At 39.7% G+C, this 57,265-nt stretch carries 38 protein-coding genes; 22 read left to right on the top strand and 16 right to left on the bottom strand.

The genetic code is table 11. The annotated features are described in order from the left end of the window. Positions 1-356: 356 nt before the first annotated feature. Entirely contained in the window at positions 357-710 is a 354-nt protein-coding gene (locus QNI15_RS21875; protein ID WP_314001095.1) for a winged helix-turn-helix transcriptional regulator, read from the bottom strand. Between the two features lie 141 nt (positions 711-851). Here QNI15_RS21875 and QNI15_RS21870 point away from each other — a divergent pair, with 141 nt between their 5' ends. Next, positions 852-1,724 carry a pirin family protein gene (locus QNI15_RS21870; protein WP_314033502.1) on the top strand — a complete coding sequence of 291 codons (873 nt, stop codon included), beginning with the start codon at positions 852-854 and terminating at the stop codon, positions 1,722-1,724. Between the two features lie 68 nt (positions 1,725-1,792). Here the strand turns inward: QNI15_RS21870 and QNI15_RS21865 are convergent, their stop codons facing one another. Then, entirely contained in the window at positions 1,793-2,467 is a 675-nt protein-coding gene (locus tag QNI15_RS21865; RefSeq protein WP_314001091.1) for a hypothetical protein, read from the bottom strand. A gap of 477 nt (positions 2,468-2,944) precedes the next feature. On the opposite strand from QNI15_RS21865, the gene QNI15_RS21860 reads away from it, so the two are divergent. Continuing rightward, positions 2,945-3,337, top strand: a complete 393-nt coding sequence (locus QNI15_RS21860) for a hypothetical protein (protein ID WP_314033500.1) — start codon at positions 2,945-2,947, stop codon at positions 3,335-3,337. Between the two features lie 245 nt (positions 3,338-3,582). On the opposite strand, the gene QNI15_RS21855 is transcribed toward QNI15_RS21860, so the two are convergent. The 4 genes from QNI15_RS21855 to QNI15_RS21840 form a co-directional block, all read right to left on the bottom strand. Beyond that, complete coding sequence (locus QNI15_RS21855) at positions 3,583-5,016, bottom strand: efflux transporter outer membrane subunit (protein WP_314033498.1); 1,434 nt, start codon at positions 5,014-5,016, stop codon at positions 3,583-3,585. A 50-nt stretch (positions 5,017-5,066) separates the two neighbouring features. Next, the gene (locus tag QNI15_RS21850; protein WP_314033496.1) at positions 5,067-8,222 is read right to left on the bottom strand and encodes an efflux RND transporter permease subunit; all 3,156 of its coding nucleotides are present in this window, start codon (positions 8,220-8,222) and stop codon (positions 5,067-5,069) included. Positions 8,223-8,278: 56 nt separating this feature from the next. Continuing rightward, positions 8,279-9,511: an efflux RND transporter periplasmic adaptor subunit gene (locus QNI15_RS21845; protein WP_314033494.1), complete on the bottom strand. Its 1,233-nt coding sequence runs from the start codon at positions 9,509-9,511 to the stop codon at positions 8,279-8,281. Between the two features lie 390 nt (positions 9,512-9,901). Next, positions 9,902-11,008, bottom strand: a complete 1,107-nt coding sequence (locus QNI15_RS21840) for a sensor histidine kinase (protein WP_314001081.1) — start codon at positions 11,006-11,008, stop codon at positions 9,902-9,904. 358 nt (positions 11,009-11,366) lie between these two features. Here QNI15_RS21840 and QNI15_RS21835 point away from each other — a divergent pair, with 358 nt between their 5' ends. After that, positions 11,367-14,150, top strand: coding sequence for an outer membrane beta-barrel family protein (locus QNI15_RS21835; RefSeq protein ID WP_314001079.1), 2,784 nt, complete (start codon positions 11,367-11,369; stop codon positions 14,148-14,150). A 1,286-nt stretch (positions 14,151-15,436) separates the two neighbouring features. Here QNI15_RS21835 and QNI15_RS21830 read toward each other — a convergent pair. Beyond that, positions 15,437-16,156: a GLPGLI family protein gene (locus QNI15_RS21830; RefSeq protein ID WP_314033492.1), complete on the bottom strand. Its 720-nt coding sequence runs from the start codon at positions 16,154-16,156 to the stop codon at positions 15,437-15,439. A gap of 131 nt (positions 16,157-16,287) precedes the next feature. Between QNI15_RS21830 and QNI15_RS21825 the strand changes: the two genes are divergently transcribed. Both QNI15_RS21825 and QNI15_RS21820 read left to right on the top strand, forming a co-directional pair. After that, positions 16,288-17,778 (top strand): sensor histidine kinase, encoded by a 1,491-nt coding sequence (locus QNI15_RS21825; protein WP_314001075.1) that lies wholly within the window; start codon positions 16,288-16,290, stop codon positions 17,776-17,778. Further along, positions 17,765-18,454 (top strand): response regulator transcription factor, encoded by a 690-nt coding sequence (locus tag QNI15_RS21820; protein WP_314001073.1) that lies wholly within the window; start codon positions 17,765-17,767, stop codon positions 18,452-18,454. The genes QNI15_RS21825 and QNI15_RS21820 overlap by 14 nt, the downstream gene beginning before the upstream one ends. Positions 18,455-18,460: 6 nt before the next feature. On the opposite strand, the gene QNI15_RS21815 is transcribed toward QNI15_RS21820, so the two are convergent. Together QNI15_RS21815 and QNI15_RS21810 are read right to left on the bottom strand one after the other, a co-directional pair. Continuing rightward, complete coding sequence (locus QNI15_RS21815; protein ID WP_314033490.1) at positions 18,461-21,307, bottom strand: T9SS type B sorting domain-containing protein; 2,847 nt, start codon at positions 21,305-21,307, stop codon at positions 18,461-18,463. 317 nt (positions 21,308-21,624) lie between these two features. Then, entirely contained in the window at positions 21,625-23,337 is a 1,713-nt protein-coding gene (locus QNI15_RS21810) for a PAS domain-containing sensor histidine kinase (RefSeq protein WP_314033488.1), read from the bottom strand. Positions 23,338-23,694: 357 nt separating this feature from the next. On the opposite strand from QNI15_RS21810, the gene QNI15_RS21805 reads away from it, so the two are divergent. From QNI15_RS21805 to QNI15_RS21795, 3 genes are all read left to right on the top strand, one after another. After that, positions 23,695-24,072, top strand: a complete 378-nt coding sequence (locus tag QNI15_RS21805; RefSeq protein WP_314001067.1) for a hypothetical protein — start codon at positions 23,695-23,697, stop codon at positions 24,070-24,072. A gap of 76 nt (positions 24,073-24,148) precedes the next feature. Continuing rightward, on the top strand, positions 24,149-28,654 hold the full coding sequence (locus tag QNI15_RS21800) for a CusA/CzcA family heavy metal efflux RND transporter (protein WP_314033486.1): 4,506 nt from the start codon (positions 24,149-24,151) through the stop codon (positions 28,652-28,654). Positions 28,655-28,668: 14 nt separating this feature from the next. Beyond that, a complete protein-coding gene (locus QNI15_RS21795; RefSeq protein ID WP_314001063.1) occupies positions 28,669-29,811 on the top strand; it encodes an efflux RND transporter periplasmic adaptor subunit in 1,143 nt (380 codons plus the stop codon). A 131-nt stretch (positions 29,812-29,942) separates the two neighbouring features. Here QNI15_RS21795 and QNI15_RS21790 read toward each other — a convergent pair whose 3' ends face one another. Both QNI15_RS21790 and QNI15_RS21785 read right to left on the bottom strand, forming a co-directional pair. Then, positions 29,943-30,119: a hypothetical protein gene (locus QNI15_RS21790; protein ID WP_314001061.1), complete on the bottom strand. Its 177-nt coding sequence runs from the start codon at positions 30,117-30,119 to the stop codon at positions 29,943-29,945. 323 nt (positions 30,120-30,442) lie between these two features. Beyond that, positions 30,443-30,736: a hypothetical protein gene (locus tag QNI15_RS21785; protein ID WP_313982385.1), complete on the bottom strand. Its 294-nt coding sequence runs from the start codon at positions 30,734-30,736 to the stop codon at positions 30,443-30,445. A 196-nt stretch (positions 30,737-30,932) separates the two neighbouring features. Between QNI15_RS21785 and QNI15_RS38995 the strand changes: the two genes are divergently transcribed. Further along, positions 30,933-31,196, top strand: coding sequence for a GNAT family N-acetyltransferase (locus QNI15_RS38995; RefSeq protein ID WP_390902207.1), 264 nt, complete (start codon positions 30,933-30,935; stop codon positions 31,194-31,196). Here QNI15_RS38995 and QNI15_RS21780 read toward each other — a convergent pair. Further along, entirely contained in the window at positions 31,117-31,809 is a 693-nt protein-coding gene (locus tag QNI15_RS21780; RefSeq protein ID WP_314001057.1) for a hypothetical protein, read from the bottom strand. The two genes, QNI15_RS38995 and QNI15_RS21780, sit on opposite strands and share 80 nt — an antisense overlap. Before the next feature lie 158 nt (positions 31,810-31,967). On the opposite strand from QNI15_RS21780, the gene QNI15_RS21775 reads away from it, so the two are divergent. Then, positions 31,968-32,243, top strand: a complete 276-nt coding sequence (locus QNI15_RS21775; protein WP_314033484.1) for a hypothetical protein — start codon at positions 31,968-31,970, stop codon at positions 32,241-32,243. A gap of 130 nt (positions 32,244-32,373) precedes the next feature. Here QNI15_RS21775 and QNI15_RS21770 read toward each other — a convergent pair whose 3' ends face one another. Then, positions 32,374-33,603, bottom strand: a complete 1,230-nt coding sequence (locus tag QNI15_RS21770) for a hypothetical protein (protein WP_314033482.1) — start codon at positions 33,601-33,603, stop codon at positions 32,374-32,376. Positions 33,604-34,340: 737 nt separating this feature from the next. On the opposite strand from QNI15_RS21770, the gene QNI15_RS21765 reads away from it, so the two are divergent. The 10 genes from QNI15_RS21765 to QNI15_RS21720 all read left to right on the top strand — a co-directional run bounded on the left by QNI15_RS21765 (position 34,341) and on the right by QNI15_RS21720 (position 49,956). Continuing rightward, on the top strand, positions 34,341-34,928 hold the full coding sequence (locus tag QNI15_RS21765) for an RNA polymerase sigma factor (protein ID WP_313982409.1): 588 nt from the start codon (positions 34,341-34,343) through the stop codon (positions 34,926-34,928). 582 nt (positions 34,929-35,510) lie between these two features. Next, complete coding sequence (locus QNI15_RS21760) at positions 35,511-36,542, top strand: FecR family protein (RefSeq protein ID WP_314033480.1); 1,032 nt, start codon at positions 35,511-35,513, stop codon at positions 36,540-36,542. Positions 36,543-36,757: 215 nt separating this feature from the next. Next, positions 36,758-40,243 (top strand): SusC/RagA family TonB-linked outer membrane protein, encoded by a 3,486-nt coding sequence (locus QNI15_RS21755; protein ID WP_314033478.1) that lies wholly within the window; start codon positions 36,758-36,760, stop codon positions 40,241-40,243. An 11-nt stretch (positions 40,244-40,254) separates the two neighbouring features. Continuing rightward, positions 40,255-41,742 (top strand): RagB/SusD family nutrient uptake outer membrane protein, encoded by a 1,488-nt coding sequence (locus QNI15_RS21750; RefSeq protein WP_314033476.1) that lies wholly within the window; start codon positions 40,255-40,257, stop codon positions 41,740-41,742. Positions 41,743-41,760: 18 nt separating this feature from the next. Then, entirely contained in the window at positions 41,761-42,603 is an 843-nt protein-coding gene (locus QNI15_RS21745) for a DUF4843 domain-containing protein (protein WP_314033474.1), read from the top strand. A gap of 86 nt (positions 42,604-42,689) precedes the next feature. Further along, positions 42,690-44,084, top strand: a complete 1,395-nt coding sequence (locus QNI15_RS21740) for a PKD-like family lipoprotein (protein ID WP_314001043.1) — start codon at positions 42,690-42,692, stop codon at positions 44,082-44,084. Between the two features lie 106 nt (positions 44,085-44,190). Continuing rightward, positions 44,191-45,660, top strand: coding sequence for a basic secretory protein-like protein (locus QNI15_RS21735; RefSeq protein WP_314033472.1), 1,470 nt, complete (start codon positions 44,191-44,193; stop codon positions 45,658-45,660). Between the two features lie 77 nt (positions 45,661-45,737). Beyond that, on the top strand, positions 45,738-46,832 hold the full coding sequence (locus tag QNI15_RS21730) for a TlpA disulfide reductase family protein (RefSeq protein ID WP_314033470.1): 1,095 nt from the start codon (positions 45,738-45,740) through the stop codon (positions 46,830-46,832). Positions 46,833-47,286: 454 nt separating this feature from the next. Next, positions 47,287-48,582, top strand: a complete 1,296-nt coding sequence (locus tag QNI15_RS21725) for a T9SS type A sorting domain-containing protein (RefSeq protein ID WP_314033468.1) — start codon at positions 47,287-47,289, stop codon at positions 48,580-48,582. A 423-nt stretch (positions 48,583-49,005) separates the two neighbouring features. Further along, positions 49,006-49,956, top strand: a complete 951-nt coding sequence (locus QNI15_RS21720) for a hypothetical protein (RefSeq protein WP_314033466.1) — start codon at positions 49,006-49,008, stop codon at positions 49,954-49,956. Between the two features lie 62 nt (positions 49,957-50,018). On the opposite strand, the gene QNI15_RS21715 is transcribed toward QNI15_RS21720, so the two are convergent. Continuing rightward, positions 50,019-52,001 (bottom strand): KUP/HAK/KT family potassium transporter, encoded by a 1,983-nt coding sequence (locus tag QNI15_RS21715; RefSeq protein ID WP_314033464.1) that lies wholly within the window; start codon positions 51,999-52,001, stop codon positions 50,019-50,021. A 371-nt stretch (positions 52,002-52,372) separates the two neighbouring features. On the opposite strand from QNI15_RS21715, the gene QNI15_RS21710 reads away from it, so the two are divergent. Beyond that, a complete protein-coding gene (locus QNI15_RS21710) occupies positions 52,373-55,558 on the top strand; it encodes a PAS domain S-box protein (protein ID WP_314033462.1) in 3,186 nt (1,061 codons plus the stop codon). A 29-nt stretch (positions 55,559-55,587) separates the two neighbouring features. Here QNI15_RS21710 and QNI15_RS21705 read toward each other — a convergent pair whose 3' ends face one another. Further along, positions 55,588-55,962 (bottom strand): winged helix-turn-helix transcriptional regulator, encoded by a 375-nt coding sequence (locus QNI15_RS21705; protein WP_314033460.1) that lies wholly within the window; start codon positions 55,960-55,962, stop codon positions 55,588-55,590. Between the two features lie 105 nt (positions 55,963-56,067). On the opposite strand from QNI15_RS21705, the gene QNI15_RS21700 reads away from it, so the two are divergent. Continuing rightward, entirely contained in the window at positions 56,068-56,721 is a 654-nt protein-coding gene (locus QNI15_RS21700; RefSeq protein ID WP_314001027.1) for an NADPH-dependent F420 reductase, read from the top strand. 134 nt (positions 56,722-56,855) lie between these two features. Here QNI15_RS21700 and QNI15_RS21695 read toward each other — a convergent pair whose 3' ends face one another. Further along, a complete protein-coding gene (locus QNI15_RS21695; protein WP_314033459.1) occupies positions 56,856-57,107 on the bottom strand; it encodes a hypothetical protein in 252 nt (83 codons plus the stop codon). Positions 57,108-57,265: the final 158 nt, after the last annotated feature.

Raw genomic sequence — 57,265 nt, 5'->3', positions numbered from 1 at the left:
AGTATTGAAAGAATAGCCTACTCAACATATCTATGTTTCTTTTAGGGCTCTTACAAGGGGTGAATAGTTTACTAACCAAGTATTTTATTCAAAATTGCACTTTTTCTTAACCTTTACAAGATATGAGATTCTTTCAGAAGGACAAAAAGATGAGTTTCTTTGAGAAGAACGTTTCTTTCAAGAGTACAAAAAAGGTAAGACAGCACTCAAAAAAGATTTTTCCTTAAAACCTTCAGAAATGAAAAAGATATAGGATACCAAGATCCATTTCAACGCCACAAACTCCCTTTTATACTATCGCAGCCTTGATAGACTAATGATTTAACGTAAATAGGAAGATACCCAACCAACACCCATCAGGCATTTTGCAAAATATTTTTGCGATGAATCTCTCCCCATTTTCGTAAGGCTTCAATCACTTCATTGAGTGACTGACTATGAGGTGTTAAGGAATAAGTCACCTTAACCGGATATGTGTCATGTACAATTCGGGTCACCAATCCATTTAACTCCAGGTCGCGGAGTTCTTTAGATAACATCCGATCTGTAATCCCATTGACTTCTTTAGCAATCTCTCCAAACCGTTTTTCTCCAAATGTTAGTGCTACAATAATGGGGAGCTTCCATTTTCCATTCAATATATCCAGTGCATCCCGTACAGGTCGGAGAATTGCCTTGCATTCTGAATGATCCAAATGAAGATTGTCCATATAATATCAGTTTGTTATGATTTGTACTATACCAGAGTATAGCTCTATACTCTGGTATAGTACTTACAAAGGTATAGTAAAGTTAGGTAACTTTGTATAGTAAAAAATAACAAAACAGGTAACAACATAAATTATATTACTATGACAACTAGCCGAAAATTAGTAACCATACAAACTCCTGCTCCTCATCAAGGCTTTTTAGGAAAAGGCCACACTGCAAGGGCTGTTATTGACGGTAACTTTATACAATCAGATCCATTTGTAATTTTGATGGATGATATGCTGGACAAGAAATATGGAGAGCCTGCTGGTGGCCCGCACCCACATGCAGGTTTTGAAACGGTTTCTTTGTTATTGGAAGGAGAGATAGGAGATACCGCCCATAAAATGAAAGGTGGAGACTTTCAGATGATGACAGCCGGAAGCGGTGTTATCCATACTGAGACCATTGATACAGAGACACAGCTGAGGCTTTTGCAACTATGGCTAATACTGCCTAAAAAAGATCGGTGGACTACACCTCGTGTACAGGATCTACCTGCTGCACATGTTCCGGTAGCGATAGAAGAAGGAGTGCTGCTCAAAGTATACAGTGGAACACTGGCTGGAGTAACATCTCCTGTTAAAAACTATGTTCCTTTGGTAGTTGGCGATATACATATGCAACCCAATGCCAGAACTGTACAGCACATACCTGCGGCTTATAATGCATTTATCTATGTACTGGAAGGAAGTGTGAAAGTAGGGGCAGATGGAAAAACTTTGCACAAAAATCAGGTAGGCTGGTTTGACAGAGAAGATACAGATTCAGACAGTGAACTGATTTTTGAAGCAACAGAACAGGGAGCCCGTTTTGTCTTATATGCTGGTATGCCTCAGGGTGATCCTATTGTTTCGCATGGCCCGTTCATCGGAGATACACAGGATGATATTCGTCGCTTGTACAACGAATACTGGCGTGGTAAAATGGAACACATCTCTGAGGTAGAAGAATCTCAACGTATGATGTGGTAAATAAGAAAACTAAGAGTTATCCTACCTTCAGGATAACTCTTAGTTTATAACAGTATGTATAACCTAGATTAGAAATTATAACGAATACCAAGGCCTCCCTGCATATTTACCCAACCCGGATCATGGGATAGCTCAATGTATAGATTGGCATCTGCAAAAACAGACAATGGAGCCTTTTTAAACTTGTACTCCAACCCTATAATACCATCCAGACCAAAGTCTACGAATACTGGACGATCAGTAGTACGCACCCATACATAGTCATTTTTGCCAGGTCCATAATAGGATTTGAAATCGTAGGTATAAGTTGTGCGGTCAAAGCGGAACTGTACCCCACCACCATAATACCAATCCAATCCGGAAGCACCTTTGATAGCCTTTTGCCCCATGTAGTGAGCCTGAAGCCCTAAAGCTCTATAAGAGCCATATCCTATGTACTTGTAATTGTTTTTATTAAAGCGATTGTCATAATTGTATCCATAGTTATACATTGTTCCCAGATTGAATTCCAGGGCAGACTTTGTAAAATACTTCTTCACTGTAAGCCCGGTAAGCGTACCCAGACGTAAACCTACTCCCCAGGATGGATGCGACGAATAACTGGCGGATGCTGAAGATTTTTTAGCTGTACTCTTCGCTGAACTTGCAGGAGCTTTTTTGGCACTTGCCGTACTCTTTTTCTGCTGAGCTAACAAGGCGGTACTAACTGCCAGAAAAGCAAGAACAAGATAGATTTTTCTCATAATTAACTGTTTGGTGTATAGAGTTACTGGTAAAATTGATTATTGTCTTGTCCTCTTTTTAAAAGAGTTTGGAGACGTTTCTGGATGCGAAGATACAGGAGGGTTTTGGGGTAGGATTTTGAACAATGAACAGACACTTACAGATGTATGATTTTATTTACGATTTAGTGTATTTGTTTTCTGTAGAATTTTTAGAAGGCCTGCTATATACAAGGATTGGTATATTGTTTGTGGGTTTTTGACCTTTAACGTTCTTAAATGTAGATGTATTTTATTTGTTTTGATGTAATTGGTTGATTTATAGCTGTAATTTGAAAAATTATTGCAATATATTGAATATAAGAGTGTGTGAATAATACCTAATACTGCTTGAGTTTATTTCATAGAAATGGTTTTGTGGTAGTTTCGAGGTAAGCAATGGAACCATTCAACTATGAATTATAAGACTTTGGGTTACAGTTTTACAAAATAATATACATGAAAAATATATTTCTACTATTAGCTATAGCTCTACTTTTAGAATCTTGTAGATACTGGCCTTTTGTTGATTATCTGATTATTAATGATTTTGAACCTACTCAATATTATGATAAAGGCAGTTTGACAAGAGATACAGTAGTTTATCTTGTAAATACGGATTCTTTGAAAATGTTTAGTGAGGCTAAAGTTTGGATACCTAACAGGAAAAGAAGTGAGAATTTACATACAATTCGGGTAGATATGTATTTCCGAATGGCAGTAAATAAATACGTAGATACCCTTCATTTAATAAGTAGCTTACAGAAAATCAATTTGCATACAACGGATAGAATTCAACTTAAACCTGAGTTTGTTATTTATGCAGGAGCAAAATCTACAAGTACTATTTGACATTTAAAGGATACAACCCAGTTCATTTGGAGAAATTTATGAAGAATTGGATTGATGAGAATACATCCCGTTCACTTAACCCCACAGGGGTACAGAGGTTATTGGTAAATTCTATAAATAAAAAGATAATAAAAAACGTTACAGGCAGTGCCCGTAACGTTTTCTGGTTTTTGCTATTCGTTTATAGCCCCTTCGCTGTTTTCCACAACAACGTATCTGTATAAGCTAAGACTAGCTTTTATTTTTTATTTCAATCCTCCACCCAGAGCACGGTATAGATTTACTACCGCCTGCAACTGCTGAAGGTTGTCATTGATGCCACTTAGCTGAGCGGCTAACAGACTTTGCTCAGACGTAAGTACATCTGTATAGTTTGTTTCGGAGCTGTATTGTAACAAGGCTCTTGTAAATTCTACCGATTTTTCGAGTGCTTCCAGTTGTTTGGCACGGGAGATTTTCTTGTCAGCTGCCGCCTGGTATGAATACAGAGCATTGGAAACTTCCTGACCTGCTACCAGTAAAGATTGCTGGAAGCTGTACATTGCCTCCAACTGCTGAGCTTTGGCTATACGTAAGCGGGCCTTGTTCTGATTCCGGGCAAAAATAGGTTGGGTAAGTCCACCTACCAGGCTGTAGAATACCGAACTAACAAAGAAATTTTCCAGCTTTAACGTCGACAGACCACCACTACCGGTAATGGTAAACGATGGATAGAAATAACCTCTTGCTACATTGGTGTTTTCAAACGAGGCTCTGAATGCATATTCGGCTTGTTGCACATCCGGACGGTTTTTCAACAATTGAGTGGCAATACCTGTTTTCAGATCCACCTGTACCTGCTGTGCATCCAGCGTAGACCGTTCGATATGTCCGGGTGCTCGTGCCAGCAGGATACTCAGCGCATTCTCAGTTTCCCGTATGCTTTGTTTTATATCCGGAATCGACACCTCTGCTGCATAGCGGTTGGCTTCACTTTGTACTACGGCTGCACCTGTAACCGTTGCTGATTCTTTCAGGGCTTTCATCGCATCCACATCTTCGATCCGTTTTTCCAGCGTTTGCTGTGTAATAGCCAGCTGCTTGTCCAATGCCAGCAGGCTATAGTAGTTTAGGGCAATGTTGGCAATAAGCTGTGTCTGAACTGCCCGTTTGGCTGCTTCGCTTTGAAGTAACGTAGCATAGGATGCCCGTTTGGCACTGCTCAATTTACCCCATATATCTGCTTCCCAACTGGTAGAAAGCTGTGCCTTGTAGGTAGTAGTATTCAGGTTGATGTTTACACTGGAAGGAAAGTTCAATGCTGCTTTGGACTGTTTGGCCTTGGTTGCATTTATATCTGCCTGCAATGTGGGTAACAAAGCTGATTTGCTTTGCAAAAAACTCGCCTCCGATTCCTGAATGACCTGTATAGCTGTTTTTAAATCCAGGTTCTTGTCCAGTCCTTCTTTGATTAAATGCTGCAGATTGGGATCTGTAAAAAGAGAAGTCCAGGCAATATCAGCCATAGAGGTGGTATCTGACGCTGCACTCTGATAGGTGGAATCTGCATCTGTTTTCCGAAAAAGGCTGTCTGCACTTACTTCCAGATCAGGTGTCTTGTATGTTTTGGTGATCCTGCAGGAAGCCACCCCTAACCATAACAGGGCAGCCAGCAGGGTATATATACTATGTTTTATCATGGTTTTTCTGTTTTGTTTCATTGGTCTGATTGTCTCGGTTACTTGTCAGACTAGTGAGGCTCGGTAGTATCTTCCAGAAATAGTTCAGGTTGCGGAGCTCCACTGATCTTTTCCTGCAATGCCTGGAAGATGATAAATAGCACAGGGATCACAAATACCCCCAGCAGTGTACCTATCAGCATACCTCCCACAGCCCCTGTACCGATAGACTTGTTTCCGGTTGCACCTGCTCCGGTTGCCAGCATCAGAGGCACAAGACCCAGAATAAAGGCAAACGAAGTCATCAGAATAGGGCGGAACCTCGCGAAAGCACCTTCGGCTGCCGCTTCAATCAACCCTTTGCCCTGACGTCGGCGTTCGAGTGCAAATTCTACAATCAGAATGGCATTCTTAGCCAGCAATCCAATCAACATAATCAGTGTAATCTGAACATAGATATTGTTGCTCACATCAAAGATGGTCGCAAAGATGAATGTACCTGCCAGACCAATAGGTAAGGATAAGAGTACCGCAAAGGGAAGTATATAACTTTCGTATTGAGCACTAAGCAGGAAGTATACAAATATCAGACAGAGCAAGAATATATATACGGTCTGGCTTCCGGCTGACATCTCTTCACGTGTCATACCTGAAAACTCATAGCCATAGCCAACAGGTAGTGTTTGGGCTGCTACTTCCTCTATAGCCTGAATCGCATCCCCTGAACTGTATCCTGCATTCGGTGAGCCATTGATAGTAAGTGATGTAAACAGGTTGAACCGGTTGATTGCCTGAGGTCCGTATACTTTGGTCAGTGTTACAAACTCACTAATAGGAGCCATGGTTCCATTGGAGTTCCGTACCTGGATATTATTCAAGCTTTCCATATTGTCACGATAAGCAGGTTCAGCCTGATACATAACCCGGTATTGTTTCCCAAACTGATTAAAGTTGGATGAATATACCCCGCCATAATATCCCTGCATGGTATTCAGAATATCACCTACTGTAAGGCCTGCGTCTTTTGCCTTTGCTACATTCACATCAATGTTGTATTGTGGGAAATTGGGGTTAAAAGAGGTGCTGGCATATTGAATCTCTGATCTTTTGGATAAGGCTGCAATGAAGTTCTGGCCTACTTTATACAGATTAGCTACATCACCCCCTGTTTTATCCTGCAACTGAAACTCAAATCCGTTGGTGGTACCAAAACCCTGTATGGTGGGAGGGGCAAAGAAGATAATTTTAGCTTCCTTGATACCTGATGTTTTCCCAAAAAGCTGTCCTACTAGTGCCTGTACAGCCTGTCTCTTGTCTTTGCGCTGATCCCAGTTTTTCAACCGCATAATCACCATACCATAGTTACTACCTGTTCCACTGATCATACCCCGACCTGTCACTTTCAGCACATGTTCTACTTCCGGCATGGACTGGGCTATCTTTTCTACTTTCTTCAATACTTCTTCCGTGCGTTCCATAGAGGCAGAAGGCGGTAAGCTGATATCTGACATAATAACACCCATGTCTTCATTCGGCACAAATCCTTTCGGTGTTGTATTCATCAGATAGATAAACACACCCGCAAAGACTGCAATGATACCTATGGGTATCCACTTTCTTTTTCCCAGGAACACAACAGATTTGCGGTACTTTCCTGTAAGAGCATTAAAGGATGTATTAAATGCCTTATAGAACCGATCCAGAAAGTTGGTTTTGCCATGATCATCCTTTGCATGAGGTTTCAGAAACATGGCACAAAGAGCCGGACTCAGTGTTAATGCGTTGATAGCAGACAGGACAATGGAGATAGCTAGTGTAAGACCAAACTGTTTGTAAAATACCCCGGCTGAACCACTGATAAAACTCACCGGAATAAACACTGCCGACATGACCAGTGTAATTGATATAATGGCACCTGAAATTTCACTCATTGCATCGATACTGGCTCGTTTAGCGGAAGAGTATCCCTGATCCAGTTTGGCGTGTACAGCCTCCACTACCACAATGGCATCATCCACTACAATACCAATAGCCAGCACCAGGGCAAACAGCGTAAGCAGGTTTATCGTAAAGCCAAACAGACTCAGGAAGAAGAAGGTACCCACAATGGCAACCGGTACAGAAATCGCAGGAATCAAGGTAGAACGCCAGTCTTGCAGGAATATAAACACAACCAGAAACACCAGTATAAAAGCTTCGATCAATGTATGAATAACTTTCTCAATAGAGGCGTCCAGAAAGTCGTTTACATTGACCATTTGCACATAAGTGATTCCTTTCGGAAAGGTTTTGGATGCTGCATCCAGTACTTTCAGCGACTCTTCGATTACTTCCTGTGCATTAGACCCTGCTGTCTGGTTAATGGCAATCCCTACACCGGGTTGACCATCAATGTTATTATAACTGGAATAACTTTGTGCTCCCAGTTCAATTTTGGCAATATCTTTCAGTCGCAGCACCTGACCGCCAGAAGAGGATCGAACAATGATATTCTCAAACTCGGAGATGCTTTTGAGCCGTCCTTTGTATTTGAGTGTATACTGGAAGGCTTGTTTTCCCAGTTCACCAAACTGACCAGGAGCTGCTTCTACGTTTTGTTCTGCCAGTGCAGAGTTAATATCGTTAGGGACAAGTCCATAGCTGGCCATTACGTCCGGTTTGAGCCAGATACGCATGGCATAGTCTCTGCTACCAAATGCACTGGCATCACCCACACCATTGATCCGCTTGATTTGAGGGATAATGTTGATGTTGGCATAGTTTTGCAGAAAGGTATTGTCGTAAGCAGGGTTGTCACTCTTTAAACCAAAGATCAGTACGTTACTACTCTGACGTTTGGCTGTAATGACACCGGCTTTGGTTACTTCGGCTGGCAACAAACTGCTAGCACGTGCCACCCGGTTTTGTACGTTTACAGCTGCCATATCCGGATTGGTGCCTAGCTTAAAATTAATAGTAATAGTGGCACTTCCGTCGTTGGAGGCAGTAGACGTCATATAGGTCATATTCTCCACCCCATTGATTTGTTCTTCCAGCGGGATAATCACGCTGTTCATGACCACATCTGCATTGGCTCCCTGATAGCTGGCTGATACCTGTACAGTAGGAGGGGCGATTTCCGGATATTGAGACACCGGTAACGTTATCAGACCCAGTATTCCCAGTATGACAATAATGACGGATATGACTGTGGATAATACAGGTCTTTCTATGAATCGTTTTAACATATTTTTCTTTTCACAGTTTTATATGGCTGATCGTATGCAAAAAAATCTGCTGTAGCTTACTTGTCGGATGATACAGAAGATTGAGAGGATAGTTGTGGTTGTATCTTGGTGCCATCGGTAAGGGTTGCTACTCCATCAGATACAATGGTATCACCTGCTTTCAGACCTTCCTCTACCACGTAGGCATCAGCCGTTGTTAATGAGTTTACATGAATCTCTACACTTTTCACTGTCTGGTCTGGCTGTAACACATACACAAACCGTTTTCCCTGAATTTCATAAGTAGCTTTCTGTGGAATCATAATTGCATTTTCCAGCACGGTTGGAATGCGGATAGTAGCACTGCTGCCACTCCGTAGCATACGTGTCGGGTTTTCAAAACCTGCACGTACATTGGCCGATCCGGTTTCTGTGTTGATCAAGCCACTGACAGTTTCAATTCTCCCACTTTGTGGATAGGTAGTTCCATCTGACAGAATCAGCGACACCGCAGGCATATTTTTGAGTTTTTGCTCAAATGTCTCTCCGGGGGTATTGCGAAAAAATGACAACTCCCATTTCTCATTGATGGAGAAATAGGCATAGACTTTTGAAATGTTGGCAACCATTGTAAGCGGCTGACTAGTAGAGCTATTTACATAGCTTCCTATTTTGTATGGAATAGTACCTACTACTCCACTTACCGGACTTACCACACGGGTATATCCCTGATTGGTTCTGGCTGTTGCCAATGAGGCTTTTGCCTGAGCCAATAGGGCCTTCTGTGTTTTTAGTGTGTTCTCTGCAGTCTCCAGTTGAAGCGGGCTTACAATCTCCCGTTGTACAAGAGGTTTGGTTTTATCGTACTGAAGCTGGGCTGTATTTACCTGGGCTTCTGCACTGAGTACGGCTGCCTCTGCATTGTGTACATCCTGTGTATATTGTGGATTGCTGATGGTAAAGAGCAACTGCGATTTCTGTACAGTTGCTCCTTCATCAATATAGATTTTCTCAATATACCCATCTATTTTGGGTCGGATCTCAATATCTTCTGTACCCTTGATCGTAGCTGGAAAGTCAGTATGTAACTGAGCCGTTTGAGGTTCCAGTTTTAGGATCGGATAGGCAGATACCTGATTACTGGCTCCCTGCTGACTCTTCTGCTCTCCGGAACAGGCAGATAAAAGAATGCTTCCTGAAATTACACTTAAAAGTATATTTCGTATTTTATTATCGTTGTTTACACTGAATAGCATATTGTTTTGTAATGGATTGATAGAAGGAACTGTTTTTGTCAGTTTGATTGGCATAGAAAACTGTACTATTGCCAGATTTTATCAGGAAAAGAGTGTGTTTTCTGATGGTATAAAATCTTTATTTCTGACAGAACAAAGGTACTGATGAGGGAGGGGAGGATTAAATGAATCTTGCTGAGTCCCGATTTAGGCTAGCTAAATGCCTTTTTTTGCTGACCGAATACTTATACAACAATGAGAATAGCAATTTCTGTAGATAGGTTTTATACTAATTATATCCACCAGGCAACCTGCCTTATAAAATTGGATTGTAACTATAGGTATATATATTCTGGAAATGTACAGATAATGAGTGGGTATTGATTGCCAGAAAGCAATTTTATTAGCTGATATAATACATAAATTATAAGGCGTGTAAAATGGATACCTTACAGAAATGACATATTATTCAGGAATTAAAAGTGGAATTCGGACAATGAAATTGCTCTCTGATTCACCTACCCATACTTTGCGTTCACTTAGCAATTCGTAACGGTTGATGATGTTTTGTAATCCTACTCCAGTAGAAACTTCTGTAAGGGGACGGGGGCGAAGATTGTTTCTTACTACCAAATCATTCTGATCAACCTCTATATAGACCTGAAGTGGAGTCTCCTCTGACATCTGATTGTGCTTGACTGCATTTTCTACCAATAATTGCAGAGTCAAAGGGGCAATGGCATAATGTGTCAGATAGGAAGGTGGAACAGCAAAAGTAACTTTGAATTTTTCTTCAAAGCGGATTTTTAACAGAAATACATAGGATTCAATAAAGTCTATCTCTGTTTTTAATAGCACCCGTTCTTTGTCTTTTTGTTCCAGAATATAGCGATAGGCTTTGGAAAGCTGGTCAATAAATTTTTCGGAAAGATCAGCACTGACATAAACCAGTGAAGAGAGAATACTCAAGCTATTGAATAAAAAATGTGGATTGACTTGATTTTTAAGTGCTTCAAACTGGGACTGAACATTTTCTTTCTCCAGTCGCTCTGCTTTGAGCGAAATCTCTTCCATCTGAAGGGTGGTTTTTCTGTTGGCAATCAGATAAAAACCCGCCAGCATCAGCATCAGGAAAAATCCATTGCTGGATCGCTTAAAAAACAGAGAGGTTTCTTCTGAACCCTGAAGAGGAAAAGGAATAAACGAATCGTATGCAAACCACCAGCGCAATAGTTTGTCAATTCCCCCTACGCAACTGCGGTATACAGCTATAAATGCAATGGATTGCAAAAGGCAGATGAACACCGTGAGCATTAGCGCAGGTATGTTAAAGCCTGACAAAAAATCCTGTCCGAAGGTTTTAAACAGGCGTTCAAGAATCCATTCGGAAACGCTGATCCAGAAAAAATAAACCAGAAATATAGCTATTCCCTCTGTGACAAGAAATGGCAGTAATGATTGCCACGTTTGCCCAAGCAATGGAACCAACAAATAGAGGAATATAGGGTAATACAACAACAGGACTGTCAATGCCAGTTGACCTTTTTGTTGTATAGTTAAACGCTGAATCATAAGCCGACCAGAAAGTTAACTGGAAATTATGTGTTTCTGGATGAAAGTATAACTAATGGTATCAACCACTCTCCTCAATCTATCTGCCTGGTGAACACATATCCGATTTGTTTCTCAAATCTCTGATTTTTTGCCATACTTCTGAAAAAATAATGGGGGAATGACTGATTTTGGTTGCTGAGTAAGACTATTTACAGGCTTATTCTCTATTTGATGAAGTACGAAACTGCTAGAGCAAGCATCCACTCGAACAAATGCCTAATTGTATTAACGTTCATTAACATTATTTCCATATCCATTAACCTATCTCCTGTAACCAGTATCCTACTTTTGAAGGCACACAAAACGCTTTCAAACTATGAAACAACTTATTTGCATGGGTATACTTTGCTGGATGGCACAGGCTGCGCTTGCTCAGAAAATCACCGTCAAAGGAAATGTTACAGACACCACAGGCAAATCACTCGAATTTGCCACTATCATGTTGATGCAGCCTACAGACTCTTCCCTGGTATCCTTTACACGAAGTGAGGAAAATGGGAGTTTTGAACTGAAAAGTGTTTCTGTAGGAAGTTATCTTTTCAAAGTGACATTTGTTGGTCTGAAGCCTTATATCCGGCAAATCGCAGTGGATGGTACGAGTGACATGGATCTGGGGTCAATCCGGATGCGACCTGTCAGTAATGAACTGGATGAAGTGACCATAAAAGGAGAGAGAACACCTGTAACGATCAAAAAAGATACTATTGAGTACAATGCAGGGTCGTTTAAAACCAAACCCAATGGCACAGTAGAAGACATGATTAAAAAAATGCCAGGTATAGAAGTGCAAAGCGATGGAACTGTCAAAGCTCAGGGTGAGACTGTAAAACGGGTCACCGTCAATGGAAAGGAGTTTTTTGGGCGTGATCCTAAAATTGCTACCCGTAACCTGCCAGCTGATGCTATAGACAAAGTACAGGTGTATGATAAGAAATCCGATCAGGCAAGTTTTTCGGGTATTGATGATGGACAACGGGAGAAGACTATTAACCTGGAACTGAAAGATAAGGACAAAAAACTCAACTTTGGGACCTTTATGGCTGGAGGTGGCACTACTCAGAGATTTGAAACCAAGGCCAACTATAACTATTTTGATAAAAAGACTCAGTTTTCGTTTCTGGGAATGGGGAACAATACAAACCAGCAAGGCTTCTCCATGGACGATTATCTCAACTTTACAGGAGCTGCTCAGCGAATGGCATCGGGAGGGTCAGTACGGATTGAGGTAAACTCTGACAATACGGATGGAGTACCTCTTTCGTTTGGAAATAACGTCTATGGGGTTATGAAAAACTGGGCCAGTGGGATTAATTTCAACAATCAACCTTCTAAAAAGACAGAACTCAATGGAAGCTATTTCTTTAATCTGATCAATCACACCTTCGAACAGAGCCTTACCCGTCAGAATTTTTATCCGGGTTCAACCTTTACATCATTGCAGAAAAACAACCAGAATAATGACAATACCAACCACCGCCTGAACCTGACTCTTGAACACAAGTTTGATTCTGTAAACTCGCTGAAATGGACATCCTATGCAAGCTATAATCAGACTACCAGTCGTGTAAACAGCCAGAGTCAGACTTTTAAGGAATCGGATTCATTGCAAAATGAAAGCAACCGTATCAACTACCGGAATGGAGATGCACTGAATCTGAATACCAATCTGCTATTACGCCATCGCTTTCGTAAGAAAGGAAGAACTATCTCCGGCAATCTGAACCTGTTACATACCGGAAGCAATAGTACAGGTGATTTGCAGGCGCAGAATACATTCTATGGGGATACTACACAGCTGTTTTCTATCCATCAAACTAATGAACAGACCAGCCAGACAACCAGTTATGGTGTGAACTTCTCCTATACCGAACCTATTGCCCGACGCAAATACCTGGAAGTCAATTATACCTATCAGAAAAAGCAAAATGCTGTCAATCGTAAGGTATATGATATTGAAAATGAAAACGAAGCACTGAATACATTACTGAGTAATCATTTTAAAAGTGATTTTACGTACAATCGTATCGGGATGAACTTCCGGGTAAACCAGAAGAAATACAGCTTTGCTATCGGACTTAACGGACAACAGTCTGTACTCAATGGACAGTTGCTTTCCAGAGATACTTCCATTAATCGTACATTCCAGAATCTGTTACCAGTAGTCCGCCTGAATTATGATTTTTCGACAAGTCGTCATCTTTCTTTTGGGTATGAAACCGATGTACAAGAACCTTCTCTTACACAGTTACAACCTGTCATCGATAATTCTGATCCGCTTAATATTTCTATGGGTAATCCGAGATTACGTCCGGAGTATTCGCATCGCTGGCGGGCAAACTATATAGCCTTTAACCCGGCTAACTTTTCCAGCTTTTTCTCAATGGCAAATATTGTTTATACAACCAATAAGATTGTCTATGCCCAGGGCGTTGATGCAAATCTGGTAAGAACAGTGATGCCTGTGAACACAAAGGAGTACCTGAGTGCAATGGCTGATGCTTCTTTTGGCTTTAGAATTAAACCTATCAATAGCAGGATCAATCTCGGTACTTCCATGACATACAACAAAGGCGTGAATGTATTGAATGATCAGCAAAGTGGAGTAGAACAGTATACTCAGGGTGGGAATATTTTTTATGACTACCGTTTTAAGGAAATCCTTGATCTTTCTCTGGGTGCCAATGTGAGCTACCAGCAGACTAAGTATGAATTTAACAAAGACCAAAATCAGGCTTTCCTGAATGAAACCTACACTGTTGAGGCAAATGCGACCTGGCTAAAGAACTTTCAGCTGAATACAACATTGAACTATTATATATACCATAGTTTAACCAATGCCTTTAATCAGCAGGTGCCTGTATGGAATGTATCGCTTTCCCGATTATTTCTGAAGAACAAACGGGGTGAACTAAAAATCTCCTGTATAAACCTGCTGGATCGTTCACTAGGGGTAAATCAGCGATCTTCGGTTAACTATCTGGAACAGGAACGCATTAGTTCGCTAGGTAGATATTTTATGCTAAGCTTTACGTACTCTTTAAACAAGGCCTTCAACCCTACAGCCGGAGGGCGCGGTATGATGCGGATACGGAGGGGATAGATGACAGGAAAATAACATGAGTCATCCCGAATTTGGGATGTGATTTTTACCAGCGTCTATTCTTTTGAAAAGAGTATAGGCGTTGGTTAATTTTTAAGCAATCTCTCTTCCAGAGTAGGTTTATAGTCCAGAGCATTTCTCTTCTTATCGCCTTGCTTGCCTTTCTCTAGCTTGGTTTATTGTCTCTTACATCACTCTTCTTGTAGCCTCTTACTTTTTTGCTTGTCCAAAAAAGTAAGCAAAAAAGGACACTTTTCTCCGATCCTTCCCCCCGCAGGCCAAAGGCCAACCTCGCGGAGAAAAGATTGCCTACACACCTACACCACCACTCGCGATTTAAGGTATTGCAACTCTCTTTGTAACTCCTTTGCTTCTCTTTTTCTAAAGGCTATTCTTTTCCTCAATATTCGGGATGACTCATGTTGTTATTGCAAATGCTAAAGAACATTGAGATGTGTCTCATAAAATGGTGTATAGATTGTAAAGTTAGAAATAGGATGGATATTACAGACAAAGATATAAATTTCTGATTTAATGAATCAGTAGCCTATAGACAATATAATAAAGCATCATCAACTTTTACTATGGAGTCTATCAAGTATACAAACCTACCTGTTTATAGTTTACTCTGATACATTTTTTGGTTCACAGTTTCTCTCTCCTATAGGAGAGAGAAACTGTGAACCAAAAAACAGAAAAATAGTGAGTGTACTAAAAATGAACTAAAAAATAAGCTAAAAAACATTGATTATCTTGTTGAATTATAGCTTGTTGTGTGCCTTTCTGCGGGAGGTTGAGTAAGCCAGAAGTGAGCCAGAAATGAGCTAAAAATACCGTTTTTTTAGCTTATTTTTTAGTTCATGGTATGCACCAAAAAGAGCTAAAAAATAGTGCATAAAATACAATTTTTACTGGATGTAATACACTATTTCTAGTTGATTAATACAAACCTCCAACAGGTAGAATTTCGCTAAAATAATAATCTTACGGTTTGTTCTATGCAAAAACTTTTTTGTGATGAAATCTGTCCACCAGCAATCTTGGAGTGAGTTCACGGTAAACTATTTTTTATCAAGATAACGTAATGGATAAGCTTTTGATCCATTCATGTATAGATTTATATGTAGTAATCTGCCTGAACGAAAGTATACTCAATCAGTGGGTTTGACTACAACTATGTACAATGCTGATTTTTGACCTATAAAATAGCATGGTATACTATAGGCTTACAAACAAAAAAGCAGCGAAGTCCGCTGCTCTATACTAATTTATAGGTAAGAGGTTTGTTAATTCCGGAAAATACGGACGTTGCCACCCTGTTGTTCCATTTCCCGCATACGGTCGTCCTGCATCTTGCGGAATTCATTTTCTGTGATTGGCTTTCCTTTGACAGGTGCTTTCACGAGTTCATCTTTTGTGAGTTTTCGTAATTCTATTTTAGTTGCAGTAGCAAGCATTTCGCCATTGTTGGAATCCAGTTCCAGAATCAGACCTGGTAAGCCTGAATATCCATCCGGACCTGATGACAGATAAATATTTTCTGCATACCAGGCTGTGAGATTGCGTTTTCGTTCAGCATTGTAATAGGTAGCTTTTTTGCAGGGGATACCCTGGATTTGTTTGGTCTGATCGCTTAGTTGCCAGGGTATGTTCTTAAGAGTATCTGAGATAAGATATTGTTTGCCCAGAAATTCTCGTTGGGTAACCTTCTGATGGCTTTTTTGATTGGTATATACCTCTACTATAGGACGATTAATCTTGATTCTCATGCCTCCATTGTTTTCTTCTTCCTCTTCATTATCTTCCTCAAGGGTTTTGTAAAGTGATTCCTGACCTGTAAACAGAAGCTGATTTTTAAATACCGGTGGTGGTGGCATATTGGCAGGTGCCTGTCCTGGAGGAAGCATGATTTTAACAGTGACGGCATAGGTAATAACACCCTCCTGGTTCTGCCCAAAGCTGGTTAGAGTGATCCCAAGAGTAATCAGAAGAAATAGCTTTTTCATAGTGGACTTGTTTTGTTTGGACAAAGCTATTGTGCTTGTAGTACAAGTATGGTTAACGAACCTGAAAACAATGTTAATTAAGGTTAAAGGAAATCCTTATATTGATGATTAGCATGTACATTTGTCCTAGTATGAAACATTCCAAACGGTCATATCTTTCCATCTTGCTGATGAGCAGTAGTCTTGGGCTGTTGCTGCTGTTTCAGATTATCTGGCTGCAGAAAGTCTATAACGAGCAATACGAAATCCTATACAAGGACGCAAATACTCTTTTCCGCACTACGATGATGGATCTTCAGGATTCTGTGGTTCGAAAAAATATGAAGCTCATTAAAGCAGATACGATTGTTCACCGTGTCAGCCCGTCTCTGGTACCAGCAGGACAGCCTTCTTTGGAATTTGAACACAGATCGGAAAGGGTATTGATTCAAAATCATCGTATGAGAGGCGTCAGTTCTGTGATGGATACATTACCCGATAAGACCCAGGTAAAGATTTTTATCAGTTCTGATCAGCGTTTGGACTCTTCAGAGAAAGTATTGGGAAGTATAGCAGAGAATATTGGTGCACTACGAAAGAAAAATGGGAATTATAATTTTTTGGTTAAACTGGATATAGATTCTATTCCGGTTGGTGCTATTGCGAAACCCTATCATCAGTCACTAATTAAGGCCAATATTGACTTACCTTTTCAGGTACTCCGATTGCCTGCTGGTAGACCTTCAACCAAAGCCACAGGTATACAAACAGAATTATTTGTAGGATTCCCAAGCCGAACAAATTACATGGCTTATTTTCCTGAATACAGAATGTATCTGTTTCGCCATAGTCTACCTCAACTGATATTTTCTGTTTTTCTGACACTGATTACCTCTTTCTCGTTCTTTCTGATTTACCGCAACTTCCAACGACAGAAACGCCTCAATCAGCTGAAAAATGACTTCATCAGTAATATTACACATGAACTCAAAACACCTATTACCACAGTAGGTATTGCCATCGAGGCATTGAGAAACTTTAACGTATTACAAGACCCTACTCAAACCAAAGAATACCTGGAAATATCCCGTCAGGAATTGAATCGACTCAATATCATGGTAGATAAGATATTGAAGACGGCTGTATTTGAAAACAGTGGAGTCGATATTCAGTGGGATACCATAGATATGGAAAAACTGATTGAACAGGTACAACAATCCATGCAGTTGCAATATGAAAAGCTGGGTGCTGAGGTTGTATTTACCAGAGAAGGAAACATATTTTCAGTGAGAGGTGATACAGTTCATCTGGTTAATGTAGTATACAATCTGATAGACAATGCATTAAAGTATACCCGTAAACAGCCCTCTATTACCATTCTTTTACGGGAGTTATGGGATAAGATTGAAGTATCTGTACAGGATGATGGTATCGGAATCGCAATGGAGTTCCAACATAAGATCTTCGAGAAGTTCTTTCGTGTTCCTACAGGTGATGTACACAATGCCAAGGGGTACGGCCTGGGACTAAATTATGTGAATCAGGTAATTGAAAAGCACAACGGACAAATAAAAGTACAAAGCGAACCCAACAAAGGCAGTTGTTTTACCATTTATCTACCCAAAGTATATGCAGAAAACTAAGGTGTTATATGTAGAAGACGAGCCGTTTCTGGGTAAAATCGTAAAAGAAAGCCTCGAAAGCCGGTCGTTTGATGTCTGTATGGTGGCAGATGGTCAACTGGTATCTCGTTTGTTTGAAGAATACAAACCAGATATTTGTGTACTGGATATTATGTTGCCAAACAAAGATGGCTATGAAGTGGCTACTTCCATCCGGCAAAAGAATCCCCAGATTCCTATTCTATTCCTGACAGCCAAAACACAAACGGAAGACTTACTGAAAGGATTTCAGGCAGGAGGAAACGATTACATCAAAAAGCCATTCAGTATGGAAGAGTTGATTGTTCGTATGCAAAATCTATTGCAGATAACCTACCGGAAAAGCCAGGTTTCCTCTCAAACCATCTCTATTGGCCGATACGAGTTTAACCCACAACGATACGAATTGAAGCTGGGCGACAAGCTGAGGAAGCTTTCATATAGAGAAACTGAACTGTTGTCTATTCTGGCCGAAAATCAGAATTTTACCGTTAACCGCAAAGAGATTCTGTTACGGGTATGGGACGATGATTCCTTTTTCAATTCCCGTAATCTGGATGTATATATTACCAAGTTGCGTGATTACCTGAAAGAAGACACCTCTGTCCAGATAATCACCATTAAAGGAGTAGGATACAACTTTTTGGTAGGCAGATGATAGAATTTACTTAAATACCTGCAAAAAGCCTTTAAAAGCCTGCTTCCGTTCAGTAGCTACAAACTCATAGTAATATACTCCAGATGGCAAATTGGCCGCGCCCCAGTCACCCTGATAGTCTCTGGCTTCAAAAACTTTAATACCCCATTGATTCACAATACGTACCTGGTTAGCAGAATAGAGATTTAACGGCTCAGGATGCCAGGTGTCATTTTTTCCATCACCATCCGGAGTGATGACATTAGGTATAAATAGTGGGTTTTCAAACGTGAGACATAGTTGATTGGATAAGGACTGATAGGCTCCACTAGTAGACTGACCTGTCACATAAAAACAATACTGGAATCCTTCTGTTGTACCGGGTAGAGTTGCCTGAGACTGAGTAGAAGTAGTAAGAGTTGAAAAGTCAGACTGATCATCCAGTTTCCTGAGGACCTCATAGGAGGCGATTCCTCCTGACCAGGTTGTATACGGACTCCAGGTCAGTGCTATCTTCTTGCCTGTTTCTATTCCTGTTCCTTGTAACAGAATGTTGCGGTGTATTTCAGATATAGCAGAGTCTCCACAGATAGTAAATGCCACCAGGCGGTATTCTGAAACCAGGCTATCCAGTGGTTGATTAGTAATGAATGTTGTTTGGCTATTGGTAGTTGTTGTACCTGCATTTTGCCAGTTGAGTTGCCCCAGGATTCTAGTCTGTATCAGCACTTCAGGGAGATAAAAGGGCTGTTTTTGAATAACATATTGCAGTTTTAACTGACTGGGTTGGTTCAACACGCCACTCACATTGTACAAGTGAACATTTTCATTGCCCACTGTTTTTGGATTTATGACTGTAAGTGTATCCGAACGACCAAAACAAATCTCCAAAGCTGTATTCACACTTTCATTGATCCATACCTTGCCAGCCTGCATGGTTGGTTCCCAGCGAATGGTAACCTGTGCCGATCCTTGTCCGGCAATGACCTGTCCATTAATCACCTGCCAGTCGTATACAGAACCATTGGTAGGTAGAATGCGATACGTTTCAATCCATTGACTACACAATAACGTGTCGCGTCCTTTGGGTTGTTCAGTTTCTAAAAATTTAAATACCTTAACTGGAAACGGATTTATGTTATCCTGACACCCATTTGTATTGATAGAGATCGCTGATACAGAAGCTTGTAAGTTGGATGTATTCCAATCCACACGTATGGTATCTGTGTTCTGTCCCGATACAATCGTGCCACCTTGTACCTGCCAGGTAATCTGTTTTCCTTTCCACTTATCTTCAATCCAGTAGGATACACCTTTCACACCCGGGCATACAGATCGGCTCCCCTGTATCTTCCATGTATTCACTCCTTTAACAATTACCTGCACCGAATCATAGTAGACACAACCAGTCAGATCAGTCATCTTTGCATAAAACCGAACTGTATCGTTCGCACTGGTAGTTGGAATAGAGGGTTGATAGGTTGGATTGGCTGTATTGGCATTGCTTACTAACCCAGTAGGTTGCCAATTATACGTATAGTTAGGACGAGGGGTAGTGCCTAGCTTTAGAGATTGGTGATTACATACCAATGCATCTGGTCCGGCAAAGTTATCTTCAGTGGAAGGTTCATGAAAATACCAGGGAGGAAATACTGGTAGTATGCTTGCAATACTGTTTCCTGCCGGTATTGTCTGATAAGAAAAACCTTTTTGAGCTATTGTACATGCACTAGGATTTTGTATGACAGAGAATGCTTTCGCTATTCCAAAATCAATATCGGTGACATCTGATATAACAATTTTCTTCTGTGGTGTTAATTGCATAAAAGCTAAAAGGTCGTAAGGTGCTTCCGGGAATTTGAATAGTACCTGACGTGATTGATCAAAAAAGGTAGCATTAGAAGCTGCCAGATCATAACAGACAAGCGTTTTGTTGCTGGTGACCTGAACCGAATTCTGATTAGCGATATAGAGATACACACTATCCTCCACCACATACAAAAACCGACTGTCTGCAGAAAACTCAGTTGTACTTTGTAAATAAGTTTGAATGGATGGATTCGAATTGATAGTGCCAGAGCGACTAAGCTGTCGAAAAGGAGTAAAATGGCCTGTTTGATTATCGAAACGTAATACCTGGAGTATATTCTTATTCTCAGTATTTAAGTTCATTGCTGATGCTACAGAAAGAGTTAAAAATCGTCCATCAGGAGACGCTTTTAGAAAATTTCCGTCAAAGTTTACATCTCCAAAACTTCGGAGGTGTTCTGTTTTAACAGGTATTTTGGCAATGCCTTGCTGGTTTATCCGATAGGCGTTCAGTGTATCTCCAAACATGCTTTGGGAAATAAGCCAATAGTTGGGGTCATCGGGTGTTTTGATTAGTGTAAAACCATCATGTTGCGTATCTGCAATAGCTACATCTTTTTGTACTACATCTCCTTTGCCGTTATTAAGACTCATATCGATGAGAGAGTAGCGTAGCTTGGTGTCATAATCTGCCTGTGTAGTACTTAATGGTTGCCGAACCATAAAACTATAGTACTGGGTAGTACTGCCAGGAACCGGAGCAATAATAACAGGTAGGTAAGTAGTGCCCCAGGTTACAGAAATGCCTTGTCCGTTAGGCATTACCTGTCCGGTTTTATCAAAATAGCTCATCCCATCTGTAGAAAAAAGCAAGTTACCAGATGCATCCGCTACAGAAGCGCGATTTACATGATAAGAGCTTCCTGGAGCAGGTGGTATAGTGGTAGGAGGAAACTGCCCAAAGTTCAATCCATAATATTGACTAAGCCAGAAAGAAGATTCTTTTTGGGCAAAGCAGTGGGTAAAAGAAAATAGCAGAAATAGAAAACAGTAGATCTTTGCCATAGTAAAAAGTAGACTCTCTCATGTGATTTTGTTCGGAGAGTATTTTCCTCTGTTTTAAAAAATAGAAAAACGACAGAAGATATGTTAACTCCTGAATGATTTATGAAATTCTGAAGCTGCTCAACTTTGTATGGGCAATGAAAAATAACAAAGTGTAAAGACTTTATTATGAGTACTATGTAATGCTATCAGGACACATATTGTGTCTGAATGGTTGCATCACTTTCTATTGATATTCTGAACGGTAACTACAGTTAGCAAGTAAGATAATGTATTTGTGAGAATAAGAAGAGTTAATAGAGTGAGTTTTGATAGAGTTACTGATTATAAGAGAGAGTTGATACTTGTTGGGGAGACTTTTTTACTTTCTTTCGGGGTTGTCTGAAAATCTTCTGGTTGGGAATTTCAACCATAAAGGAGGTACCTGCACCTGCTACAGATTGCATATGAATAAACCCGCCAAGTGTTCGTACAGCTTCTTTTACTGTGTAGAGCCCCAAACCAGATCCGGTAGATTGTATGGATGCCTTAAAGAACATATCAAAAATTTTGTGCTGGTACTCTTCTTCAATCCCAATCCCATTATCCTTGATAAAGATTTTAACCTTATCCGAAACATCAACAGTAAGGGATATCTGAGACTGAATGGATGTATTCCGGTAAGCAACAGCATTCGATACCAGATGGGTAATGATTGACCGTATACGCTCCTCATCACTGTAGAATGTATCTGTCTGTCTGATATCTAACTGAAAGTGAATAGTGTCATCTTTTGTTTTTTGCTTGATATCATTCACAATAGTCTGAACGAGTCCCGGAAAATGGATAGAGGTAGATGCAATCTTTTGATGTTTTATTTTTACATACTGAGCAATATCAATCAGCAATTGATCCAGTTTGTAGGTGTTTTTATGAATAAGAGCAATATATGACTGTCGTTCGGTTTCATCTGCTTCATCTTCCAACAGATCCAGTAATCCCATAGTTGAGGCAATGGGTGTTCTCATATCATGAGAAGATCTGTAAATAAACTGATCTAATTCCTGATTTGCCTGTTGTAGTTTGTTGTTGGTTTCCTGCAAACTTCTTTCAAAGTTCTTTCTTTCTGATATATCCAGTAACGAGATGGCTACACTGACTACCTCATTGTCTTTGTTACTGATAGGTACAAAGTGAGCAGTCATCCACGTGGTTTCCGTACTTTTCTGAAAGAGAATATCCTTCTGAAAAATAGTTCCTGTCATCGCATTTCTAAATCCTTCTTCAAACCCCACCAGATTGTATGGATGGATATAGGAAATGTAGTCTTTTCCTGCTTCCAGTGTTATATGGTATTCTTCTCTATAAAAGTCATAAAACCTTTTATTGAAAAGTTCTATTTTTCTATTGGTATCAACAAGAATAATATATTGGTTATTGTTGTCTACCACTTTTTTCAGACGTTCCCGTTCCTGTATTACTGCATTGTGGCGTATTTGGGCAAAAATGAAATAGACAAAACACAATGTAGCGATTAGCGCCAGCACCATACAGAATATATGTACTTTGTGAAGTGTATCTACTGAGAATCCAGTATATAAAAGCAAAGAGTGTTCTGTTATCTCCGTTGTAAACCAGCAGATAATGGTGAGAAGCAGATGGAAATAAAAGAAGTTTTTGTTTTTAAATGTGATTGTTGAGAATACAGCAAACAGAAGGGGAAAGAAGAAGTAAGAAACACCTGCCAAAACACCATAAAAGGCATCATGAATAAAAATAAGGAAATTGATGGCTATAATGGCAATAGATGTAATCCAATGATAGAATCCCTTATAGTGCATATACAAAAGTCCGAGGAATAAGCAAACCCAGCCTGTACTCAGCACTCCCAACCAGTATATACCTAGAATATAATCAACACTCGCTGCCAGAAAAAACACACCCATACATATAACCAGAAACTGATAAACAATTACTGCACGCAGGGAACGTTCCTGGTATTTTTCTTTTGGTTTAAGAAAATATAATAAGTGATGCAGAAATGGATTCATACGAAAGGTGATCTGTTACTATTAATAGGTTCCTATACTAGGTAGTAACCTGAGATTTCGATAAGTCCTTACAGATGTAATATCTACATAGGATTTTTTTAGATAAAAATCTATGTATTGATTGTCAGCCATTTGTTTAGAATTAATATAATTAGCCATTGTGAGAATATTAGATAGTAGTTACTCATCCTGTTTTACTTTTTTGTAAATCTGATTCTGTAAAGAGTGTGGGTGTAAATATGTGTGAGTTTTAACTATTTTGAGTTATATATTTGTTAATATGGGCAATAGGAGCCAAAGAGGAAGTTTGTATATAAATATTTTGCCTAAGCTGAATTAAAAGTTATTTTTGCATTTGTGAGAAAATTATGTCTTCACATATTGATCCTTTTACTGATAACGGATAGTTCGTTATTAGATCAGTTTCTGAAACTTCCTGTCTTCTTCCAGCATTATGAAGAGCATAAACAACGGGATCAAAACATTAGCTTGTTTGATTTTCTGTCTATGCACTATTGGGGAGAAGATATGAATGATCAGGACAATGATCGGGATATGCAATTGCCTTTTAAAAAGATCAATACCCATTCGCAACAGGTCTTGTTTATGCCTCCTGTGCGTATATCGTATAACCAGACATTTATACAAATTCTCCCCAAAGATGAACCTGCATACAAGTCCCAGTTTCATCCAGATCCCAGCCTACCTGCCCCATTCAGGCCTCCATGTGCGTAAATTGCAGTTTTAGTACTCTTTGATAGAGGTAATTTTCTGGTATTCAGGATAGTGGCTACTGACTGTGATTACAGCTTTGTTGTTCTCAGTCTTTAATCATTCTGTCTCCAACCATTTTCGTGTGTTGGGTTATGTAGGCTATTTTGTTCTGGAACATTCAGCTCAGAGCAGAGGTCGCATAGCTATACACGCTTTTCTGCAATTTACTATTCATCAAACCATGCTTGATAAGATCATTCAATTTTCAGTTAAGAATAAACTGATTGTTGGCTTGTTCATTGCACTCTGGATTGTCTACGGTGTATATGAAGTGAGCCGATTGCCTATAGATGCCGTACCTGACATTACCAACAATCAGGTACAGATTATTACTACAGCTCCTGCATTGGGTGCACAGGATGTAGAGAGACTGATTACATTTCCTATTGAACAAGCCATCAGTAATATACCACACCTGAAAGAAAGCCGTAGTTTGTCCCGTTTTGGATTGTCGCTGATTAGTGTGGTCTTTGAGGACGATGCAGATATTTACTGGGCACGTCAGCAGGTAACTGAACGCCTGCAACAAATAGAAATCAATGAAAACGCCCGCAAGCCCGAACTGGCACCTGTGTCTACAGGCCTGGGTGAAATCTACCAGTATGTCCTTCGCCCAAAGAATGGATATGAAGACAAGTATTCATTGGCTGATCTGCGTACGATTCAGGATTGGATTGTACGTCGGCAGTTACTGGGAACAAAAGGGGTTGCGGATGTCTCAACGTTTGGAGGTGAACTAAAACAATATGAGGTAGCTATCAATCCCTATCAGTTAAAATCACTTGGATTGACTATTTCTGATGTATTCAATGCCCTGAAGACGAATAACCAGAATACAGGTGGCGCCTATATAGAAAAAGGACCTACAGTTATGTATATCCGCAGTGAGGGACTTGCCGGAAGTATTGCTGATATTGAGAATATTGTTGTTAAAAACACAACCGATGGGACACCTGTACTTATAAAAAATGTAGCAGCTATACGTTTAGGGGCTGCTACCCGCTATGGTGCCTTAACTTTTTATCCCAATGGTGAAGTAGTGGGTGCTATTGTGATGATGCTGAAAGGAGAGAATTCCTCTGAGGTAATCCAGAATGTAAAACAACGTATTGAGGAAATCCGGAAGACACTACCTGCTGGACTTGTGATTGAGCCTTTTTTGGATCGTACCAAAATGGTAAATAACGCCATTGGCACAGTAGAACATAATTTAATGGAAGGGGCGTTGATTGTGATTTTTGTGCTGGTAATCTTCCTGGGTAATCTGCGGGCAGGATTGATTGTAGCTTCGGTGATTCCACTGGCTATGCTCTTTGCCATTATCATGATGAATACATTTGGCGTGAGTGGCAACCTGATGAGTCTGGGTGCACTGGATTTTGGATTGATTGTTGATGGCGCTGTAATCATCGTAGAGGCTATTCTGCATCACCTGCATTTCTCAAAAAGATACCAGCATGTCAATACACTTTCTCAGGAGGAACTTAATCTGGAAGTAGCAGGTTCCGCTTCGCGAATGATGAATGCTGCCGTATTTGGACAGATTATTATCCTGATTGTATATCTGCCTATTCTTTCATTGGAAGGGATCGAAGGAAAGATGTTCAAACCTATGGCACAGACAGTAGTTTTTGCCATTATGGGAGCTTTTATTCTTTCGCTTACCTATGTACCGATGATTAGCTCACTTTTCATCAGCAAAAAGCTATCTCATAAGCCAACGATTTCTGACAGAGTAATGGACAAACTTGAAAACCTGTATCAACGGTTGTTGGGGAAAGCACTACAATTTCGGAAGACATTGGTTTTGTCTGCATTTGGATTATTTGCATTGGCTGTAGTTATCTTTTCCAACATGGGAGGAGAGTTTATTCCCCAACTGGAAGAAGGAGATTTTGCAGTAGAAACGCGGCTTCTGGTAGGAACCAATTTGTCTACTACTATCAAGAGTTTTCAACAGATAGGAGAGGTGCTGGAGAAGAAGTTTCCAGAAATAGAAAAGATTGTATCACGTGTGGGGAGTGCCGAAATCCCTACCGATCCTATGCCTATCGAAGGAGGAGATATGATCATTGTACTGAAAGACAAATCTGAATGGACAAGTGCCAGCAGCTTCCCTGAACTGGCTTCCAAAATGTCGGAAGCAGTGCAGAATGCTATTCCTGGTGTGACACAAGGATTTCAGTTTCCGGTTCAAATGCGTTTCAATGAACTGATGACAGGAGCCAAACAGGATGTGGTTTGTAAAGTATTTGGCGAAGACCTTAATACACTTGCCCGTTATGCAGAACAGATTGGTACTATCAGCAAAACGGTAGGTGGAACAGCAGACTGGTATGTTGAAAAGGTAACAGGTATGCCGCAGGTGGTTATTCGATACAATAGGGCAGAGATTGCCAAATATGGGTTAAATATTGAAGAGATAAATCGTACTGTCAATGCTGCTTTCGCTGGAGCAGCTGCCGGACAAATCTATGAAGGCGAGAAACGATTTGATCTGGTGGTGCGTGTAGGGAGTGAAGGACGGAGGAATATTGCAGATGTGAGAAACCTGATGATTGCTACTACCCGTGGGAATCAGATTCCACTGTATCAGGTAGCTGCTATAGATGAAGTAGAAGGCCCTAATCAGATTCAGCGAGAGAATGCTAAACGCAGAATTACTGTTGGCTTCAATGTAAGAGGACGTGATGTGCAATCTATTGTCGAAGAACTCCAGCGGAAAATAAATCAGAAAGTGAAACTGGAACCCGGTTATACTATTACGTATGGTGGCGCATTTGAGAACCTGCAACAGGCCAAACAACGTTTGAGCATTGCCGTGCCTGTGGCTCTGCTACTCATTTTTGTGATGCTTTACTTTGCTTTTTCTTCTGTAAAAGAAGGGGCTTTAATTTATACAGCCATACCGTTATCTGCTATAGGAGGTGTGTTTGCACTGGCTTTGCGGGGTATGCCTTTCAGTATCTCAGCAGGGGTGGGCTTTATTGCCTTGTTTGGGGTGGCTGTATTAAATGGCATCGTATTGATCTCAGAGTTTAATCGCCTCAAAAAAGAAGACAGGATAGTGGACACTTTACAGTTGGTGATGCAGGGAACGCGCAACCGTTTGAGGCCAGTTCTGATGACAGCAGCCGTGGCTTCATTGGGTTTTTTGCCTATGGCACTGAGTAATGGAGCTGGTGCAGAGGTACAACGTCCATTGGCTACTGTGGTGATAGGTGGTTTGATCACTGCTACTTTGCTGACCTTATTTGTATTACCAGCCTTGTATCTGATGTTTGAAGGCAAATCCAAAGCAAAGCCCAATCAGACAGTAGTCGCTGCTATAGCGTTATTCCTGGTTGCTATAGCTGCTAATGGGCAGACTACCCCAACTACTCCAATCAGTATTAATCAGGCTGTAACGCTGGCAGTAGAACACAATCTACAGATGCAGAGTGCCCGTCTGAATGAAAAAGCAGAAGGTATACGCCAGAAAAGCTCTTTTGAACTGGCCAAAACGCAACTATCTGCTGATTATGGGCAAATGAATAGTATACAGAATGATACCCGGTTTGGCATTAGCCAGTCGATCAGTTTTCCGTCTGTATACAGTAATCAAAAGAAATCATTACGTGAAAATTACCTGGCAGCACAGGCCGAAACCAGATTAACAGAACTTGACCTAAAAGCCAATGTGCGACAGCTATTTTACGAACTGGTTTGGCTGCATGAAAAACAAAAGCTGTTGCACTATGCTGACAGCATTTATCTGTTGTTTGAGTCCAAAGCCAGTCTGCGATTCAAGACGGGTGAGACCAATATTTTGGAAAAAACAACTGCCCAGTCTCATCGTCAGCAGATAGCGAATCAGTTGCGGATGATCTCTTCCGATATCACTATCGCAATGCGCCAGTTTAATCTGTTGCTTGGTGACAATACTCAGTATCGGCCTGTAACGGACAGTGTTCGCATTTCTTTTGCTTTCAATCAAGCGGTTACTCTGGAACAACTGCCTCAGGTATCTCTTACACAACACCAGACAGAAGCAGCTAAGTGGAGATGGCGAGCCGAAAAATCCAGACTTCTGCCTGATCTTATAGTAAGCTATAACAACCAGAGTATAGCTGGTTATCAGATTGTGAATGGGCAAGATACCTATTTCCCAACAAACAGACGATTTAGCTATGTCAGTGCTGGTATTGGCATACCTCTGTTTTTTGGAGCACAATCGGCTAAAATAAATGCTGCAAAAGTAGAATGGGAGATAGCACAGAAACGAAGCGATTACAGGTTATCGCAACTACAGACAGAATGGCAAACTGCCTATGAACAGGTGCAGAAGTATGCTAACAGTCTGGAATATTATCAGCAACAGGCACTAGAGAATGCTACTACTATCATTACTACCGCTGACACACAGTTTATCGGAGGGGAGATTGATTACCTGCAATGGGTAATTCTGGTAGATCAAGCTATTGGAATTAAAAATGAATACCTGGATATACTTAATAGTTATAATCAATCGGTTATCCAGGCCCAAAAATTACTGAACTTATAAAACACAGGCAGACTATGAAAAAATATATAATTTTCGTTTTTGCTGTTTTGACAATAGCAGCTTGTCAGAATCAGGACAACGCAAAAGAAGCAGCTTCTGAACAAGCACCTGCTGATACCAGTATAGTAAAACTAACCGATGAACAGATTAAAAATGCAGGTATTGAAGTAGGTACACCCAAAAGCACTCTGGTGAATGGTATACTTCAGCTACAAGGTACTATTGATGTTCCTCCACAAAGTGCAGTAAGTGTAAGTTTTCCCTTGGGTGGCTATTTGAGAAAGACAGATCTTCTACCCGGAATGCATGTACGAAAAGGACAGGTACTGGGTGTATTGGAAGATATGCAGTTTATTCAACTGCAACAAGATTATTTATCTGCTAAGGAAAAATTCCAGTTGGCAAGCACTGAATATGCACGTCAACAGGAGCTCAATGTCAGTAAGGCAAGTAGTGATAAAGTATTGCAGCAAAGTAAAGCTGAATTGGAAAGCCAGCGTATCAATACACGGGCTCTGGCTGAAAAACTGGAACTGATTGGACTCAATCCTAACCGGCTTACCGCTGATAACATTTCCAGAACCGTAAATATTATATCACCTATAAATGGTTTTGTAACAAAGGTCAATGTGAACATTGGAAAATATACTTCTCCAACAGATGTTCTCTTTGAACTGGTTAACCCTGAAGATATACATCTGGCACTAAATGTATTTGAGAAAGACATTAATCATTTGTCTGTAGGACAAAAAGTGATAGCCTACAACAATGAGAATCCGGATAAAAAATACGAAGCTGAAATTTTACTGATTAGTAAACATCTGGACCAGGATAGAATGGCTACTATACATTGCCACTTTAAGCAGTTTGATGCTACTCTGTTGCCCGGTATGTTTATGAATGCAGAAGTAGCTGTGAATAATAAAACCGCTCTGACTGTGCATGAAGATGCTGTGGTACGCTGGCAAAATAGTTTTTATGTATTTGAGGAAAAAGAGCAGAATACATTTTATATGAAACGTGTGGTACCGGGTAATACCAATGGTGATCTTGAACAGATAGATGCTCCAGGCATTACCACCACCACAAAACTGGTAACTAAAAATGCTTATGCCTTACTGATGAAAATGAAAAATAGTGCAGAAGGAGAAGATTAAAAAAAGTATAACTTCTAATTGCAAGGCCCAACATTTTTAACTATTAATGGTAGGAACATTTTCTATGTGAGCACTTACATAAAGCAAAATGTTCCTACCACCATTAGACAGTAATTTCTGAGTTTTCCGTATTAGTTATCACTGTCATCACTATCAGTTGTATCTTCGGGTAGGTCTTCCTGATCCAGAGGGGCTTTGTCCTTTTCTTTGTTAATTAACCGTCTGATTTTTGCGTACTGTGAATCTGCATTGCGTTCACTTGAATAACCAGATGGGGCTTGTTCTTTTTTTTTCTTTTGGCCTTTCATAGATGTTGTGTATTGTTTGTAAGAGTAAGTAAATCCTGTTGGACTGATTTTAGTATACCGTGCCTAGTGATTGGTGTTATATAGTTGGAATGCTTGCAGAGATGTTACCATATCTTAGCCTTGATACATACCAGAGCCACTTAGTGACCTGCAAAAATGTATGATTATCTATACATATGGCAGAGATGTTGGTAAATTACAGAAATTCCTGAGTCAAACTCAAAAAGTATACACTTTTTTGTTGAACGGAGTTTTATTACATAAACAATGAAACAGATCAACTTGAAATAGGCAGATTGTAGCTAGTGTAAGGCTGTCAGAGGTTAGGGTCTGTAACGCCTTCGTATGTCCACAATATCAAGAATTCTATCGATCTCTGATACGGGTAAGCGCCCTAACTGCATAATGAATTTACAAATGGAGCAGAATTCAGTGTGTAACTGAAGTGTGAGGTCTAGTCGCTGACGACTTATTTCCAGTCGTTCCCGAATCAACTCCCATTCGGTTATCTGTTTTATTTCAGAGGGTAGAATAAAAATCTGTTTATACGCCAGTACATTCCGCATGTAATCGCAAAAAAGAGAATGAATCTCTGGATCTTTTAGGATCTGTTTCACAGATTTGATCATAATCAAATCAATCGGGCTCTGACTCATGGGACATCTGGCTGGGTTCCACAAGATAACAATTTAATCTGAAGATAGGTTGTGAAAGTGAATGATTTTGTGCAGGCAGTACATACTAGTATTTTTAGAGAACAGAGTATATACGTGATTCTTCGTATGAAATAAGATACTGTTTACACACTATATCATGATTTTGGATTCACTGGTTACAGACAGACTACTTCTGAGAAAATGGATGGAGGCGGATAGTAAGCCATTTGTAGAAATGAATCAAGATCCTGAGGTAATGAAATATTTTCCCAAAACACTATCAGAAGAAGATATACTATCTTTTGTACAAAGAATCACAACTCATTTTGACAAACACCAATTTAGATTGTTTGTACTTGAAGACAAAGCTTCAACCGAATTCGTTGGTTTTGGGATGGTTGCATTCGAGCCAGGTCAGTAAGACGTGTTTGGTTGGAAACAGTACTAAACGATCCAGAACGAGTTGTTTGTTGAGGCAAAACCGAAAGCATACGTGTGTGCTGTTGTAGTTGCTTATTGGCAGAAGTAGTGCTTTGTGTTGCGATATTAGATTGCTGTTGAGCTACAAATGCCTCAAAATTAATATTTTCCTGTTGTTCCAGCTGTTCAAAGTATTTCCAGTTAGCATAGGCAGCCTGAGCCCTGACACAGATTTCATCCCGTTTGGCTTCTTTCAGTACCAGTTTAGCCACATTGTCTTTATCTTTCTTGCTTTCTATCACAGCCAGGTGATGTTCATTGCGTTTATACTTTTTATCAATCTCTTTGAACTCCTTCTCAACCTTTTTCAGCGTTTTATCACGTTCTTTGGAAGGTGCTGCCTGTTCCAGTTCTGTTTTCTGATTTTGTAGTTGGTGTAAAAGACCCGTCAAATGTAGTTGTAAGACCCGAGAGGTTTGTTCATCTTCAGCAAGTAGCTTAATCCGTTTTTTCATGTGATGAATCCGTTCATTTTCACGAGCTTCAAAAGCTAGTAATCGGTAATAGTCAGATCTGTTTTTGCGAATTGCTGAAGCTAACGTTTTCTTTGCCATAGAATTACACTAATTGATTTTTAGGTTGTTTTAATACCCTGAAGATACGAAAATGGCAAGCCTGCTCCAAAAATATTCGAACTATTTTCAGGGCTTACAGTCAGGTGGTTAAGAGAGTTTGTGCAAAATATTTTTCAGTCACAGGGACTAAAAGTAATGTGGCATGTAATGAAGAAGAAATCACTCGTGAAAATGCAAAGTCTACAGACGAAGAGTTTACTAAAAAGATGGGAGGCAATATGCCACTGGTATCTGGAAGATCAACAGTGAGCTTTACTGAAAACGATCTTACTGCCAATGTGGCTCAGAATATTGAAAAGGTATTCTATACGAGTGATTTTCGAACCAACTGCTATGTTACGTTTAGTGAAAAGTGGGCTAACTTTCGGAATGCCAATGATGTGCCTTATCTTTACAGCAAAATCAGAGGGTGATTGGAAACGCGGAGTTCTGAATGAGACCTTTGACAGTCCAGGTTGAAAACTATCAGGACTTTGATAACTTTTGAAAAACATCAGAGTTCTCATTACAAAGAAAAACTATCAGAACTCTGATCGTACTCACCTATTGAGTAGGCGTAATCAATCGTGGATTGATTTGTCGGATACGATTAAGCCTATTGGGCGCAAGCAACTTAAATTTTAGCGCATTTTTTATAGCTACATCTGTTACACAATTGCCTGTCTGCTTTAGTGTGACTCGTAAAGCATTTAGTTTGACCGTTACATTTGTATTGCTCCCTACATCATCTCCTTTGCCATCTCCCATGAATGTATACGTTTGAACAGGCCCAGTACCGGCAAATTTATCCAGTTCATGGTCATTATCTCGATAGGAGTAACTGCTTTCTACAGGTCCTATAATTTCTGTGATTTGCCAGCCGGGATCTGCCTGATAAATAGTTGATTTCTGAGTCCCTCTTGCTTCTGTCCAGTCGTCTTCTGTTTCTTTGGCCGACATATAGATAACGGCATCTACACGATTGCCTTGATTTTCCAACTTTACAGTGCAGTATATATCCGGACCGTTTCCATCAAATTCCCGATCTCCTGAACCTATATGTGGAGGCATAAAAGAGATTGGAGATATCGAAATATTGGGAGAAGTCTTGACTTCACAGATAGGAGTTGTTTTTTGGAGGATGCCTATGGAAGAGATATTTCGGTCATTCCATTGTAGAATAATCCGTGTACTGGCTCCGGTAAGGTTTACACCATTGCCTCCCAGATTTAATGTCATATGATAGTGGGTCGGCTGGTCCATAAAAGAGGAAATATCTGTAAGTGCTCCTCCATTTTCAAGCAATACTTTGATCTTCGCTTTGTCAAAATCATATCCATAAAATTCAATCTTATTTCTTCGTGAAGGGTCCAGTTCCATATCGATAGCCAGAGGAATTACCGTACATAGCTGTGGTTCTAGTGGAGGAGGCTGATTACCCAGCAATTGTGCCTTAATATTTTGTAAGCCTTGTATCAACCTGTTTCGAAAAAAATCTGCATCACAACGTATTTCAGAACCAGATGCTGCTATGGCCCTATTGAGCAAATCTGTCATCTCTGTTCGAATGGTAGACTGAACATCTTTGGGTAGATCATTGATTGCCTTTTGCAGGATTTCCCGCCAGTTGGCAGACTCACTGGATAAATCACCAATGGCATTATCAATAACAGACGTCACTTGGGTAGTGACATTATTGGCAGTGCCCAATATATCTCCAATAGCACTTTTGATTCCACATTGTGTAAAGCATACAAGAATACACAGACAGCAGACAGGCAGGAAACGTGACATGATCTGATTGTGAGATAGGTTAAAAAACAGAATAAGCAAAAGACGAATTCAAAAGAGTACTGGAATGTGCAATAGTCAACTGAATTGATATTCGGAGTAAATACTTATTGCTAAGTGCTTTACTGTTAGTGGATTAAATAAGATGAGGTAAACAGATGTATCCGAAGACTGTCTGATTTGTTATTTGTGTTTTCGAAATACCAGCAGAACCTGAATGAATTTTTATATAGTATTAACCAGGAAATTTTACTTGAATAAGTGGAAAGTGTATGTATTATTCTACCTATTGCCTTGTATACAGAGGAGTATGGAGAATATAAAGGCATGGAAAAATACAAATAAGTAACATTTTACTATTGTCTATATATAAAATAGAGAATTGTACTAATACAGTATGAATATGTGATTCTGTTTATAGAAATAGCGAAATTAATTTTGTGTTTATTGTAAAAGCAATAATGAATATTGGGATAATACGTTTGTTGGTAAAATTTTATATCGATTTTATACAAATGGCTTTCTTTTTTCAATAGCATTTCGTAGAATTGTTGTCCAATAGGTCTTTACTCTTGTTTAGCTACTGATTAAGCTACGATACGAATGTACAAGGCAACGCGCAAAACATGTCATAAAAGATTGGATATATGCTTGTTGGGTATACCTGACAGGTTTCTGAGCTGACTCCCTGATATACTGAAATTACATTTCTCAATAAACTATCCAAACTATCTTGCGGGATGCCAAGTTTGAACTATTCTCATTTGTCTGATAGTGAGTTATTGGAACTGATGAAGTTGCAAGACGATCAGGATGCCTTTCGCGAAGTCTACAAACGTCACTGGAGAAGTGTATTTCTGGTAGCTTATAAAAAACTGCATGATAAAGAATTAGCAGAAGAGTTTACACAGAATTTATTTGTAGATGTATGGGAAAAGCGGAGCGAAAATACTATCCGACAATTACCTTCGTATTTATTTGGTGCACTAAAGTTTACGATTATTAATTATTATAAATCGCAAATGGTGCATGAGAAGTATGTCAGTTACAAGCATGGCAATAACGATTCTATTTCTCATACCACTGAAGAATTAGTAATGCTTGCAGATCTTTCGCAGGCAATTGAAAAAGGTATGGCTTTGCTACCTCCCAAAAGCAGAGAGGTATTTAAACTAAGTAGGGTAGAGCATTTTTCTGTAAAAGAGATCGCATCTTTGCTAAACATCTCAGAAAAGGCAGTAGAGTATCATATTACACAGTCACTAAAACAAATCCGTGTCCATTTGAAGGATTATATCCTATTTGTACTGTTATTTCTGTTCAGGTGATTTCTTTTTTTGCATAATTATAAACAAAAAAAGCAATACAATCGCTTATAACAAGCTAATGAGTCAATCCTTTTCCTATACCTTTTTATTTGTAAATAAAGGTACTGGTTCAAACGTCCGTTCGGACCTGGATTGAAAGCAACGTTCGTTGTGTTGGGACAAATTGAGCCAAGTTCAGGTTTGTGATAGTACCCAAACAAGGTTTTATCACTAACATATTATGCCAATAAAGTAGGCTGCTTATATGGTGCTTCTGGAAAAGGACTGTTTGCTGTTCTGTCTTCTACTTCTTTTCTTTCAGAATAAAAGACAATGAAACAAACCAGAAGGAAACAAAAACTCTCCTAAGCTAATGCCAATAAAAGATAATAACTCTATTTATAACATATCTTCTCTGAAAGTATTTTCTCTACACTTCTAATTATTCCTTCGCTAATTAAAAATATTCATTTCAATTTCCCTTGTTAATCAGTAGGTTAAGTTTGTTTCTTAAAGAAAGTGGAAAAAAAATAATAATCTGTTTAGGGATAGGAGGGGACTTTGTTGACATAGGTACATAAGCACATTTTAACATCCATAGCTGTGAATCATAAAGTCTTTCATCAATTACTGAAACGATATCTGAAAGGAGACGCTACTGAAGAGGAAAAGGGTGTAGTAGAACAATGGTATGGGATATTGGATAAGGAGGATCTGCCAGGTATCACCAATGATACACTGGATGCTATGGACGATAAATTGTGGAAAGATGTAAAAGAAAGAATCAATCAGCCTAAGACGCCAGTTATACCTATTTCCAGGCCTGATTACAACCCCTTTCGGCGATTGCAATGGGTTGCAGCTTCTGTAGTTGCATTGATATTGGTAACAGGTGCACTTTTGTTCTATATAGATAGAACTTCTCAGTATGGATCTGTTGCTCAGTCTGATCAGGTACAAACAGTGAATACAACAGGAAAACCACTAAGGGTAGCACTAGCAGATGGAAGTAATGTATTACTGGAATCAGGAGCCAGCCTTATGTATTCCCGAACTTTTGATAAAGATAGAAGAGATGTATATCTGAAAGGACAAGCATTTTTCAATGTAACCAAAGATACCAAACGACCATTTTATGTACATAGCCAGCAATTACTTGTACATGTAGTTGGAACAAGTTTCTGGGTGCGGGAACAGGAAAAAAATACAGAAAGTGAAGTTGTAGTGGTAACAGGGAAGGTACGTGTTGCCAAAGCTGAGAAAGGACTATTTCCGAAATTTCTTTCTCAAAAAGAAGAGGTTGTGCTGACACCCAATCAGCGGGTTACCTATACTAATGAAGACAAAGATTTGACAGTGAGTATTGTAGAAGATCCTATTGTGATAAACAAAGAAGCTGCTGCAGCCAATCTGATCTTTAACGAGAATACCTTATTACAAGTATTTGACCAGCTGGAAAAAACATATGCTATTCCTATTCATACAATAAACAAAGGTGTATACCGATGCACATTTACGGGTGATCTGAGTGACCTGGATCTGTATGAAAGTCTGGATATGATATGCCAGTCAGTAGGTGCCAGTTATGAAGTCAAAGAATTAAATATTGTACTCTATGGGGGCAATTGCCGGTAAGAACCAGTAGAAACAAGACAAAAGATTTTATTACTCATCAATATACTAAAACCATTGCCTATGAAGAATAGATACTCATTCAGGTAAAAATAAAAGAGAGAGTACGCAGCGATTGAAAACCAGCTGACAATGTGGGGGCATTGGCAGCTGGTTACTACCCGCCAGGGTAGGACTTTGTCCGCAACCTATTTTATCCGAACAAACCTTTCAAATGTATGAAGAAAAAACGAATTGTAGGTTTTCTGCAAACCACAATCAGGATTGCTATTGCCCAAACCTTATTGGTTACAGTATTTACATGTACTACTTTTGCCAATACTGTAATGGGTCAAACACTGGACCAATCTGTTTCTTTGTCTGTGAAAAATGCCGAGCTACGCGATGTTTTAAAACAGATTCAGGCGCAAACAAGGGTTCGGTTTGTGTATAGCCCAAACTCCATTAATGTTGATCAGAAGGTGTCTGTACAGGCCGCCAATGAGAAACTGGATGTCATTCTCAAAGAAGTATTATCCACACTGGATATTCAGTTTAAGCTGGTAAAGGATAGAGTAATCTTATCTAAAAATCCTGAACCGGCTATAAAAGCACAAATCACAAGTGTGATTGAGCAAAAAGAAAGTACACTGGTCGGACAAAAAGCTGCCCCTATTGTAGTTTCCGGAAAAGTTACTGATGATAAGAAAGATGCCTTGCCTGGAGTGAGTGTTTTAATAAAAGGTACCACCATTGGTACAACCACAGATGGAGAGGGTAACTATCGGTTAAGCATTCCTGAAGAACATAGTAAGGGGGCACTTGTATTTTCATTCATAGGCTTTACTTCCAGTGAAGTTCCCATCAATAACCAGACTACAATCAATGTGGCATTGGTAACTAATGTTAAGTCACTGAATGAGGTAGTAGTGACAGGTTACCAGGAAATCCGGAAAGAAAGCTTTACTGGTACTGCCATTACAATAAGTGGCGATGATCTCAAAAAAGTAAATCCACTGAACTTTCTGCAGAGTTTACAAACTTTCGATCCTTCGTTTCGGATTACTCAGGATAATACATTCGGTTCTAACCCCAACAAACTGCCTGACATTACTGTCAGAGGAGCATCTGGTTTACCCTCTTCCTCGTCGGGTACACAGTCCGACGACAATAGCATGAGCCGAAGAAGTCTGGCCACAAATCCAAATCTGCCTACTTTCATTCTAAATGGATTTCAGGTAGGTATCCAGACTATTTATGATCTGGACTGGAACCGGGTTGAATCCATAACCTTGCTGAAAGATGCTGCGGCTACAGCTGTCTATGGTTCACGGGCTGCCAATGGGGTTGTTGTTATTACTACCAAAAAACCAAAGGAAGGACAACTACGGTTTAGTTACAACTACGATATGTCTGTAACTGGTCCTGATTTAACGGTATACAATGTCCTGGATGCAAGAGATAAGCTGGAATATGAACGGTTGGCAGGTTTGTATACAAGTAAACAAGCCTATCAGATGACAGATGATGAAGCTGCTAAACTGTACTATCAGAAGAAATATACCGTTGAGAGTGGGGTAAATACCTATTGGCTGTCAGAACCAGTCAAAACAGCTGTAGAACATAACAATTCCTTATCACTGGAAGGTGGTTCCAATGTACTGCAATACAACCTGACAGCCCGTTATCAGACACTGAAAGGGGTAATGAAAGGCTCTGGAAGAAATCGCTTTGGGGCAGATGTAAATCTGGCTTATAATATTAACAATAAGTTTTTCTTTACAAACAATCTCTCCGTTACCAATGTAGTGGCAAATGAGTCTCCTTATGGCAAGTTTGAAGATTACATTCGGATGAATCCTTATTATGCCAAAAAGGATGCAAATGGAAATCTCATTCGGGAGGTGGATAGCTGGAACACTTCAGGCATTGTGAATAATGATGGAGGTCAGGGTCTCGTTGTGAAATCTGTTCTTAATCCTGCCTATGATGCCTCATTGAGCAGCTTTGATAAGTCAGCGTATACGCAAATTATCAATTCGTTTGCTGTGAACTGGAATATTGCCTCTGGAATCAATCTGCGTGGGCAACTGAGTATAGCCAAGCAACGTACTGCTTCTGATATTTTCAAATCTCCTCTCAGTAATGAATTCTATTCCTATAAGGGGGATGATCTGAAGAAGAGAGGCCGATACACCTATGGAGGTAAAGACGAGACTACACTGGATGGAAATATGGTATTGTCCTTTAACAAGGCTGTTTCCAATCATTTTGTGAATGCTTCGCTTGGAACTAATCTCAGAGATTACAGCAATGATTACAAAGATTTTACAGTGATGGGATTTGCCAATGATAAGTTTGACAATGTGGGACTGGCAAACCGCTATTCTGATGATGAAAAGTATAGACCAACCGGTTATCAGTCCACCGAACGATTGCTTGGTGCATTTGCTGCTGTAAATTATTCGCTATCAGATAAATATCTTCTTGATTTAAATGCTCGTCTGGATGGCTCTTCCAAGTTTGGTACAAAGAATAAGTTTGCACCATTCTGGGCTGCGGGAATTGGCTGGAATCTCCATAAAGAAGGATTTTTGATTGGGTCACCCATTATCAACCAATTGAAACTTCGGGCTAGTACCGGATTAACAGGTGAAGTATCCTTTGAACCGTTTCTAGCAAGAACTACCTATGAATACTATAGTGACTGGTATTCTTCTGGAGCAGGTGCGGTGTATAAAGCTTATGGTAATGAATCGCTTAAATGGCAGCGTACGCGCAACTATGATTTAGGGATGGAGTTACAGTTGCTGAAGGGCATGATTTATATTTCTCCACGCTATTACTACAAACTGACACAGGATCTGTTGGCTGATATTGTTGTGCCACCATCAGCAGGCTTTAGTTCCTACAAAGCCAATCTGGGCTTTATGGAGAACAAAGGATGGGAACTGAACTTACGGTCAACATTGGTGAAGAAGAAAAACTGGGATCTGAGTCTGTTTGTTAATATGACACACAATACCAATACCATCAAAAAGATTTCAGAGTCTCTGAAAAAGTATAACGATGAAATAGATAAGCAACAGGAAAAACCTGACTACCAGGGCACCCCTTTGCTACGCTATAAAGAAGGAGAATCTATAAACTCAATCTACGCAGTTCAATCACTAGGGATAGACCCGGAAAATGGAAAAGAAATATTTGTAAAGAAAGACGGTACGCTTACCTATATCTATAGTGTAAAAGATATCGTTCGGGTAGGTGATACCTCCCCCGATGCAGAGGGATTTTTTGGAGGTACACTTTCCGTAAAGAACTTCTTTCTGACTGTTAATTTCTATACCAAATTTGGTGGTGATCTGTACAATCAAACATTGGTAGATCGTATCGAAAATGCGGATCCCCGCTACAATGTAGACAAACGGGTTCTGACAAGCCGCTGGAAGCAACCAGGTGATCATGCATTGTTCAAGGACATTACTGACTGGAACTCAACCCGTGCCAGCTCCAGATTTATCCAAAAGGATAATGTAGTAGAGTTGCGTTCTGTAAACCTTACCTATGAAACACCTCGCTCTCTGGCTAAGCGATTGCATATGCAAAGCCTCCGCTTTATGGTTACCACAAATGATATTTGGAGATGGTCAGCTGTAAAAATGGAACGCGGAATAGACTTCCCTTTTGCCCGTACGGTTTCTTTCTCTATTCAAACCAGATTCTAAGCTACTTACTGATGAAGAAATATATACTAATACTCATTGGATTATTTATACTGACTTCCTGTTCATCCTATCTGGATGTAAAACCCAATTCACAGATTGACAAAGATGTACTTTTTGAATCAGAGGAAGGTTTTATGGAGGCTTTGGTCGGGGTATATATACGTTGTTCTAAGGAAGATATCTATGGAGAAGAGCTTACGTTTGGGTTGCTGGATGTTCTTGCACAAAATTATACAATCTCTTCAGATATAAACAGTGGTGGGTATAGATACCTGCAAGCTGCCATGTTTAATTATAAAGACCCTGGCTTTATAGAGAGGAAAGATAAACTATGGGCAGGTTTGTATAATGCTATTTCCAACTCCAACCTGATTCTGGAGAATATCGATGCTCGAACGTCTGTATTCAGAGAGGAGAGTAACTACAAATTAATCAAAGGAGAAGCATTGGCATTAAGGGCCTATCTTCATTTTGATTTGTTACGAATGTTTGCTTCCACTAAACCTGAGGCTGCCGGAATTCCTTATGTAACAAAGTTTACTAATCAAGCCACACCCCGGTCCACTGTAAAAGAAGTGCTGGAAAAGATTGTAGCTGATTTATTAGCTGCGAAAGAATTGCTAAAAAGTTCTGATCCGATTGTAACAGAAGGATATATAGTTGGATATACGGCCAGCTATGATTTCAATGACCTGCCTGATGATGGATCAACAGAGGAATCAGGGGCTTTGTTCTTGCAGAATCGCAGACAACGCATGAACTATTATGCTGTCTGTGGAGCGTTGGCACGTGTGTATCTGTATCAGAGCGATAAAGCTAATGCATTGCTACAGGCACAGGAGGTAATACAGTCAGGTAAATTCCCATGGACAAAAAAAGCTGATTTTACGAATGATGATGACGAGAAAAAAGACCGTATTCTTTTCAAGGAGTTATTGTTTGCCTGGGATATACCTACACGTGGAGGAAATCTGGAAAGATGGTTTCGAAATGAAAACTCAACCCTAATGACCGGCACCAATGAAGGAAATATTATCTATGAAACAGGAGGCGTAGGGGCAGAAGACTTCCGGTTTAAGCAATGGCTCCAGGAGAAGAGTGATGGACGTACTAATAGTCTGCATGTAATAAAATACAACCGGGATGGTGACCGAAACCTGCATCGACTGGTGGCTCCTGCACTGAGGCTAAGTGAAATGTATTACATCGCTGCCGAATGTGTATTTGATACCGATCCTGCCAAAGCCTGGGAATACTTTAATACAGTTCGGTTTAACAGAGGCATTGGAACAAAGATAGAAGGTCAACAATCCAAAGAGATTTTTCTGTCTGAGCTGATCAAAGAAGAGCGAAAAGAATTTTTTGGAGAAGGACAAGTTTTCTATAGCTACAAACGCCTGAACCGAAATATTATCGGACAGTCTGGCAAAATATTTACTGCCAGTGATGCCCTTTTTGTATTACCACTGCCAGATGATGAGATCGCTTTTGGCCAATAATCTACTATTATGAAGCACATGAAGAATAAAAATATACTACTGTTTATATGGATCATTCTGTGTCTGAATACAGCTTGTAAGAAAGACGAAGTCCAAAGCTATAATTCACATGATAATGTGTATTTCGGCTTTGACGATGAAAAGACAAAGGATCGGGATAGTGTGGTGTATACATTTGCCTATACGCCTGATATGGAGCGAGATACGGTACTACTGCCGGTACGAATTTCCGGAATCAGAACCACTGGTGAAAGACAGTTTCATGTAACTGTAGTAGCACAGGGAACTACCGCACAGCAAGGTACTCACTATGAACCTTTACAGAGTGCTTACATCGTGCCGTCTGATTCGGGTAAAGCCTATCTTCCTCTGATTCTTTATAATACTGATCCTGCCTTGCAGAATAAGAGTGTATCCATAATTCTTAAGCTGGCTGCCAGTGAAGACTTTGGGGTAGGGCTTGCCAAAATGATACAGGCAAAAGTAGTGTTTTCCAACAGGCTCGAAAAACCTATATGGTGGGATATGTGGAGTGGTCAGTTAGCAGAGTACTCACGGGTAAAACATGACTTGTATCTGATTTCTGTTGGGAGGGTAGATCTTATTTCAGATTATAGTGGCGATAATGCGCTGCAAATTCCGTATACCTTATATGTGATTGATAAACTACGCAAGTTTTTGAATGATCCTTTTACGTGGACAGCTAATCAGACGAACTATGTACTTACAAAACGTAGTGATGGTAATTACGATTTTTATCATACAGCTAATCCTGGAAAGAAGTTTCTGTTGCAGTTTAATAAAGATGATAAGAAGTACTACTTCGTCAATGAGCATGGACAACGGGTTACTATGAACTAGGAACTGTTTCTCTGAGCTTCTTCCTATAAACTATAACTTCTAAAAGGCAACACCCTTGATGGTTTGACATTATACAACCCTTTGATATGAAAAAGTCTTTTGTCTATATTTTATTTCTTCTATTCATTGTTACTACTTCCTGTTACAAAGATATAGGGAACTATGATTATGTAACTCCCGAAAAACCTGTTGTAGAAGGTGTACGAGATTCATTATTTCGGGCAGTTATCGGAGATTCTCTGCGGATTTTTCCTGTAGTAAAACATACACTGGCCAATACAGAAAAGCTAAGTTATCAATGGCAGATTGATATCCCACATGAGCCATGGAAACTCAAGTATAATGAAAAGGACTTGAAGATCATATTTGGTGAAAAGCCTGGTACCTATACAGGGTTATTTATCGTTACAGATCATAGTAACGAGATGAAGTATTTCTACGATTTCAAGATTGAAGCCCGGACTGAACTTACTTCAGGTACCGCTGTCTTGAGTGTAGAGTCAGGGGTAACTCAGTTGTCTTTTGTCAAACCGGATTATAGCATTCTACCCCGTTTATATGAGGGTATTAATCATGAGCAACTGCCTGGCAAACCGTTTCAGTTATTATACATTAATCGTCAGAGTCTGGATTTTTCCTATTGGGTTCTGGGGGAAGGCGAGAAGCCAGGTGTCATTATAGATGCCAACACTATGCAGAAAGGAAAGTATATTAATGATAACTTTTTTGATACTCCTCCCTCTGTTAAAGTAGGATCTCTGAAAGTGCATCCATCAGGAGTAACTGTAGGGGTAATCAATGGAAAACTGTATATGGGTACTAATCAGACCTCTCCACTGAGCCCGATCTATGGTACCTATGGTAACAGTTCTTCCGGAGATTATGAACTGTCTCCTTATTTTATTATGACCAATGATTACTATCTGGGTTTTAATCTGAAGAAAAAACAGTTTGTACGCTTTAACGGTGCCGGAGCCTATTTTGGCACAGACTATACAGTTATTCCTGTAGGGAAAGGTTTTGACCCTACCAATGTGCCACTGGATCTGGTCTATCTGACGTATGTCAATAACAGCGCCAGTTATGCCTATGGGAAAGATGCCACCGGAAAGATTTACGAATTAAAATTTTCCAATGCTTCCGAGATCTTTTATACCAATTACATGCGGGTATTTAAAGCAAACGATCTGATTACGGCTGATACAAAGTGGGAAGGATCATCCAGAGAAGTTATTTTCTTTTCTTCAGGAGATAAAGTTTACCGATACAACCCTGTGAATGAAGAGATAAAAGTATTGGATACACAATTCTCGGGAAAAGCTATATCCATGTTAAAACTGATAGCGGATGGGGATACACTGGTGGTCGGTACAGAAGGGAATTTGTCTTATCTGGATGTAAGTACTGGCAAAAATGGAAACCTGCTCAGAACTGTTAGCGGGATTCCTGGTGCTCCAGTAGATATTGCCATACGGAAATAGGGATTGGTCCATACTCTTTTTTATTCTGATTTGCTTTCTCCACTGTATCGCTGAATCAGTTGGTGCAGGCCGACATTGTCTATGCTTTACCAAAACACCTGTTTACATGAAAATACAATTTGCTTATCTGCTCGCATTTCTTGTCTGTCTGGTTTATTCAGAAGGAAGTGCACAACAAACCTATAAACGCCAGGGATATACGCTCACATTTGTGAGCCAGGACCCGGAACTCGATGCAAAAATGAAAGATCGGATGGTCAATGCCTTTTTTGACGTGTATCCGGTATTAGTTAAAACCTTTAATCCAAAAGCAATTAAACATGTCCGTTTTCTGGTGGATACAGCCTATGCAGGGGTAGCAGAAGCCAGTAATGGAGAAGTAAGATATAGTTCTAACTGGTTGCGTATTCATCCGGAAGATATCGACGTGGTTACACATGAAGTTATGCATCTGGTACAGGCTTATCCGGGAGATTCAGGTCCGGGATGGCTTACTGAAGGCATCGCTGATTATGTCCGATATACATTTGGTGTTGATACGGAAGGACGAAAATTGTTTCTGCCTGCTTTTGATTCAGGCCAGCATTATACAAATAGTTATCGCATCACAGCCCGTTTCCTTGTTTGGTTAGAGACGAATGTAAAGTCAGGGCTGGTAAAGACATTGGACAAAGCCATGCGTACAAAAACGTATTCTGATCAGATTTGGAGCCAGCAAACTGGTAAAACATTGGATCAACTTTGGGAAAGCTATGCACAAAGCCCATCGGTTGCCCAGTTACAAACAAGTGGCTTTACCTTTACTAACGGAGTAATCTCAGACGATAAAGTCTATCAGGTACTTGAGCAGCAGGCCCGAACACTGGTAAATGAAAAGAAAACAGTGCCACTTACAGATTTGACAAATCAGTTGACGAATACCCAATGTCGGGTTAATACAATAACTCCTTACAACACAAACCAGGAAGAAACTGCATTGTATCAGTCTGGTAAAGAAAGCGTGTTGATAATCGGAACTTTGTATAAGTGCTCACATTGCCCGAATGACCATATCCGATCTGCCTCCGGATTTGTGATTGCAGAAGATGGAATCGGCGTCACCAGTTACCATATCTTCAGAGGACAAACCACAAACGAGCAGTCTGATGTAGCACTGGTGGCTATGGATTATGCAGGCAATGTATATCCTATTACATCTGTACTGGCTGCCAGCAAAGCCAATGATGTAGCCATATTCAAATTAGATACTCAGGGAAAGAAGCTGAAGGCCTTACCATTGGGTGATCCTGCACTGGCTGGTGAAAAGGTTAATATCATCAGTCATCCGCATTCGCTGTATTATTCATTTAGTCAGGGACTCGTATCACGTACATACTGGCGTGATGGAGGTGAAAAAATGAGTGTAACGGCTGATTTTTCACAGGGCTCCAGTGGCGCAGCGGTTCTAAATTCAAAAGGAAATGTGGTGGGTGTGGTCTCAGCTACACGGTCATTGTACAATCAGGACCAGCATGTTCAGATGGTTGTGAAAGAAACCATTCCAGTAAAAGCTATCAGAGAGCTTTTAATAAAGTAAAAATCCAAGAGGTATAGCTGAAAACAGATTATCTCCAGTTGATACATAATTTTTTATCTATTTATATCCACACTTTTATGAAATACTATCCGATTTTATTCCTGGCGATTGTTTTCTTCGCCTGCCAGCTTCCCACAAAAACAGGTTTTACAATCAATGGAAATGTTCGTGGGCTCAAAGTAAAGAAACTATATATGAAATATATGGTCAATGGTGTAGAAAAGGCAGATACAGCCATTGTCACAGCAGGTAAGTTTGTTTTTAAGGGCAGGGTAGAAGAACCAGAAATGGCAATGATCTACTCTACAGATGTACGCCTGCAAAAAATATTCTATGTAGAGAATACGATTATGTCGTTAACTGGAAGTGCAGATTCTCTGGATAAGCTGCGCATTACAGGATCAGCAGTACAGGGAGATTATGAGGTTTTTGAGAAAGAAATCTGGGCAAACCGCAAAAAAGTGACAGATCTGTATCAACAAGCAAATGCAGCCAAAGAAAAAGGTGACTCAGTTCTGATGAAAGAGCTTATGACACAGTCTGATATATTGTATAATAAGGAAGATGATATCAGAAAGAACTTCATTGTCACTCATACCCAAAGTTTTACTAGTCTCAATGAACTGATGAACTGGGCAAACGCTGCAAATCATACAGAGGCTCAGGCTATTTATGATAAACTGGACGATAAGATCAAACAGACTCACAAAGCCAGAGAGCTGGTAGAACGTCTGGAGAGTCTTAAACGTGCTCAGGTAGGACAGGCTGCTATGGATTTCACCCAATACAGTTTGAATGGTAAAGAAGTAAATTTGTCTTCTTATAAAGGAAAGTATGTATTACTTGAGTTTTGGGCTAGCTGGTGTGGACCTTGCCGACAAGAAAATCCTAATCTGCGGGAAGCCTATCTGAAATACAAAGACAAAGGATTTGATATACTGGGAGTATCTCTGGATGATAACAAAGACAGATGGAGTAAAGCCCTTGACAAAGATGGATTACCCTGGACACAAGTGTCAGATCTGAAAGGTTGGCGGAATGTGGTAGCCGTACAATATGGTATCCGTGCCATACCTGCTAACTTTCTGATAGATCCACAAGGAAAGATTATTGCCCGTGATCTCAGAGGTGAAAAACTAAATGAGCAATTGGCTAAAATATTTAAGTGGTAAATGAATAGGTAATTGGTTTTATGATACTTCTGAATGTTTTCAGATGTAATAGTAATGCAAGGGATAAAGCGATTATATTGCTTTATCCCTTTTTCTTTTATAAGATTGCTGGTAAATAAGTAGAGGTGAACGATTTATAACGAATGTGCTAAAATCTCCACAAATAATTTTTTTTTGAAATTTTTTTAGCCTGTAAACTTCCTGTATGATAAAGTTTCTGTAATAAGTTGTTGAAGATAAGGTTGAAGGTTGATACTGAGTGTTAAAGATAGCTTTTTTTGACACTTTTAGGATTGGGTCAGTGACGTTTAAAGAAGTAAGATTCTGTCTTTTGTCTAATATGTAAGGGTATATCCGAATGGCATACTTTTATTTTGATGTTTACTATGCTTTATAAAAGTTATAAATAAACAGCAATAGGTTAAATTATCTCTTAAACTACTAATATAAATTTATGAATTACTTCTACAGATTGTTTCTTTTGTGGGGCTTCTTTTTAACATTATCCAGTTATGCAGCAAGTCCGGTTTTGGTATCTCCAGCAGACCGATCTACTGTCAATATTTTAGCGCCAGTAGTGATCAAGGTACAGGCTAATGATGTAGCTGCAAAGAAAATCTACCTAAAGGTATTGCTGAACGATCCACGTAAGTTGGCATATGAAACTAATCAAGCCGTTGTTAGTGGACAACCAAATAGTTTTTCTGTTCCTGGCAGTACATTGAAAGCGGGGCAGCAATATCTGATTGAAGTGAAGACTGTAACTACTTCCGGACAACTTATTTCTCAAAAGTATTATACTATTTTTACGGTTGCTCAACCTCTGCCTGTACAGACCAAACCATTATTGCTCAGCTCCACAGATACATTAGAACTATATGAGATCTCAAGGGGATTTGGACTCACTGTAAATCCCAATAATCCCAATGCCCGGAAGATTGTTGTTAACTTCGAATTAGGATCAGTTCAAGGTCCCTCATCTGGGTTTGCTCTGACAGCTCAGCAAGCTAATCAACCATTAGCCGTTGGGTTCAATTTTAACGCAACTGGTTTGCCACGTAATCAAGTGATGTTAAAGAAGCTGGTACTTACCTGTTCAGATTCATTAGGTACTGTATTAGCTGAAAATATCTACTCAGTTCCTGTCATTATACGTACTCCTGTTGGTCCTCAGTTTATTAGTCCAGCACCTGGTGCTACAGGAGTTTCTCTGACACCTACTATTGTAACAGGAAATTATTCTACGAAAGAATGTCTGCAATGGGTGTTCTCCAGTTATGAAATAGATACTTATCCGGCAGACTGGGCAGGTGTGGATCATATTTATGCCCAAGTAGCATCTAATGCAAATCAGTGGACTGTTCCACAAACTTTGAAACCCAATACCAAATATGAAGTACGTGTGTATGGAGGTTGGATTTGCTATGGTGGTGTGTATTATACTTCCACCTTCACAACAGGTAGTTCTTCTTCCCGTTTAGCAGGAGCTACTATCGGTGATGACTTAGATAGAACATCCACTATATCTCCTAACCCATTTGCTGAAGAATTGTCTATTCAGTTAAGCCCTTCTTTTCAGAATGCAACTATAAAGGTGCTGGCAATGGATGGTAGAGTTGTCTTTACGAAACAAGCATCAGGAGAAGAGTTAGTTAGCTTTAAAGATAACTCCCTGGCTCCTGGATTGTATCTGGTACACATTACAGATCAAACTGGAAAGAAGGAACAGTTTAAGGTGGTGAAGCAGTAACCAAAGAAATGAATTAAATTGTATTCTCTGATAATACTCTAGACAGTCATCGGATACAACTAAGTAAACACCAGTCTTTTCTATCTGATAAACAGAATATGAAAGGACTGGTGTTTGTATGTAGAAAATAGTTGGTTTTCCTTTTATGAGAAAACTTTTATACTTTTGTGTAGGCTAAGATATTTTAATAGCCATACAAATGATTCACTCTGTTTTTATCACAATTAGTTTGCGGGGTACCTCGCACCGTGTTCCTCCCGACAGCTTCTGCAACTAATACTTTGCAGGACACATTCTAATTTTCCGTATCCGTCATAGTTATTTGACATACTACAGGTTTTGCTTGTGCCAGGCAAAGTATTTCACTCTGTCATCACTTTTTCGTGGTGTTTTCTCTTTTGAAATATTTTATGCTGACCAATTATGCGAAAAGCACAACTATATACTTTTTATACCCCTTGCATGGTTCTGGATAAAAACGGAAAGAATGTATCCCGTTCTCCACAGAAACCCAAGCTATTGCTTAACTTTCTCGAAAGACATAAGCTTAGCAGTTATATTAACTTACAGAACAACTTTCCTCCATTTGCACAGGAAGATTTCTATCTGGCACATACAGAACACTATGTAGATAGTTTCTTTGCGGGAAAGAAGCCATTGGCTATAAGCAATAACCTGGATTGGTCACCTCAGTTTGCTGAAAGTATACGGTATACCAATGCAAGTTTATATCATGCTATCAAACATGCAGTAACCCATCCGGATGAGATTTGTTTCAGTCCGGTAAGCGGATTTCACCATGCTATACCTCAGGCTGGAGTAGGGTATTGTACGTTTTCAGGTCAGGTTATTGCGTCTGTCAGACTATTTAGGGAGCTAGGGTTAAGAGGGGCATACATAGATCTGGATGGACATTTTGGAAACAGTATTGAAGACTCACGCAGTTTTGTTTCAGATCTGAGTCTGGCTGTTCCGAGAGGAATTGGAAATATTAATCCAGGCGATAACCACCAGAAATACATGAGTAATCTGCGTCGGGAGTTAGGTCTGCTACGGGATGCTATTCTGGAAAAACGGATTGATTATGTAGTATTCTGTCATGGTGCCGATAGCCATGAAGATGATGATACCCGAGGGCAATGTACTACAGAGGAGTGGTTGGAATGCTCCAGCCTGTTTTATGAATTCGTTCAGAAAATAGACCAAAAAAGACAGAAACCTTTGCCACTGGTTTTATGTCTGTTTGGAGGATATCGCAAAGATGACTATAACTCAGTATTAAGTCTTCATACCAGCGATCTGGTGACTTGCCTGAATACCTTATGCGGACAGCAGATTCTGTTTGAACCTGTTGTGAAGCCAAGGAAGAAATAGTAACTCTATTCGCCTGCCTTACTGACTCAAGTTTAGCAAGGCAGGAGAATATCTGTGGATTCTTAATGTGCTGTTATCTTTTCGGGTGTAGGTTCTTCTACACGAACAAGATCCATTTCCGGCAGTGGCCGAATCACCATAGGGACCTTCTCTACAGTTACCCGATTAGCTTCCAACTGGAACCAGCGTTGTTTGGAAAGAGTAAATTGTTTGAGGAAGAAGTATCCTTTCATTACAACCTGCTCCTGTACTGGTAAGTCATTATCATAGGAAAGAAAAGGCTCAAAAATGATAAATGTAAAATCGCCAGTTACCTTTTTATTGTGAAGTGATTCATATCGCGAAATAATATCCACCTCTTTTTTCTGAACTATATCTTCCAGTACCTGACGGAAAAATAGATTAATGGTAGGCTCAACCCGGAATCCTAACCGGAATGTTATCTTTATCACATCCTCCGCAGCAAGTACATTAATTTTATATTCTTTGGTATAGGGTTCATCAAGGGTTTCCACATGGATAAACCAATAGATATCAGCTCGTTTAGGTCCATGAAGGAATATGGATTCGATAGCATTTTTTTCTATACGATCTTCACTTCCTGCAGCCGTCATAAAGACCAGGTGTGTTCCGTATTTGGGAATAGTTATATCATTGCTAAGTTCCCGTAAGCCAGGAATCTGCTCTGGCAGAGAAACGAAGTCCAGCAAGCGACTCTTGATCTGGTGTGCCCTAATAAAGATATACATAACACTTGCGAGAATAAACCCGATTGCTACACTAACCCATCCTCCATGCGGAAACTTGTCCAGATTGGCGATTAGAAAAGATCCTTCCAGACTTAAGTAAACTAACAGAAATAAACCAATGACCCAGATAGGAAACTTCTGACTATACAAATAACAGCTTAACAGTATGGTTGTAACCAACATAGTTACTGTAATAGCCAGCCCATAAGCTGCTTCCATACTGGAGGATTCCCGAAAATAAAGAACAACCACTACACAACCTGTCCAAAGAAGCCAGTTTATGGATGGAATGTAAAGTTGTCCCCGTACTTCAGTTGGATAACGTACAAGCGACTGTGGCCAGAAACTCAAACGCATGGCTTCTCCAATAAGTGTGAACGAACCCGAGATTAAAGCCTGACTGGCAATAATGGCAGCAAGTGTGGCAATACAGATACCGGGTAAAAGAAACCACTCAGGCATTAAGGCATAAAAAGGATTATGAGTGAGAGGTTGATTTACCTGGCTAAGAAGCCAGGCTCCCTGACCAAAATAGTTAAGTAATAAACAGGATTTTACAAATACCCAGCTTACCCGGATATTACCTCGTCCACAGTGTCCCAGATCTGAGTATAATGCTTCTGCACCCGTAGTACACAAAAAGACAGCGCCCAGAATCCAGAAGCCATCAGGGTATTGAGTAAGTAGTTGCCATGCATAATAGGGATTCAATGCAGAAAGTACCTGAGGCATCTGAACCAGATGAGTTACTCCCAGAACTGCCAGCATACCAAACCAGAGCAGCATAAGAGGGCCAAACAAACGGCCTACTGTTTTAGTACCAAATGCCTGTAACAGAAATAATCCGGATAAAATAGCTATAATAATCGGTATGGTGTCAATAGACGGATAAAGTATGCGTAATCCTTCTATGGCAGAAGCTACAGAAATTGGCGGGGTAATGATACCATCTGCCAGTAATGTACTACCCCCTATAATCGCAGGGATATACAGCCATGTAGCACGTTTACGTACCAGAGCATATAATGCAAAGATGCCTCCTTCTCCATTGTTATCAGCTCGTAATGTGAGGATTACATATTTGACTGTTGTTTGTAATGTAATAGTCCAGAAAACGCAGGAAAGTCCACCCAGTATCAATGGTGCCTGTATCTGATGGCCTTCTCCAACAATGGCTTTCATTACGTACAAGGGAGACGTACCAATATCACCGTAAATAATGCCTAATGCTATAAGGAGCCCTGCTGCACTAACTTTGTTAAAATCTGACTGATGAGAATGTGAGTGTCCTGTCATGAGGAAAAAAATGTACTGATTTATGATTTAAAATATACGTTTCTTAAACTTGTTAACTAAAAGTGTATGCCCGGATGTCTGGATTTTTAGCTGATATTTTGGCATTACCTATCTTATATTCTGCCAAAATAGAAAAACAAACACTTTTTACATAAGTTGGTCATAGACTAATACCTTGAAGATAAGTAAGTTTTCATGATAAATCGATTGCTTGGTAACCCATTCTGTTTGCCTACTTTTACTGCAATCGTATTATCTATGTGAAATGCATCGTATTATTTATAGCAATACTTCACGAAAATAGTTTTAGCTGGGAAAGTTATATATTGAGAGAAAATTAGATCTGAAATAGTTTTTAGAGATCATAACACATGGATACACATTCTTTTGATGAGCTTTTTCCAATTGGAAACGATAGATTACAGCTGGCGTTGGATTTTTCAGGAGTAGGTATGTGGGAGTTGGATGGTCTTCAACAGAAAGTATACCTGGACAAACGTTGCAGAGACTTGTATGGATTCTCTGAAGAGGAAGAGGTAACGTATAAGACTGTTTTCCAATATGTATACTCTGAAGATCAAATAAAAGTGCGGGAGAGTATGGCACAAGTTTTCGATCTTGGACAAACAATAACAGATATACATTTTCGTATTCTGAGGTCTGATGGACAATTGAGATGGATTCATACCAAAGGAAAAGCTTATTTTGACGAACAGAGCACATCTCGTCGTTTCTTTGGTGTAGTTCAGGATATTACAGCACAAATGTTGTTCAGAGAGCAGGCCGCTACTTCTGAACAGCTGGCAGAACTCGCATTGGAAGGTGGCAATGCAGGTTGGTTTACAATTCGGATGAATAGTGGAGAACTGGAATATTCCTCTGAATTAGCCAGAATTATGACAGGTTCAGGAAAAAGTTTCAGTCGTGAAGAGTTAATTGAACATATTCATCCGGATGATCGTAAGCTACGGGATATTGCGTATGAAGAGTCTATGCAAACAGGAAAGCTTCGATATCAGATTCGCTTTATCTGGGATGATGGTTCTGTACACTGGGTGCGGGTAATTGGAACATATCAATATGATGCAGAAGGTAAACCGTACTTCTTTTCAGGAATTGCTCAGGATATTACGTTAGAGGTGGAAGCTCAACTGCAATTGGAGGCCAGTGAAGAACGGTTTCGTAATATAATACAGCAGTCTCCTATGGCAATTGGGTTGTTAAGTGGTCGGGAGATGGTTATTGAAGTAGGTAATGATAAGCTATTTGAATTTTGGAGAAAAGATGATTCTATTAAAGGGCTGAAGTTAATGGAGGCCTTGCCTGAAATAGAAGGGCAGGGATTTATAGAACTCCTGCAGCAGGTGTATGATGACGGGAAACCGGTCATAGGAAGTAGTGTACTGGCAAAGCTAGAGCGCAAAGGGAAACAGGAAGATGCCTATTTTGATTTTACTTATACACCTCTTCGCAATACAGATAGCTCTGTTAGTGGAGTAATGATCATGGCTATTGATGTGACAGAACAGGTACTGGCCAGACAAAAGCTTGAAGAGAGTGAAGCCAAAGTACGGAGCCTGGTAGAAAACTCGCCTGTAGCTATGTCATTGTTTACAGGTCGGGATCTCGTAATTGAAATGTCAAATGTGGCTATGATAAAGCTTTGGGGCAAAGGAGATAGTGTGATGGGTAAACCTTTAAGGTATGCCTTGCCTGAACTGGAAGGACAACCTTTTTTACAAATTCTGGATGATGTTTTCACAACAGGTATACCCTATCATGCCAGAGAATCCAAAGCAGATCTGGTTGTAGATGGAAAACTGGGTACATACTATTTTAATTTTACCTATCAACCCTTATTTGATACGAGTGGTAATGTATATGCCATACTGGATGTTGCCATTGATGTGACAGAAGAGGTCAGAACCAGAAAGCAACTCGAAGAAAGTGATTTGTTTGCACGAAGCATTATTTATAATTCCCCTGTTGCTAAACTGGTATTGATAGGAGAGGAAATGATTGTCCAGACAGTCAATGAGAATATGATGGAAATGATAGGCAGAGACAATTCTATATTAGGTCTGCCTCTGATGGATGCTATTCCTGAATTACGTACCACAGCTATACCAGGTTATCTCAAAGATGTCTTTTATACTGGAGAGACATTTTATCAACCAGAAGAGAGAATAGAATTGATACGGTATGGGCAGCCTTATACTGGCTATTACAACTATATCTATAAAGCTTTACGTAATACAGATAATGCCATCTATGGTATTATTGTTACGGCTACAGAAGTTACAGGTCAGGTACAAGCCCGTCAAAAAATAGAGGAAGCAGAAGCCTTCATGCGCAATGCTGTGGATCTGGCTCAACTGGGTACCTGGAGTTTTGATCCGGTCACAAACCATGTTTTTTATTCACAGCGTTTTCAGGAATGGTTCGGTTTGACACAAAGAGATGCAGACCTGAATGAGATTTATGCTTCTATTTCGCCAGATGATATAGACCGAATCAAAGATGCCGTAGACTGGGCACTGAATGTAGATTCAGGAGGTGTATTTGATGAAGAGTATACAATACAGAATCCTGTACATGGAAAAATATATATTTTACATGCCAAAGCACTGACTTTCTTTGATGAGCAAGGTATATCAGTTAAAATGATAGGTACTGTGCGGGACATAACTGCAGAACGTCAGATACAACTAAAGCTTGAGCAACAGGTTCAGGAACGTACAGAGGAACTGGCTGTTATCAATGAAGAGCTGGCTGCAACCAATGAGGAACTAGCTACAGCTAATGAAGATCTTTTTGAAGTGAATGCACTTTTGTTACGGTCTAACGATAATCTGGAAAAGTTTGCCTACATAGCCAGTCATGATCTTCAGGAGCCTCTGCGCAAAGTTCAGTCATTTGGCGATTTGCTTAAAAAACAGTATGCTCCTCAGTTGGGAGAGGGTGTACAACTGTTGGAACGTATGCAGTCTGCTGCTGGACGAATGTCTGTGCTTATCAGGGATTTATTATCCTTTTCCAGAGTCTCATCCCAAAAAGATAAGTCGGACTCTGTCTCTTTAACCCAGGTTTTGAATACTGTATTGACTGCACTGGAATTACGCATAGAAGAAACAAAGGCTACCATTCAGGTAGATCCTTTACCTACTGTTTTTGGAGATACTTCACAATTGGAGCAATTATTTCAGAATTTGCTTAGTAATGCACTTAAGTTTCACAAGAAAGATGTTGCTCCTATAATTGAGATTCGTTATCAACAGATAGACTCCAAGGATCTGCCATCTTCTGTTAAGGTTGCAAAACACACCCGTTACTATCATCAGATTAAAGTATCTGATAATGGAATTGGTTTTGAAGAAGAATACGCTGAACGTATCTTTCAGATATTTCAACGATTGCATAGCCGGGTAGAGTATGCAGGTACAGGTATCGGACTTGCTATTTGTGAAAAGGTAGTGACTAATCATAGTGGAGCTATAATCGCTACCAGCCAACTGGGTAATGGAGCTACATTTACCATATTTCTACCTTTTGAATAAGAAAATGCTGTAGCGAGTTTGTACAAATGTTACTCTAGCTCAACTAGCGTTCCTTCGCTTTCGCCCAGATCTCTACCCCATTTGGCGATTGCATTGAGTACAGGTATTAATGTTTTGCCAAAGTCAGTTAATGAGTATTCCACTCTAACAGGTGGTTTGGTGCCAAACATTTCCCGTTTGATCAGGCCATCTTTTTCTAGCTGTTTAAGCTGGATACTCAACATTTTCTCTGTGATGTCCGGAATATGCTTCTTTATTTCGGCAAAGCGCATTGTCTTTCCTTTCAAATACCATAGAATAACTGTTCGCCATTTACCGCCAATGTAATCCATCGTAATATCCATGGCACAATGATATAATTTTTCATCTAGCCGGAAGGCTGTAGTCACTCCTTTTAGTATCATAATTTGTATTTTTTTCAACCTGTCAATTTTGACAGTTATTTACTTGCAAAAGTAGTAATCGTATGTTTGTTCTATAATTTTATCACTGATTAAAAAGCAAATACGATGAAAAAGATAGGAATATTAGGCACTGGGATAGTAGGACAAACTATTGGTGCAAAGTTATTGGAGTTAGGGTATATGGTTATGTTAGGTTCACGGACGTCAGATAACGAAAAATCAGGGGAATGGGTAGCTAAGTATGGTCCCAACGCCTTACAAGGAACATTCAATGATACAGTTGCATTTGGAGAAATGCTTTTTAACTGTACGAAGGGTGAAGCCTCCCTGGACATTCTGAAAAGTTGTGATAAAAAACATTTGTCAGGCAAAATCTTAATCGATGTGAGTAATCCGCTTGATTTCAGTAAAGGCATGCCACCTATACTTATTCCTGAATTGTGTAATATACATTCGTTAGGAGAAGCCATTCAAGAGATCTTACCTGATACTAAAGTTGTTAAAACATTGAATATTGTAACCTGTAGTGTAATGGTTAATGCACATACATGTGGTGGAGATGCGACAATGCTTGTTGCAGGTAATGATCCGGAAGCCAAATCACAAGTGAGTGAGTTATTACATCAGTTTGGTTGGAATGATATAATGGATCTGGGAAATATACGACACGCCCGCAGTACGGAGATGATGTTACCTGTCTGGCTAAGTATATACTTGACTACACAGAATGCTGCTATAGCATTTAAAATAATCAGGTAAGTAAATAGATGATTCTGATAGTTGTAGAAATGATCGGGAAATGTACCGCTGAGATCAGAAGACAGTAAGAAAAATATATATTTTCTAGTTAGGTAACTAAAATTAAGCTAATCAGGATGCTGGTAATCTTTATTCTATCCAGCAGACATATTGTCGGGAGACTGTTCTTGTGTGGTAGGTGGTTGTTTGTAAAGTTCTTCTTCCAGGTCATGAATTAAATGATTTAGAAAAAATAGTTTTCCATTAATATATATACTTTCTCTAAATCTGGCCAGACGAATTTTGAGAGGTAATTTGCTGAATTCATTCATGCGAATATGTAATTGCTCAATTTCCTCTCTGGCCTTGGCAAGTTCGGCATGTATCGTATTAGGAGCACTTTTCATAAGAATAGAAGTTTACATTATCTATAGTACTTTCTCTTTTTATAAACTTATTTGGCGACTTTATGTTTGATATAACTAGTAAAAATTCCTGCCAAAATTTGTTTGTACTATATTTGTTACGTTTTTAAACGATATTATGCAAAGGATGGTAACAGTGT

The organism is Xanthocytophaga flava, from assembly GCF_030068545.1.
GTDB classification, from domain to species: domain Bacteria; phylum Bacteroidota; class Bacteroidia; order Cytophagales; family 172606-1; genus Xanthocytophaga; species Xanthocytophaga flava.
This window is presented reverse-complemented; position numbering and strand designations above follow the sequence as displayed.

Bases quoted from the DNA above. Each gene is read 5' to 3' on its own strand.
- QNI15_RS21755 (WP_314033478.1), top strand. From the start codon at position 36,758: ATGAAGAAAAAACGAATTGTAGGTTTTCTGCAAACCACAATCAGGATT.
- QNI15_RS21850 (WP_314033496.1), bottom strand. From the start codon at position 8,222: ATGTTAAAACGATTCATAGAAAGACCTGTATTATCCACAGTCATATCC.
- QNI15_RS21765 (WP_313982409.1), top strand. From the start codon at position 34,341: ATGCCAAGTTTGAACTATTCTCATTTGTCTGATAGTGAGTTATTGGAA.
- QNI15_RS21875 (WP_314001095.1), bottom strand. From the start codon at position 710: ATGGACAATCTTCATTTGGATCATTCAGAATGCAAGGCAATTCTCCGA.
- QNI15_RS21855 (WP_314033498.1), bottom strand. From the start codon at position 5,016: ATGATAAAACATAGTATATATACCCTGCTGGCTGCCCTGTTATGGTTA.
- QNI15_RS21695 (WP_314033459.1), bottom strand. From the start codon at position 57,107: ATGAAAAGTGCTCCTAATACGATACATGCCGAACTTGCCAAGGCCAGA.
- QNI15_RS21725 (WP_314033468.1), top strand. From the start codon at position 47,287: ATGAATTACTTCTACAGATTGTTTCTTTTGTGGGGCTTCTTTTTAACA.
- QNI15_RS21770 (WP_314033482.1), bottom strand. From the start codon at position 33,603: ATGTCACGTTTCCTGCCTGTCTGCTGTCTGTGTATTCTTGTATGCTTT.
- QNI15_RS21820 (WP_314001073.1), top strand. From the start codon at position 17,765: ATGCAGAAAACTAAGGTGTTATATGTAGAAGACGAGCCGTTTCTGGGT.
- QNI15_RS21825 (WP_314001075.1), top strand. From the start codon at position 16,288: ATGAAACATTCCAAACGGTCATATCTTTCCATCTTGCTGATGAGCAGT.
- QNI15_RS21830 (WP_314033492.1), bottom strand. From the start codon at position 16,156: ATGAAAAAGCTATTTCTTCTGATTACTCTTGGGATCACTCTAACCAGC.
- QNI15_RS21790 (WP_314001061.1), bottom strand. From the start codon at position 30,119: ATGAAAGGCCAAAAGAAAAAAAAAGAACAAGCCCCATCTGGTTATTCA.
- QNI15_RS21860 (WP_314033500.1), top strand. From the start codon at position 2,945: ATGAAAAATATATTTCTACTATTAGCTATAGCTCTACTTTTAGAATCT.
- QNI15_RS21705 (WP_314033460.1), bottom strand. From the start codon at position 55,962: ATGATACTAAAAGGAGTGACTACAGCCTTCCGGCTAGATGAAAAATTA.
- QNI15_RS21745 (WP_314033474.1), top strand. From the start codon at position 41,761: ATGAAGAATAAAAATATACTACTGTTTATATGGATCATTCTGTGTCTG.
- QNI15_RS21840 (WP_314001081.1), bottom strand. From the start codon at position 11,008: ATGATTCAGCGTTTAACTATACAACAAAAAGGTCAACTGGCATTGACA.
- QNI15_RS38995 (WP_390902207.1), top strand. From the start codon at position 30,933: ATGATTTTGGATTCACTGGTTACAGACAGACTACTTCTGAGAAAATGG.
- QNI15_RS21865 (WP_314001091.1), bottom strand. From the start codon at position 2,467: ATGAGAAAAATCTATCTTGTTCTTGCTTTTCTGGCAGTTAGTACCGCC.
- QNI15_RS21845 (WP_314033494.1), bottom strand. From the start codon at position 9,511: ATGCCAATCAAACTGACAAAAACAGTTCCTTCTATCAATCCATTACAA.
- QNI15_RS21835 (WP_314001079.1), top strand. From the start codon at position 11,367: ATGAAACAACTTATTTGCATGGGTATACTTTGCTGGATGGCACAGGCT.
- QNI15_RS21870 (WP_314033502.1), top strand. From the start codon at position 852: ATGACAACTAGCCGAAAATTAGTAACCATACAAACTCCTGCTCCTCAT.
- QNI15_RS21720 (WP_314033466.1), top strand. From the start codon at position 49,006: ATGCGAAAAGCACAACTATATACTTTTTATACCCCTTGCATGGTTCTG.
- QNI15_RS21710 (WP_314033462.1), top strand. From the start codon at position 52,373: ATGGATACACATTCTTTTGATGAGCTTTTTCCAATTGGAAACGATAGA.
- QNI15_RS21735 (WP_314033472.1), top strand. From the start codon at position 44,191: ATGAAAATACAATTTGCTTATCTGCTCGCATTTCTTGTCTGTCTGGTT.
- QNI15_RS21715 (WP_314033464.1), bottom strand. From the start codon at position 52,001: ATGACAGGACACTCACATTCTCATCAGTCAGATTTTAACAAAGTTAGT.
- QNI15_RS21780 (WP_314001057.1), bottom strand. From the start codon at position 31,809: ATGGCAAAGAAAACGTTAGCTTCAGCAATTCGCAAAAACAGATCTGAC.
- QNI15_RS21700 (WP_314001027.1), top strand. From the start codon at position 56,068: ATGAAAAAGATAGGAATATTAGGCACTGGGATAGTAGGACAAACTATT.
- QNI15_RS21730 (WP_314033470.1), top strand. From the start codon at position 45,738: ATGAAATACTATCCGATTTTATTCCTGGCGATTGTTTTCTTCGCCTGC.
- QNI15_RS21740 (WP_314001043.1), top strand. From the start codon at position 42,690: ATGAAAAAGTCTTTTGTCTATATTTTATTTCTTCTATTCATTGTTACT.
- QNI15_RS21810 (WP_314033488.1), bottom strand. From the start codon at position 23,337: ATGAATCCATTTCTGCATCACTTATTATATTTTCTTAAACCAAAAGAA.
- QNI15_RS21815 (WP_314033490.1), bottom strand. From the start codon at position 21,307: ATGGCAAAGATCTACTGTTTTCTATTTCTGCTATTTTCTTTTACCCAC.
- QNI15_RS21795 (WP_314001063.1), top strand. From the start codon at position 28,669: ATGAAAAAATATATAATTTTCGTTTTTGCTGTTTTGACAATAGCAGCT.
- QNI15_RS21750 (WP_314033476.1), top strand. From the start codon at position 40,255: ATGAAGAAATATATACTAATACTCATTGGATTATTTATACTGACTTCC.